This is a genomic window from Streptomyces sp. NPDC048637, from assembly GCF_040650675.1.
GTDB lineage: Bacteria > Actinomycetota > Actinomycetes > Streptomycetales > Streptomycetaceae > Streptomyces.
The window spans coordinates 1-57,671 of sequence record NZ_JBEZHQ010000025.1 but is presented as its reverse complement, the minus strand read 5'-3'; the positions used below and the strand labels follow the sequence as shown (position 1 = coordinate 57,671).

The following is a 57,671-nucleotide window of genomic DNA, read 5'->3' as shown; positions in this document are numbered from 1 at the left end:
ACGCCGGTACGCCGCGGCAGCGAGGAGTACCTCGACTCGGAGAAGTACCAACTCAGGCCGCGCGACTGGGATGCGGCGGCCAGGGAAGGGCGCACCCTCGCCCCCCTGATCACCGCGCTCAACCGCATCCGCCGCCGGCACCCTGCCCTGCAGCAGCTGCGCAATCTGCGTTTCCACCACGTCGACAACGAGGCCGTCATCGCCTACTCCAAGCACGAGGGGCACGGCGACCGGGCCGACACGGTGCTCACGGTGGTCAACCTCGACCCGCACCACACCCACGAGGCGACGGTGTCGTTGGACATGCCGGAACTCGGCCTCGGCCGGCACGAGTCCTTCCCGGTGCGCGACGAGCTCACCGGCGATACCTACCACTGGGGCAGGGACAACTATGTGCGCCTGGAGCCGGGCCGCTCACTGGCGCCCGCCCATGTGCTGTCGCTGCGACCGTCCTCACCGATCGGAGGGTCACCCAATTGATCGTCAATGAGCCTGTCCCCGACACGTTCGAGGACACCCCGGCGAAGGACCGCGATCCCGACTGGTTCAAACGGGCCGTTTTCTACGAAGTCCTGGTGCGCTCCTTCCAGGACAGCAATGGCGACGGAATCGGCGACCTCAAGGGCATCACGGCCAAGCTCGACTATCTGCAATGGCTGGGGGTGGACTGCCTCTGGCTGCCGCCGTTCTTCAAATCCCCGCTGCGGGACGGCGGTTACGATGTCGCCGACTATACCGCCGTGCTCCCCGAATTCGGCGATCTGGCCGACTTCGTGGAATTCGTGGACGCCGCACACCATCGCGGTATGCGGGTCATCATCGACATGGTGATGAACCACACCAGCGACCAGCACCCGTGGTTCCAGGAATCGCGCACCGACCCCGAAGGGCCGTACGGCGACTATTACGTCTGGGCCGACGACGACAAGCAGTACGCCGATGCCCGCATCATCTTCGTCGACACCGAGGCCTCCAACTGGACCTTCGACCCGGTCCGCAAGCAGTACTACTGGCACCGTTTCTTCTCCCACCAGCCGGATCTCAACTATGAGAACCCGGCGGTCCAGGAGGAGATGATCTCCGCCCTGCGGTTCTGGCTCGACCTGGGAATCGACGGCTTCCGGCTGGACGCGGTGCCGTACCTCTACGCCGAGGAGGGCACCAACTGCGAGAATCTGCCCGCCTCGCACGCCTTCCTCAAGCGGGTCCGCGCGGAGATCGACGCGCACTACCCGGACACCGTGCTGCTGGCCGAGGCCAATCAATGGCCGGAGGATGTCGTCGACTACTTCGGCGATTACGGCGTCGGCGGCGACGAATGCCATATGGCCTTCCACTTCCCGGTCATGCCGCGCATCTTCATGGCGGTGCGGCGCGAATCGCGCTATCCGGTCTCGGAAATCCTCGCCAAGACCCCGGCGATTCCGTCCGGCTGCCAGTGGGGCGTCTTCCTGCGCAACCACGACGAGCTGACCCTCGAAATGGTCACGGACGAAGAGCGCGACTACATGTACGCGGAGTACGCCAAGGACCCGCGGATGCGCGCCAATATCGGTATCCGCCGGCGACTGGCCCCGCTGCTCGACAACGACCGCAACCAGATCGAGCTCTTCACGGCCCTGCTGCTGTCCCTGCCGGGCTCGCCGATTCTCTATTACGGCGACGAGATCGGTATGGGCGACAACATCTGGCTCGGCGACCGGGACGCAGTGCGCACCCCGATGCAGTGGACGCCGGACCGCAACGCCGGCTTCTCCTCCTGCGACCCGGGCCGGCTCTTCCTGCCGACCATCATGGATCCCGTCTACGGCTACCAGGTCACCAATGTCGAGGCCGCGATGAGTTCGCCCTCCTCGCTGCTGCACTGGACCCGGCGGATGATCGAGATCCGTAAGCAGAATCCGGCGTTCGGGCTCGGCAGCTATACCGAGCTGTCCTCCACGAATCCGGCGGTGCTGGCCTTCCTGCGGGAGTCGCCGGGCACCGGCGGGGCGGACGACGACCTGGTGCTGTGCGTGCACAACTTCTCGCGCTTCGCCCAGCCCACGGAGCTGGACCTGCGGTCGTTCAGCGGCCGCCATCCGGTGGAACTCATCGGCGGGGTCCGCTTCCCGGCCATCGGGGAGCTGCCGTATCTGCTGACCCTCGCGGGCCACGGGTTCTACTGGTTCCGGCTGCGCAGAAACGCGGGTTAGCCGGTGCCCTGACCGGGCACGGGCGCCGGGACGACGCCCGTACGCGGCCGCACGGCGCGTACGGGCGTTTTCTGACCTTTCGCTCGGGCAGTCTCCCTACTACCGCACGGGCCGGGTGAGCCATCGTCGGTCCCCCCGGCTCGGGAGAGAGACCGCCGCGCAGCGGAGCAGCGCACGCCGGAAGACCGCTGCCGTACGGGCGATCTCGCCCGGTACTCCCCGGACTCCGTCTGGGGGTACCCCCACCGCGCCGCCGCACAGTCAAGGCCGCATTCCGGGACACTTTGCCCTATATGTCGTGTGCCCGGGGAAAGGACGCGACGCCATGTCGGACACCGCCTCGACCCGTGCCACCCGAAACACCCCTGATCGCCGCCCGCTCGTCTCCGCCCCCGATCTGCTGTCCTCGCTGGCTCCCCTGCTCGCCGAGTGGGTGCCACGCCAGCGCTGGTTCGCCGGCAAGGGACGGCTGATCACCGGCTTCACGCTGCTCTCGGCGACCGAGCTGCTGCCGTGCACCGCCGACGGCACCGCACCGGGCCTGCTGCAACTGCTCGTCCGCGCCCAGCAGAGCGCACCACCGAGCCGTACGCCGTCCGGGGGCGACTGCTATCAGCTCCTGCTGGGGGTACATCCGGCGCCACCGCCCCAGCTGGCGCCCGCGGCGATCGGGCGTCCCGGCGGCGGTCCGCTGCGCGGCCGCACCGTCTATGACGCACTGCTCGACAGCCGGCTGTGCGGGCTGCTGCTGGAGCGGCTGCGCGTCCCGGGCCGGCTCGGCGCGCTGCGCTTCTGCCGTGAGCCCGATGCCGTCATCCCTTCCGGGCTGCCGGGCCGGCCGATCGCCGTCGAGCAGTCCAACTCCTCGATCGTCTACGGCGATTCCTTCATCCTGAAGGTCTTCCGGCGGGTCGAGCCGGGCATCAACCCGGATCTGGAGCTGCCGCGGGCGCTCGCGGACGCCAAGTGCGCGCGGGTGCCCGCGCCCGCGGCATGGTTCGAGTCGGCGGCCCCCGACGAGGGCGGCGAGCCGACGACACTGGGCGTGCTGCAGCCCTTCCTGCCCGGCTCGGCGGACGGCTGGCAGCTGGCGCTGAACGCGCTGGCCGTACGCGCCGACTTCACCGGCTCGGCGCGGGCGCTGGGCCATGCCACCGCCGAGGTGCACACCGCGCTCGCCCAGACGCTGCCGGCCACCGAGCTGCGCCGCCCGCAGCTGGAGGTGATCGCCGCCCAGATGAACGAGCGGCTGGCGGCCACCGCCCGCGCCGTGCCCGTGCTGCAGCCCTACCGGGCCCGGCTGCGGACCGCCTTCGACGCGCTGGCCGCAATCGGCCACGACGGCCGCAGCTGGGCCGCCCAGCGCATCCACGGCGATCTGCACCTGGGCCAGACACTGCGCTCCGCCGACGAGGGCCGCTGGTCGCTGATCGACTTCGAGGGTGAACCGGCCCGTCCGCTGGCCGAGCGGCGCCGGCTGCAGCCCGCGGTGCGCGATGTCGCGGCGATGCTGCGCTCGTTCGACTACGCCGCGCGCAGCGGCCCGGCGGGCGGCGACCCCTGGTCCCTGGAGTGGGCGCGGCGCACCCGCGACGCCTACTGCCTGGGATATGCGGAGGCCGGCGGGCTCGATCCGCGCTCCGCGCCCGAACTGATGCGCGCCTATGAGACCGACAAGGCCGTCTACGAAGTGCTCTACGAGGCCCGGCACCGGCCCGACTGGCTGGCCGTCCCGATGGCCGCCATCCGGCGCCTGGCGGCGAGCGGGGAGCGGGCCGTGGGGGTGGACGGGACCGGCCCGTCCGGGCCCGCCGGGCCCGACGGCCGGGGGTGAGGGGCCGCCGCCGCACCGCCGCCCGTCCGCCCCTGATCCGACCATGCCCCGCCCCGAGGAGGCCCCTCTCGTGACCGCCCGCCCGTCACCCAACCCCACCCCGGCCGGAATGACGCCGCCATCCCCCTCCGGATCTCCATCACCCAACCCCACCCCGGCCGGAATGACGCCGCCATCCCCCTCCGGATCTCCGTCACCCGCACCCACCCCGGCCGGAATGATGTCGCCGTCCCCCTCCGGACTCCCGCCGTCCCGCCCCACCGGACTCCCACCGTCCCATCCCACCGCACCCGGCGCCGCGCCCGCCCGGGGCGCAGGCGACGACCGGGCGGCGGGGCGGTCCGGCCACCCGGCCACGCCCCGGCCGCCGGCCACCGGTGCCGCGACGACGGGAGGAAGCACCGCCGGTGCCACCTTCGCCGCCCGGCCGCCCGGCCTCCGGGACGCGGCCGCCCCGCCCGGCCGGACAGCCGGGGCCGCGGGCCCGCCCCGCACGGAACGGCCGCACGGCAGCCACGGGGTCCGGGCCGCCGCGCCGCTGTCCGACGAGGACCGCGGCCGGCTGCTGGGCGGTGCGCAGCACGATCCGCACGGCCTGCTCGGCGCCCACCCCGTACGCGGCGGGCTGCTCATCCGGGTCCTGCGGCCGTATGCGAAGGGCGTCACCGTCCTGGCGAAGGGGCTGCGCGCCGATCTGCCCGCCGAGGGGGACGGGCTGTTCGCCGGGGTGCTGCCGCTGCGCACCGCCCCGGACTACGAGCTGCTGGTCGACTACGGCGACCACACCGAGACCGTGCGGGACCCCTATCGCTTTCTGCCCGCGCTCGGCGAGCTGGATCTGCATCTGTTCGGCGAGGGCCGGCACGAGCAGCTGTGGCAGGCGCTCGGCGCGCGGATCATGGAGCACCAGGGGGTGACCGGCACCCGCTTCACGGTCTGGGCTCCCAACGCCCAGGGCGTCCGGGTCGTCGGCGACTTCAACTACTGGGACGGCACCGGCTTCCCGATGCGCTCGCTGGGCTCGTCCGGCGTCTGGGAGCTCTTCCTCCCGGGCCTCGGCGAGGGCGAACTGTACAAGTTCGAGATCACCCGGCCGGACGGCTCCAGGACCGTACGCGCCGACCCGATGGCCCGGCGGACCGAGTGCCCGCCGGCGACCGCCTCGGTCGTGGAGGCGTCGCACTACCACTGGAACGACGCCGGCTGGATGGCCCGGCGCGGCGCGCGCCCCGTGCACGAGGCCCCGTTCTCCGTCTACGAGGTGCATCTCCCCTCCTGGCGTCCCGGCCTCACCTACCGCCAGCTGGCCGGTCAGCTCCCCGCCTACGTCAAGGATCTGGGCTTCACCCACGTCGAGTTCATGCCGGTCTCCGAGCACCCGTTCGGCGGCTCCTGGGGCTATCAGGTGACCGGGTTCTACGCGCCCACCGCCAGGATGGGCACCCCGGACGACTTCAGGTTCCTGATCGACGCGCTGCACCGGGCCGGCATCGGGGTACTGATGGACTGGGTGCCGGCGCACTTCCCGCGCGACGACTGGGCACTGGCGGAGTTCGACGGCCGCCCGCTCTACGAGCCGCAGGATCCGGCACGGGCCGCACACCCGGACTGGGGCACCCTGGAGTTCGACTACGGCCGCACCGAGGTCCGTAACTTCCTTGTCGCCAACGCCGTCTACTGGTGCGAGGAGTTCCATATCGACGGTCTCCGGGTGGACGCCGTCGCCTCGATGCTCTATCTCGACTACTCCCGCGAGGACGGCGGCTGGACGCCGAACGTCCACGGCGGCCGGGAGAACCTCGATGCGGTCGCCTTCCTCCAGGAGATGAATGCGACGGTCTACCGCCGCTGCCCCGGGGTCGTCACCATCGCCGAGGAGTCCACCGCCTGGGACGGCGTCACCCGCGCCACGCATCATGCCGGGCCCGGCGGCTTCGGCGGACTGGGCTTCGGCCTGAAGTGGAACATGGGCTGGATGCACGACTCCCTCGGCTATGTCTCCAAGGAGCCGGTGCACCGGAAGTACCACCACGGCGAGATGACCTTCTCCATGATCTACGCCTACTCCGAGAACTATGTGCTGCCGATCTCCCATGACGAGGTGGTGCACGGCAAGCGCGCACTGGTGTCGAAGATGCCCGGTGACTGGTGGCAGCAGCGCGCCGATCACCGGGCCTACCTCGGCTTCATGTGGGCCCACCCGGGCAAGCAACTCCTCTTCATGGGGCAGGAGTTCGCCCAGGGCGCGGAGTGGGCGGAGAGCCATGGACCGGACTGGTGGCTGCTCGATCCCTCGTACGGGGCGGAGCCGGACCACCGGGGCGTACGCGATCTGGTGCGCGAGCTGAACCGCCATTACGCCGCCACGCCCGCGCTGTGGGAACGCGACACCGATCCGGCCGGCTTCTCCTGGATCGACGGCGAGGCGAGCGAGGACAATGTCTTCCCCTTCCTGCGCTTCGCCGCCGACCGCTCCCCTCTGCTCTCCGTCACCAACTTCTCCCCCGTCGTCCGCCAGGCCTACCGGCTCGGCGTCCCCGACGACCTCCCCGCCTGGCGCGAGGTCCTCAACACCGATGACCCGCGCTACGGCGGCAGCGGCGTCGGCAACCCCGGCGTCCTCAAGGCCGAACCGATCCCCCGGAACGGCCGCGCCGTGTCCGTCTCCCTCGTGCTCCCCCCGCTGGCCACCCTCTGGCTACGACCGTCCTGAGCCCCCGCACGGGCGATCGCCGCAGGATGCGGGGAAGGGGTGGGTACCGTTTCCGGCACCCGCCCCTTCCCCCCTCCTGCGGCCCTGGGTCAGGCCTTGGCGGACGTCTTCTCCAAACCGCCGTTCCGCGGCGCGATGACCTCCGCGGGGACCGGCTCGGCGGCTGCGTCGTCGACCAGCGTCTTCTCGTCGAACGGCACCTGCCCGGCGAGCACTTCCGCCACCCGGGCCTTGTTGATCTCCTTGGTCCAGGTGCCGATCAGCACGGTGGCCACCGCGTTGCCGGCGAAGTTGGTCAGGGCGCGCGCCTCGCTCATGAAGCGGTCGATGCCGACGATCAGGCCGACGCCGTCGACCAGTTCGGGGCGGTGCGACTGCAGACCGCCGGCCAGCGTCGCCAGGCCCGCGCCGGTGACCCCGGCCGCCCCCTTCGACGCGATGACCATGAACACCAGCAGCGAGATCTGCTGGCCGAGCGGGAGCGGCTTGCCCATCGCCTCGGCCACGAACAGCGAGGACATCGTCAGGTAGATGGCGGTGCCGTCGAGGTTGAAGCTGTAGCCGGTGGGGACGGTGATGCCGACCACCGGCTTGCTGACGCCCAGGTGCTCCATCTTCGCGATCAGCCGGGGCAGCGCCGACTCCGAGGAGGAGGTGGACAGGATCAGCAGGAACTCCCGGGCGAGGTACTTCAGCAGCAGGAAGATATTGACGCCGGCGACCAGCCGGAGCAGCGCACCGAGCACCACGATCACGAACAGCAGACAGGTGACGTAGAAGCCGACCATGATGACGGCCAGCGACTTCAGCGCGTCCAGGCCGGTCTCGCCGACCACCGCCGCGATGGCGCCGAAGGCACCCACCGGCGCCGCCCACATGATCATGGCCAGGACCCGGAAGACCAGCTTCTGGAGGTGCCCGACACCGCGCAGCACCGGCTCGCCCGCCGAGCCCAGCGCCTGCAGACCGAAGCCGACCAGCAGCGCCACCAGCAGCGTCTGGAGCACCTCACCCTGGGTGAAGGCGGAGACCAGCGTCTTGGGGATCATGCCGAGCAGGAAATCGGGCAGCGACTCCCCGCCGCCCTCGGTCTGGGCGTGCCCGGCGTGCTTGACGGTCTCGGTCAGATGGAGGCCGGACCCGGGGTCCAGCAGATTGCCGACGACCAGGCCGATGGCCAGCGCGACGGTGGACATCACCATGAAGTAGCCGAGGGCCAGCCCGCCGACCGCGCCGACCTTGGCGGCCTTCCGCACCGAGCCGACGCCCAGCACGATGGTGCAGAAGATGACCGGCGAGATCATCATCTTGATCAGGTTCACGAACCCGGTGCCGAGCGGCTTGAGCTGGACGGCGACACCGGGGGCGGCGAAGCCCACGACGATACCGAGCAGGACCGCCCCGATCACGGCGATGTAGAGGAAATGGGTCCGGTCCCGCTTCACCGGCGCGGTCTCCCCGGTGGTGCCCCCGGACGGCGGGGTCTGTGCAGCCACGGCTGCCTCCTCGGTCTACGGCTGTGCGCTGATCTGCGGCTCTGTCACACAACAAGTCCCGGCGACTATGCACGCCGCTGTGGCGCGCGTCACCCTTACGTACATTTCGTTCACGTAAAAGTGACCGTGCAGACGGTTCTGCGGTAACCATGCAGACTGTTCAGCATGCGACTCCCCCGACCCCGGCCGCCCCGCCGGCTGCGCGGCCCCCGCAGCCTCGCCGGGCAGCTCTTCGCCATGCAGGTCGTGCTGGTGGCGGCGGTCGTAATGGGCTGCGCCGTCTTCGCGTACGTCAGCGCCGGCCGGCAGGCGGAGGAGACCGCGCGCCGGCAGGCGACCGCGGCGGCCACCGCCGTCGCCGACTCCCCGGCGGTCGTGGCGGCGGCCCGCACCAAGGACCCGACGGCCGCGCTCCAGCCGTACAGCGAACGGCTGCGGCGCGACGCGGGCGTCGACTTCGTGGTGGTGATGGCGCCGGACGGGACCCGCTGGACGCACCCCGAGCCGTCCGCGATCGGCAAGAAGTACCTGGGGCACACCGGACCGGCGCTGCGCGGCAAGATCTTCCCGGAGACTCACCTGGGCGTGCTCGGGCCGTCCGTACGGGTCGTCGCGCCGGTCCGGGATCCCCGGCGCGGCGACCGGATCACGGCGCTGGTCAGCTCCGGGATCACCATCGAGACCATCAGTGCGCAACTGCGTGACCAGGTGCTCGCGTTGATGGGCGTGGCCGCCGCGGCGCTGGCGCTCGGCGGGCTGGGGACGTATGTGATCAACGACCGGCTGCGGCGGCACACCCACGGGATGAACGCCCAGGAGCTCAGCCGGATGCACGACTACCACCAGGCCGCGCTGCACGCCGTGCGCGAGGGCCTGCTGATGCTCGACGGGCAGCGCAGGGTCGCCCTGATCAACGACGGCGGGCGGGAGCTGCTGGGGCTGTCCGACGACGCGGTGGGCCGCCGCGTCACGGAGCTGGGGCTGCCGGAGCCGCTGACCGAGGCGCTGCTGGCGTCCGGCCCGCGGGTCGACGAACTGCAGCTGACCAGCGAGCGGGTGCTGGTCGTCAACTCCGCGCCGGTCTCCGGCGGTGAGCGGCGCGGCAGCGTCGTCACCCTGCGCGATCACACCGAACTCCAGGCGCTCACCGGGGAGTTGGACTCGGTACGCGGCTTCACCGAGGCGCTGCGCTCACAGGCCCACGAGGCCGCCAACCGGCTGCACACCGTGGTCTCGCTGATCGAGCTGGGGCGGGCCGAGGAGGCCGTGGAGTTCGCCACCGCGGAGCTGGAGCTGGCGCAGGCGCTGACCGACCAGGTCGTCGGCGCGGTCGCCGAGCCGGTGCTCGCCGCGCTGCTGCTCGGCAAGGCGGCACAGGCCAACGAGCGTGGTGTCGCACTGATTCTGACGCCCGACAGCCGGATCGACGACGGGCTGCTGCCGCCCGGTCTGCCGGCCCGCGATCTGGTCACCGTGCTGGGCAACCTCCTCGACAACGCCCTCGACGCCGCCGCGCCCACCCAGGAACACGACCCCGACGAGCCGCCACGGGTACAGGTCACCGCGCGGGCCGCCGGGGGCGAGCTGCTGCTGCGGGTGGCGGACAACGGGCCGGGGGTGGCCGCGGACGCCGCCGAGGAGATCTTCCGCCGCGGCTGGACCACCAAGCCGAGCACGGGCGCACCCGCCCGGGGCCGCGGTCTGGGCCTGGCCCTGGTCCAGCAGGCGGTACGCCGCAACGGCGGCACCGTCACACTGGACCGGGCACCGGAGGGCGGTGCCCGGTTCACCGTACGGCTGCCGCTGCGGGCGGGGGCCACGACATGAGCGGGGCGCCGCCCTGCGCGGTCCGCCCGGCCGCGAGAGGATGGTTGCGGTGACCCCCGCCGACATCCGGGTCCTCGTCGTCGAGGACGATCCGGTCGCGGCCGACGCCCACGCCCTGTACGTCGGGCGGGTGCCCGGCTTCACCGTCTCCGGCACCGTGCACTCCGGCGCCGATGCCCGCCGCCACCTCGAACAGCACGCCGTCGATCTGCTGCTGCTCGATCTCTACCTGCCCGACGGCCACGGACTGCAGCTGGTGCGGACGCTGCGCGCGGCCGGGCACACCGCCGACATCATCGCGGTCACCTCCGCCCGGGATCTGGCGATGGTGCGCGAGGGCGTCTCGCTCGGTGTGGTGCAGTACGTCCTGAAGCCGTTCACCTTCGCCACCCTGCGCGACCGGCTCACCCGCTATGCGGAGTTCCGGGCCGCCACCGGCGAGGCCAGCGGGCAGGACGAGGTGGACCGGGCGATCGCCGCCCTGCGCGCGCCGCGTCCGGCCGCGCTGCCCAAGGGGCTGACCGCGGCCACCCTGCAGGCGGTGACCACGGTGCTGCGGGCCGCCGGGAGCGGGCTGACGGCGACCGAGGCGGCCGCCGACGTGGGCATCTCACGGATCACCGCCCGCCGTTATCTGGAACATCTCGTGGAGAGCGGCCGGGCCGCCCGCGCCCCCCAGTACGGCCAGGTCGGCCGCCCCGAATTGCGCTATCGCTGGTCGGGCCATTGACCCACTGTGACCGGTGACTTACTTTCAGCAGGCAGGACACCGTGGCTAGTTGGAGGTCGTGCCGTGCGCCCCACCGCCCCGCTGAGGTTTCTCGCCGCCACCGTCGTGGCCGCCGGCACGCTCACCGCCTGCGGCAGCGGGTCCGGGAGCGACACCGACACTGTCAAGGTCGCCTTCATCAAGGACACCAACAGCAGGGTCACCGTCCGGGACGACTATGTCCGGCTCGTGGCCCGGCAGTTCGAGAAGGCCAATCCCGGCAAGAAGGTCCGGCTCATCCCGATCCAGGCGTCCGAGAACGACTACTACACCAAGATCCAGCAGATGATGCGCTCCCCGCGGACCGCACCTGACCTGGTCTACGAGGACACCTTCCTGGTCAACTCCGATATCACCGCGGGGCTGTTGCGGCCGCTGGACGGCCACCTCCGTACCTGGGACGACTGGCGGCAGTTCGAGCCCGCCGCGAAGGCCGCGGCCAGGGGGCAGGACGGCAGGACCTACGGCGTCCCCGACGGTACGGACACCCGCGGACTGTGGTTCAACAAGAAGATCTTCCAGAAGGCCGGGCTGCCGGCCGACTGGCGGCCCAAGGACTGGGACGAGGTGCTGGCCGCGGCCCGCACGGTCCAGCGCAAGGTCCCCGGCGTCATCCCGCTGAACGTCTTCACCGGCAAGGGCGCGGGCGAGGCCGCCGTGATGCAGGGCTTCGAGATGCTGCTGTACGGCACCGGCGAGCACCAGCTCTACGACCCGGCCACGAAGAAGTGGGTCACCGGCACCCAGGGCTTCAAGGACAGCCTGGCCTTCCTCGACACGGTCTACAAGGAGCGGCTCGGGCCCGATGTCTCCGATGCGCTGAGCCCCAACATCCAGACCAATGTGGCCACCGAGCTGCTGCCCGAGGAGAAGCTCGCCATCGACCTCGACGGCTCCTGGCTGGGGCAGCAGTGGCAGAAGACGGGCGGCGGCAACCCCTGGCCCGAGTGGTCGGCCACACTGGGGCAGGCGCCGTTCCCCACCCAGCACGGCGCCCCGCCCGGCAGGGTCAGCCTGGCCGGCGGCTGGACCTGGTCGGTGCCGCAGAAGGCCCAGCAGCCCGATCTGGCCTGGAAGTTGATCGAGACCTTCCAGTCGAAGCCGAACGCCCTCGCATGGTGCGTACGGGGTGCCCAGATCGCGGTGCGCAAGGACGTCGCGGCCGACCCCCGCTACCGGAGGTCGGTGCCCGGCGTCGGCTTCTTCACCGGCCTGGTCAGGATCAGCCGCTACCGGCCCGCGCTGCCCGAGTACCCCAGGGTGGCCGCGGCGATCGGCGAGGCGATGGAGGCGGTGACCGCCGATGACTCCTCGCCGGGCAAGGCGGCCGCGGACTATGACGCGGCACTGACGTCCCTGGTCGGCGGCCGGACCGTCGCCAAGCCATGACCGGCGCCGTCGCCAGGGCCGCGGCCCGCGCCCGGACGCCCGGCGCCCGTCCGGCCGGCGGCCTCCGCACCCGGCTGCTGCGCTGGTCCCCGCTGGCCCCGGCCACCGTCCTGCTGCTGCTCTTCCTCGCCGGCCCGATCGGCTACTGCGTCCTCATCGCCTTCACCGACACCCAGCTGACCGGCCAGGAGTCGGCGTCCTTCGTCGGGGCGGCCAACTTCCGCCAGGCCTTCGGCGATCCGGCCTTCCGCAACGCCGTGGTGCTGACCCTGGTGTTCACCGTGCTCTCCTCGCTCGTCGGGCAGAACACCCTGGGCCTGGCGCTGGCCGGCCTGATGCGCCGCGCCACCCGGCCCGTACGGGCCCTGACGGGTGCGATGGTGATCACCGCCTGGGTGCTCCCGGAGATCGTGGCGGGCTTCTTGCTCTACACCTTCTTCGAGCGGCGCGGCACCCTCAACGCCCTGCTGGAGTGGCTCCACCTGCCCGCCCAGAACTGGCTGTTCACGCTGCCCATCATGGCCGTGTCGTTCGCCAACGTCTGGCGCGGTACCGCCTTCTCGATGCTGATCTACTCCGCGGCGCTGGCCGGGATCCCCCAGGAGGTCACCGAGTCCGCCGAGGTCGACGGGGCGGGCGGGCTGCGGCGGCTGTGGCACATCACGCTCCCGATGATCCGCCGCTCCATCGGCACCAATCTGATGCTCAACACCCTCCAGACGCTCTCGGTCTTCGGGCTGATCTGGGTGATGACCCGGGGCGGTCCGGGCAACCGCAGCCAGACGCTGCCGGTGTTCATGTACGACCAGGCGTTCCTGAAGTCCCTGATCGGCTACGGCACCGCGGTGGCGCTGCTGTTGCTGCTGGTGGGGGCGCTGTTCTCGGTCGTCTCTCTGCGTCTGATGCGCGAGGAGGTCTGAGCCGTGCCGCTCCCCCGCCGTCACCTCCCCCGAGCTCCCCGACGCGCTCCGCGCAGGGGGCGCCCCCACCGGCTGGCCGCCGACGCCGGGCTGCTGGTCACCGCGGTGGCGTTCGCGGTGCCGCTGGTGTGGCTGGTGCTGGCGTCACTGGACGCGGAGGCGACGCTGCGGGTGCGGCTGCCCGGGTCCCCGACGCTGCACAACTTCTCGGCGGTGCTGACCGACGAGATCACCTTCACCCCGATGCTCAACAGCCTGCTGATCTGCGGCGGCGCGACGCTGCTGACGGTGGTCTGCGCGGCACTGGCCGCCTATCCGCTGTCCCGCTTCCGCTCGCGCCTCGCCCGCCCGTACCTGCTCACCATCCTGTTCGCCACCTGTCTGCCGGTCACCGCGGTCATGGTCCCGGTCTACGGGCTGTTCGTGCAGATCGATCTGATCGACACCCGGTATGGCACCGCGCTGTTCCTGGCCGCCGCCCAACTCCCGTTCGCCATCTGGCTGATGAAGAACTTCATGGACGGGGTGCCGAAGGTCCTGGAGGAGGCCGCGTGGACGGACGGCGCCTCCTGGCCGCAGACCCTGCTGCGGGTGATTCTGCCGCTGATGGGACCCGGCGTCGCCGTCGTCGCGATCTACACCTTCATCATGATGTGGGGAAACTTCTTCGTCCCCTTCATGCTGCTGCTCTCCCCCGAGAAACTGCCCGCCTCGGTGAGTATCTTCAATTTCTTCGGCAATTACGGTGCCATCGCCTTCGGCGAACTGGCGGCATTCTCGATCCTGTACTCGACACCGGTCGTCGTGCTGTACATCGTGATTTCCGGACGACTCGGCGGCGGCTTTGCGCTCGGTGGCGCCGTGAAGGGCTGAGGGGATGTGCCATCGGAAGCATCGGAAAGCCCGAGGCCGGACCGGGAAACCGGCTGGCTAGTAGCTTCCTACGACGTTCCGGCTTGGATATCCGCACCATAGGTGGGCCCGCACTTCGTCACTTACCGTGTGCCGGTGAACACGCCAGCCGGGGAGCCCCGCCGGCCCCCTTTCGACGCCGAGGCCGCCCGCCGGCTCCGCGAGGCCCTCGGCATGACCCCCGCCCATGTCGCCTATGGAATAGCGGCCGCCTTCGGAATGCGGACAGCCCCCGAAACGGTGGCTTCCTGGGAACGGGGGGAAAGCAGCCCCTCGGAGGCCGAACTCACCGCGCTGGCCGGCGCACTGTGGTGCGCCCCGGGCGAGCTTCTCGGTACACCGGGCACCCTGCGCGAGTACCGTCTGGCGCTCGGCCTCGCCCCGGCGGACCTCGCGCGGCGCATCGGCATGGACCCGGGCGCGTACGCGCGTCTGGAGGACGGCGGGAGATGGACCGGCAACGACCGGCAGGCCGCGGCGCTCGCCGAGGTGCTGCGGCTGCCGCTGCCCGCACTGCTCCGCTTCACCGGCCGGGAGGGGAAGCTGGCCGAGCTGCTGATCAGCGCCGCCACCACCCGCTGGCAGGCCTACGTCCGGCCGGTGGGCAAGCTCGTTCCGCTGCCCAAGCGGCAGCTCCAGGACGTCCTGCAGGGCCTGCACGGCGAGTATCAGGCGACCATGACCGCTACGCTCCACTGGGGCGACGGGGACAGCGCCGCGGAGTCCGGCAGGGCGGGACGCGCCCTTCTCGACGGCATCGTGGCGGAATTCTGGGCCCGGGCCGGTATGCCGCCGCAGCCCTGAGCGCGGCCGTCAGCCCTGAGTGCTCCCGTCAGCCGCTGGGCGGAGGGCTGTCCGTCCAGAGAACTACGCCGGGGCCGGTGATAGCACTTCCGGCCGGTCGGGCTTTCGGTCCCTGCGGGTGAGGACCACGCTGACCTGCGCATTCAAGAATAGGAACGTCGAAATCTTCCGTTCCTTCTCCAGGAGTCCCCGTGACCCACGCGGCTGCCTTCCCGGGTTTTCCCGGTTCCCCCGCCCCCACCCGCGCCACCGCCGCCGTCGCCGCCCGCGCCACGGATCTGAGCAAGGTCTACGGCCAGGGGGAGACCCGTGTGGTCGCGCTGGATTCCGTCTCGGTCGAGTTCGGCAAGGCCCAGTTCACCGCGATCATGGGCCCGTCCGGCTCCGGCAAGTCGACGCTGATGCACTGCATGGCCGGTCTGGACGCGATCTCGTCCGGCTCGGCCCGGATCGGCGACGTGGAGCTGGCGTCGCTGAACGACAGACAGCTGACGCGGCTGCGCCGGGACAAGATCGGCTTCATCTTCCAGGCGTTCAATCTGCTGCCGACGCTGACCGCGCTGGAGAACATCACGCTGCCCATGGACATCGCGGGCCGTAAGCCCGACCGGGAATGGGTCAGCGCCGTCATCGAGACCGTCGGCCTGTCCGGGCGCCTGGCGCACCGGCCGGCGCAGCTCTCCGGTGGCCAGCAGCAGCGGGTCGCGGTCGCCCGGGCGCTGGCCGCCCAGCCGGAGATCATCTTCGCGGACGAGCCGACCGGCAACCTCGACTCCCGCTCCGGCGCCGAAGTGCTGGGCTTTCTGCGGGAGTCGGTGCAGGCGATGCAGCAGACGGTCGTGATGGTCACCCATGACCCGGTCGCCGCTGGCTATGCGGACCGGGTGGTCTTCCTCGCGGACGGCCGGATCGTCGAGGAGCTGCACTCGCCGACCGCGGACGCCGTCCTGGACCGGATGCGGCTCTTCGACTCCAAGGGCCGTACGAGCTGACACCGGCGCTCCGCCCTACCGCCCTCGCCGGGGCGCTGCCCTTCATCCCGAGCCACCGGACCCAGGACTGACACCACCACCATGCTGCGTACTGCCCTGCGCAATGTTCTTGCGCACAAAGCCCGATTGATGATGACCGCGCTCGCGGTGCTGCTCGGCGTCGCCTTCGTCGCCGGCACCCTCATCTTCAGCGACACCGTCGGCGAGGCCGTCAAGAAGGCCTCCACCAAGAACCTCAAGGGGGTGGACGTCTCCGTCCAGGCCGTCTCCGACGACCAGATCCCCCCGGGGACGGACAAGGGCGGCAAGCGCACCACCGCCCTCGACGACAAGCTGGTGGACGCCGTCCGCGCCCTGCCCGGCGTGCAGTCGGTGCGGCGCGATGTCACCGGCACGGCCACCCTCGCCGGCCCGGACGGCATACCGATCGGCAACGGCTGGCAGAACCTCGCCACCAACTTCCAGCCGGACAAGGACGGCTACGACGCCCGCTACCCGCTGATGGCGGGCCGCGGACCGGCCGCCGGCAACGAGATCGCGCTGGACGAGGCCACCGCGAAGGCGGCCGGCCACCAGGTCGGCGACTCCGTGCGGTTCGCCACCGACGGCCCGGTGCTGACGAAGAAGCTGGTCGGCATCGTCACCACCGAGGACCCGCAGGTGACCGCCGGCGGCAGCCTCACGCTCTTCGACACCGCCACCGCACAGAAGCTCTATCTGCAGGCCGGTCAGTTCGACGAGCTGGTGGTGAGCGCCGCGCCCGGCACCGATCAGCAGGCCCTGACCGCCAAGGTCCGCGAGATCCTGCCCGAGAAGCGTGCCGAGGCCACCAGCGGTGCCGAACTCGCCGCCGAGCAGTCCCGGAGGATCGCCGAGCAGAACAAGTCCCTGAGCCAGACCCTGCTGGTCTTCGCCGGTATCGCGCTGTTCGTCGGCATCTTCATCATCGCCAACACCTTCACCATGCTGATCTCCCAGCGCAGCCGGGAGATCGCACTGATGCGCGCGGTCGGTGCCTCCCGCCGGCAGGTGGTCCGCTCGGTACTCGCCGAGGCATGCCTGCTGGGCCTGGTCTCGTCGGTCGTCGGGTTCGGGCTGGGCGCCGGGATCGCGGTGGGCCTGCGGGCGGTGCTCGACGCCAATGGCGCGGGCTTCCCTGACGGGCCGGTCATCATCAGCCCGACCGCGGTGCTCTCCTCGCTCGCGGTGGGTGTCGTGGTGACCGTCCTCGCCGCCTGGCTGCCGTCCCGCAAGGCCGCGAAGATCGCCCCGGTGGAGGCGCTCAGCACCGTCGAGGCACCGCCGGTGCTGCGCAGCCTGGTGATCCGCAATTCCCTGGGCGCGGTCGTCACCGGCCTCGGCGTCGCGATCATGTTCTACGTCACCACGCTGAAGTCGGCCGACGACTTGGTGATCGCGATGGCGGGCTCGATGCTGACGCTGACCGGTGTCGTCATCCTCGCGCCGCTGCTGTCGCGGCCGCTGGTCTCGCTGGCCGGCGTGCTCACCATCCGGCTCTTCGGCATCGGCGGCAAGCTGGCCAAGGAGAACGCGCTGCGCAACCCGCGCCGTACGGCGGCGACCGCCTCCGCGCTGATGATCGGCCTCACCATGATCACCGGGATGACGGTCGTCGGGAACTCGGCACAGCAGGCCATGGACAAGATGACGGCCAACGGCCTGAAGGCCGACTACAAGATCTCGACGTCGACGTACATCGGTCTGGACGCCAAGCTGTCGCAGAAGGTGGCGGACATCCCGGGCGTCACGGCGATGGCCCCGCTGCGCAGCGGGGGCGTCGAGGCCGGTGATTCCTACCTGAGCCTGGTCGGCACCGACCTCGCGGCGATCGGCGAGGTCGCCCAACTGGACTTCAAGAGCGGCTCGTTGGCGGCAACCGGCGGCAACGGCATCGCGGTCTCCCAGACGGCGGCCACCGAGCACGGCTGGCAGACCGGCGAAACGCTCGACGCGACCTTCGGGGACAAGAAGAAGGCGAAGCTGAAGATCGTCGGGATCTACGCGGACAACGAGGCGGTCGGCGAGGCGTTCGGTGCCACGTCCCTGATGGACCCGCACCTGGTCGAGAAGAAGAACGAAAAACTGCTGGTGAAGGCCGCTGACGGCCCGACGGAAGGGCTGGAGAAGCAGATCCGGCACGCCCTCGGCGACAGCCCGCTGCTGAAGGTCCAGGACCACGCCGACCTCCGCAAGGAGAACGCCGGGCAGATCGATACCGTGCTCTACATGGTCTACGGACTGCTGGGTATGGCCGTCATCATCGCGGTGGTGGGCGTCGTCAACACCCTCGCCATGTCGGTCTTCGAGCGGACCCGCGAGATCGGGATGCTGCGGGCGATCGGGCTGGACCGCAGCGGCATCAAGCAGATGGTCCGGCTGGAGTCGGTGGTCATCTCGCTGTTCGGCGCGATTCTGGGCATGGGCGTGGGGACCTTCCTCGCCTGGGCCTGCGGCAATCTGTTCAGCCAGGGTCTCCCGACCTACGAACTGCTGCTGCCCTGGGGCCGGCTCGGACTGTTCCTGCTGATCGCGCTGGTCGTGGGGGTGCTGGCCGCGCTGTGGCCGGCCCGCCGGGCGGCCCGGCTGAACATGCTGGAGGCCATCGGCGCCCAGTGACCGCGCAGGCGAACGGCGGCGCGCCTGCCCTCAACCGAGGGGAGGCGCGCCGCCGTTGGTGCTTTGGGGGACGTACGCGGGGCTCAGAAGACCGACTCGGCCTCGTCCATCCGCCAGTCGGGCACCGTCTTGAGCTCGGTGACCGCCTCGGCCAGCGGCACCATCGTGATGTCGGTGCCGCGCAGCGCGGTCATCCTGCCGAAGTCGCCGCGGTGGGCGGCCTCGACGGCGTGCCAGCCGAAGCGGGTGGCGAGCACCCGGTCGTACGCGGTGGGGGTACCGCCACGCTGCACATGACCGAGAATGACCGGGCGGGCCTCCTTGCCGAGGCGCTTCTCCAGCTCGATGGCGAGGTGGTTGCCGATGCCGGAGAACCGCTCGTGACCGAACTGGTCGATCGCGCCCTTCTTGTAGTCCATGGTCTCCTCGGCGGGGTGCGCGCCCTCCGCGACACAGACGACCGCGAACTTCTTGCCCCGGGCGAACCGCTCCTCGACCATCGTGACCAGGTCGTCGACGTCGAAGGGGCGCTCGGGCAGACAGATGCCGTGGGCGCCGCCGGCCATCCCGGACTCCAGCGCAATCCAGCCCGCGTGCCGTCCCATCACCTCGACGACCATGACCCGCTGGTGCGACTCCGCGGTGGTCTTGAGGCGGTCGATCGCCTCCGTCGCGACGCCGACGGCGGTGTCGAAACCGAAGGTGCGGTCGGTGGAGGAGATGTCGTTGTCGATGGTCTTGGGGACGCCGACGACCGGCATCCCGGCGTCCGCCAGCATCCGCGCGGCGGTGAGGGTGCCCTCGCCGCCGATCGGGATCAGGACATCGATGCCGTAGTCCTTGGAGAGGTCCTTGGACTTCTCACAGGCCTCGCGGAGCCGGTTGCGCTCCAGCCGGGACGAGCCGAGGATGGTGCCACCGCGGGCGAGGATGCCGCTGACCGCGTCGAGGTCGAGCTTGCGGAAGCGCCCTTCGAGCAGCCCCTTGAAGCCGTCCTCGAAGCCTATGACCTCGTCGTCGTGCCCGGTGAGGGCACGGTGGACAACAGACCGGATCACAGCGTTGAGGCCGGGACAGTCGCCGCCTGCGGTGAGGACTCCGATACGCATCGTGCTGTGTCTCCTGTGCTCGCTGTTGGTTCGTGTGAGCCGGTCCGATTGTTTCACGGGCCGGCCGGCCCTCCCCGCACACAGACCTCACCCCTACTGTCCCCGTACCGGCTCCGCAAGGGAAACTGGGAGAGCGGCTTATCCACCGCCGCAGGTATTGTCAAGAGGGGCAAGCCCACGATAACGGCTGATTTTGTCCTTGCGGCCCACGGAATGGATCGGAGAGCACGCGTGACGCGCAGCGTGTACGTGACCGGGATCGACCGCGGCGACGGCCGCCAGGTCGTCGAGCTGGGAGTCATGGAACTCCTGACCCGCCATGTCGACCGGGTGGGGGTGTTCCGCCCGCTGATGCACAGCGACGGGCCCGACCGGCTCTTCGACCTGCTGCGGGCCCGTTACCGGCTCACCCAGTCCGCCGACTCCGTATACGGCCTCAGTTACGACGAGGCCGCCGTCCTCCAGGCGGAGCGCGGCACCGACGAGCTGGTCTCCCGGCTCGTCGCGCGCTTTCACGCCGTGGCCAGGGACTATGAGTACGTCCTGGTCCTCGGCTCGGACTTCGCGGCCACCAGCCTCCCGGACGAGCTGGCCCTCAACGCCCGGCTCGCCAATGAATTCGGCGCCGCGGTGCTGACCGTCGTCGGCGGCCAGGGCCAGGAGGCCGAGTCCGTCCGCGCCGAGGCCCGCAACGCCTACCGCGCCTACCACTCGCTGGGCTGCGACGTCGTGGCCATGGTCGTGAACCGGGTCGCCCCCGAGCACCGCGAGGCCATCGTCGACCGGCTGTCCGCCCGGCTCCCGGTGCCCTGCTACGCCCTCCCCGAGGACGGCTCGCTGTCCGCGCCGACCGTCGGCCAGATCGTGCACACCCTCGGCGCCGAGGTGCTGCTCGGCGACGACTCGGGGCTCGCCAGGGACGCCCGGAACTTCGTCTTCGGCGGCGCGATGCTGCCGACCTTCCTCAAGGCGCTCACGCCCGGCTGTCTCGTGGTGACCCCCGGGGACCGGGCGGACCTGGTCATCGGCTCGCTCGCCGCGCACAGCGCCGGCGCCCCGCCGATCGCGGGAGTGCTGCTCACCCTCGACGAGAAGCCCGGCGCCGACATCATGGCGCTGGCCGGCCGGCTCGCCCCCGGCACCCCGGTGGTCTCCGTACCCGGCGGCTCCTTCCCGACCGCGGCCGAGCTGTTCGCGATCGAGGGCAAGCTGAACGCCGCCTCACCGCGCAAGGCGGAGACCGCGCTCGGCCTCTTCGAGCGGCATGTGGACACCGTCGAGCTGACGAACCGCATCTCCGTCGCCCGCTCCGGCCGGGTCACGCCGATGATGTTCGAGCACGAGCTGATCGAGCGCTCCCGCGCCGGCCGCCGCCGCGTCGTCCTCCCCGAGGGGAGCGAGGAGCGGGTGCTGCGCGCCGCCGATGTGCTGCTGCGCCGCGATGTCTGCGATCTGACGCTGCTGGGCGAGGAGGAGGCGATCCGCAAGCGCGCCGCCGACCTGGCCATCGACCTGGCGGGCGCCCAGATCATCGACCCGCAGACCTCCGAGCTGCGCGAGCGGTTCGCCGAGCGCTACGCCGCGCTGCGGGCCCACAAGGGCGTCAGCGTCGAGCTGGCCTTCGACGTGGTCGCGGACGTCTCCTACTTCGGCACGCTGATGGTCCAAGAAGGCCTGGCCGACGGCATGGTCTCCGGTGCGGTGCACTCCACCGCCGCCACCATCCGCCCCGCCTTCGAGGTCATCAAGACAAAGCCGGGCGCCCAGATCGTGTCCTCGGTGTTCTTCATGTGCCTGGCGGACCGGGTGCTGGTCTACGGGGACTGCGCGGTCAACCCGGACCCGAACGCCGAGCAGCTGGCGGACATCGCCATCCAGTCGGCCACCACCGCCGCCCAGTTCGGCGTCGAGCCGCGGATCGCGATGCTGTCGTACTCGACCGGTACCTCCGGCTCCGGTGCGGACGTCGACAAGGTCCGCAAGGCCACCGAGATCGTCCGTGCGCTGCGCCCCGATCTGCTGGTCGAGGGCCCGATCCAGTACGACGCGGCGGTGGACGCGGCGGTCGCGCAGACCAAGCTGCCCGAATCCGATGTCGCGGGCAAGGCCACTGTGCTGATCTTCCCGGACCTGAACACCGGCAACAACACCTACAAGGCCGTGCAGCGCTCGGCCGGTGCGGTCGCCGTCGGCCCGGTCCTGCAGGGGCTGCGCAAGCCGGTCAACGACCTCTCGCGCGGCGCCCTGGTCCAGGACATCGTCAACACCGTGGCGATCACCGCCGTCCAGGCCCAGGGCGCCCAGCCCGGCGCCGCACACACCGCCTGACCAGGCCCCCACCCGCCTCCCCCACCCCATCGGAAAGCGCTACATGACTGCCAAAGCCACCCGCGTTCTCGTCCTCAACTCCGGCTCCTCCTCGGTGAAGTACCAGCTGCTCGACATGACTGACGGCACACGTCTCGCCGTCGGCCTGGTCGAGCGGATCGGCGAGGAAACCTCGCGCCTGGCCCACACCCCGCTGGCCACCGGGGGCGACAAGCGCGAGACCGAAGGCCCGATAGCCGACCACGAGGCCGCGCTGAAGGCCGTCGCCGCGGAGCTGTCCGCCGACGGGCTCGGCCTCGATTCCCCGCAGCTGGCCGCGATCGGGCACCGGGTGGTGCACGGCGGACTGAAGTTCACCGCACCGACCGTGATCGACGACGCGGTGCTCCAGGAGATCGAGCGGCTGGTGCCGGTCGCGCCGCTGCACAACCCGGCGAACATCACCGGCATCCGGACCGCTCAGACGCTGCGCCCGGACCTGCCGCAGGTCGCGGTCTTCGACACCGCCTTCCACACCACGATGCCGGAGTACGCGGCCCGCTACGCCATCGACGTGGAGACCGCCGACGCCCACCGCATCCGCCGCTACGGCTTCCACGGCACCTCGCACGCGTATGTCTCCCGCAAGACCGCCGAGCTGCTGGGCAAGGACCCCTCCGAGGTCAATGTCATCGTGCTCCACCTGGGCAACGGCGCCTCCGCCTCGGCGGTGGCCGGCGGTCGCTGTGTGGACACCTCGATGGGGCTCACCCCGCTGGAGGGCCTGGTCATGGGCACCCGCTCCGGTGATATCGACCCGGCGGTGACCTTCCACCTCAAGCGGGTCGCGGGGATGTCGGAGGACGACGTCGATGTGCTGCTCAACAAGAAGAGCGGTCTGGTCGGGCTGTGCGGCGACAACGACATGCGGGAGATCCGGCGCCGGATCGACGAGGGTGATGAGCGCGCCCGGCTCGCCTTCGACATCTACATCCACCGGCTGAAGAAGTACATCGGGGCCTACACCGCGGTGCTCGGCCGGGTCGACGCGGTGGCGTTCACCGCGGGCGTCGGGGAGAACGCCGCCCCGGTGCGCGCGGCCGCGGTCGCCGGCCTGGAGGAGATGGGCCTGGCCGTGGACGCCGACCTCAACGCCGTCCGGTCCGGCGAGCCCCGGCTGATCTCGCCCGAGTACACCCGGGTCGCGGTGGCCGTCGTGCCGACCGACGAGGAACTGGAGATCGCCCAGCAGACATACGCCCTGGTCAACGCCTAGACATTGGTGTTTCCACCTACCGGAATATTCCGCTCTGAAACAAACCGATAGGATTCCGCCATGCGCCGTTCCAAAATCGTCTGCACCCTGGGCCCCGCCGTCGACTCCTACGACCAGCTGAAGACGCTGATCGAGGCCGGTATGAACGTGGCCCGTTTCAATATGAGCCATGGGACCCAGCCGGAGCACGAGGAGCGGTACCACCGCCTCCGCAAGGCCTCCGAGGAGACCGGCCGCGCCGTCGGTGTGCTGGCCGACCTCCAGGGCCCCAAGATCCGCCTGGAGACCTTCGCCGACGGCCCCGTGGAGCTGGTGCGGGGCGATGAGTTCATCATCACCACCGAGGACGTCCCCGGCGACCGGACCATCTGCGGGACGACCTACAAGGGCCTGCCCGGCGATGTGTCCAAGGGCGACCCGGTCCTGATCAACGACGGCAATGTCGCGCTCCAGGTCACCGAGGTCGACGGTCCGCGGGTGCGGACCATCGTCATCGAGGGCGGGGTCATCTCCGACCACAAGGGCATCAACCTGCCCGGCGCCGCGGTGAACGTCCCCGCGCTGTCCGGGAAGGACATCGAGGACCTCAAGTTCGCCCTGCGGATGGGCTGCGACATGGTCGCGCTGTCCTTCGTGCGGGACGCCAAGGACGTCCAGGACGTGCACCGCGTCATGGACGAGGTGGGCCGCCGGGTCCCGGTCATCGCCAAGGTCGAGAAGCCGCAGGCGGTCGCCAACATGCAGGAGGTCGTGATGGCCTTCGACGCCGTCATGGTCGCCCGTGGTGACCTGGCGGTGGAGTACCCGCTGGAGAAGGTCCCGATGGTGCAGAAGCGCCTGGTGGAGCTGTGCCGCAGGAACGCCAAGCCGGTGATCGTCGCGACCCAGATGATGGAGTCGATGATCACCAACTCCCGCCCGACCCGCGCCGAGGCGTCCGACGTCGCCAACGCCATCCTCGACGGCGCCGACGCGGTCATGCTCTCCGCCGAGTCGTCCGTCGGCGCCTACCCGATCGAGACCGTCAAGACGATGTCGAAGATCGTCGAGGCGGCCGAGGAGGAGCTGCTCTCCAAGGGCCTGCAGCCGCTGGTGCCCGGCAAGAAGCCGCGTACGCAGGGCGGTTCGGTGGCCCGTGCGGCGTGCGAGATGGCGGACTTCCTGGACGGCAAGGCGCTGATCGCCTTCACCAAGTCCGGTGACACCGCCCGCCGGCTCTCCCGCTACCGCGCGGCCCAGCCGATCCTGGCCTTCACCACCGAGGCGTCCACCCGCAACCAGCTCACGCTGAGCTGGGGTGTCGACGCCTTCGTCGTGCCGCACGTCGACAACACCGACGCGATGGTCGACCTGGTGGACGCCGAACTGCTCAAGCTGCAGCGCTACAGCAAGGGCGACACCATGCTCATCACCGCAGGTTCGCCCCCCGGCGTCCCCGGCACCACCAACATGGTCCGGGTGCACCACCTCGGCGGCGAGCAGGTCTGACGCACCGGCGCACGAAAAGGCGGTGGGCCGCCCCTGTAGGAGGGGGTGGCCCACCGCCTTTTCTGCGGCTCCCGAACGGGTCGGTGGCCCGGGGCGTTCCTCAGCCGGTCATGAACTGGTGCAGACCCGGGACGTGGAGATTGCCGCCGAACTGACCCGCCTGTTCGATCTTCACCTTGGTGAAGTAGGCGAACGGGACATTGAGCGGCGGCGGGTGCTCGGGGTCGAAGACGATCGGGATCAACCCGAAGAGGTTGCCCTGGAGCCGCTCGGTGTACATCGTCACCTTGCCGCCGCGGATCGTGGACGTGGACCCCTGGGACGCCTGTACGTGGTACTTCTTGCCGGACGCCCGGTCATCGACGGTCTGATGCAGATCACCGATGTCGACGCTGTCGGCGGTGAACTTCAGGACCTGCTTGCTGTGGCCGTTCTGGGTGGTGACGTTGACGACGCCCTCGTAGTTCAGACCGCGCAGGGTGAGCGCGCTGGACTCCAGGTGCCAGGGGTCGTCGGGCAGGGTGACGGGCGCCTGCTCGTCCTTGCCCTTCTGCTTGTTCTCGACGACGCAGGGGTACGCCTTCTTGCCGTCGGCGTCCTTGCCGTCGAGGCCACCGCCGGGCAGGGCGTTGTCCGCCGCGCCCACGGCGCCGTGGACCGTGTCGTTGACGGTCTTCGACCCGTTCTTGGCGGTGTCACCGGCCTTGTCGGCACCGTCCTTGAGCCGGTCGGCCGTGTCCGTGACCGGCTTGGTGACCTTGTCCGTGGCCGACCCGGCGTCCTTCGACACGGACGGCGAGGGGCTCGGGGAGGCCGGCTCGGACGCGGTGGGGCTCGGCGAGGCGGAGGGCTCCTCGGACTTGTCGTCCTCCTTGTCGTCCCCGCCCAGGAGACCGCCGAGCGCATCACCGATGCCGCCCAGCAGACCTCCGTCGTCCTTCTTCTCCTCGGAGGGCGACGGCGACGGGGTCGCGGAGCCCGAGGGCTCGTCGGTCTTCGCGGAGCCAGACGGCTCGGGCTCGGGCGTCTTGTCCGTGTCCTTGCCGGCCGAGGGGGAGGGCGAGGCGGAGGGCTCGTCGGACGGCTTGGCGTCGTCCTTGGTGTCCTTCGCGCCGTCCTTGGACGTGTCGTCCTTCTGCTCCACCTTGTCCGGAGCAGTGACGCACGGGCCGTCCTTGAAGGGGCTCTTGGGTGCCGGCTTGGCTATCGCCATCTGGGGCGTCAGCCCCATCCCCATGAGCACGGCGGACGGCATGGCGGCGATGGCTATCGCCTTGCCCGCGGGCACGTGAAACCGAGTCAGCAGCGGCTTCTTCGGCGCCGCATGCCTCGGCCCGGTTCTCGCCCCGGTAGCTGCGTTCTCCTCGTGCAGCTCATCACCCGGCACGGTGCCTCCCGTTCGTTCCGTTGGTCGGGCTCGTTCCTGACAGGTCGTCCAGTCCATTGCCCAACCCGGGACCGGCGGCAGGCGCCGGGTGCGTGGCGACCACCGGTCCGGCGACCGTGTGACGGGCCGGCTCCTCGGCGTCGTTCCCGCCCTGAGAGGTCCTGCCCGGCGCCCAGGAGACACCGAGCGCACCGCCGATCAGCCCCAGAAGGAAGCCGATCAGGAAGGCGCCGAAGTTCGAGACGACCAGGGAGACCAGGGAGAGCAGAATCGCCGCCACACCCGCGAAGACACGCGAGGCGGGCTGGAACCACATGGTCAGACCGAGCACGACCAGCAGTACGCCGATGATCAGCGAGCCGGCGCCGGCGGTGGTCGCCATGCGGACGGTCAGGGAACCGATCGTGAGATTCGCGTAAGGGATGTACATGATCGGGATGCCGGCCAGCAGAGTCAGCAATCCGCCCCAGAACGGGCGGTGTCCGCGCCACTCCCGGAACGAAATCCGCTTCCGGCCGATGGTCTCGATCAGCCGTGGTCGCGTTTCGGCGCTCATGTCGTACAGCTCCTCGGGACTGGCAAATCGGTGGTTCTGTGCTGGGTGTCCTCCTGAGCGCTACCCGCGTACGGGCACGGGGAACGGCAACTGCCGCACAGCTCGCCCCGCGCCCGCACGCTCAGTGCGTCAGAAGCACTCGCTCTTGCCCTTGGCGACGCTCATCTTGAGGCCGCTGAGCTTGAACGTGCCGGCCGTCGTGGCCCAGGCAGTCTGCTTGACGTGGGTCAGCGTGGCCGAGTCGGCCTGCTGGGCGAACGAGCCGGGGTCGGCCTTGTCGCCCTTGTGCATGCCCGGACCCTTGGTCGTCGAGCCTGCCGCAACACCGATGTCGATGTTGTTGAAGGTCGCGTCCGCGTCCAGCTGATCGAGGTCGATGTAGAGGTTCTTCGCCTCGACAGGCGTGGCACCGCCACCGGCCGACAGCTTCATCGACACATCGCCGAAGACCGGGACCGGAACAACTACCGACTGGCACAGGTTCTTGATCTTGGCGTTCGAGAACCCCGAGACCGCCACCGGGACCTGCTTGCCGCCCTTCTGGGCGTCAATGGCTCCGTACTGAACAAAGCCGGTGCCGTCCAGACGGTCAGTAGCGACCTTGAACTGCTGACCGGACACACTGAACGATGCCGCGAGCGCACCCTGCGAAAGGGCGACGCCGATCGCGGCGGTCGCCGCGACGCTGGGCACCATGACGACGGCGAACCGCTTCCATCTGGTCCCGCCACGAGCCAGGGACTCCATGACTTTCCTCCTTCTCGGACGTACATCTCCGGTACCGGCCGCCCGAGTTGGGAGCCGTACCTGGGATGGGAGAAGTGCTACGTCCTCGGGAAGGAGAGCGCCTGTTCTCGGAGGCACATCGTGTTCCGAACACCGGCGATCACCCCCGAGCGACAACCACTGGCCACGCTCTCGCGCAACCTCCTGGACAGGCCCTGCCGGGTGGGGCAGAGACCCCCCTGTCCACGGCCGGCGCCACTGCCGCCGACCACTCGGTGGGGACCCAAGTACCCCGCGGCACCGACCGGATGCCGGGCTGCGGGAATGGACCGAGCCTGGCCGATCGTGGTCCATTCACGGCCGCCGCACAAGGGGCTCGTTACTTGCGGGTAACGGCCCGATAAACACGCCGCGACACGACGAGATCAACTGGACACACACCGTCGCCGTTAACAGCGAGGGGACATGAGGCAATTGCGGACACACTGCCGCAAGCGGGTCGCTGGGACTTACTTGAAGTAACAGCGGCCACGTTTACCAAGTTTTGGTAAAACGTGGCCGCTGCTCCGTTTGTTTGGTCAACTCACGGAGGCCGTACTGGTCAGAAGCGGGCGAGTCACAAGACAGCGGGTCAGAACAGCACCCGGGCCAGCGCCGTACGGGCCGCCGTCACCCGCGGATCGTCCGCGCCGATGACCTCGAACAGCTCCAGCAGCCGCACCCGCGCGGCCTCGCGGTCGTCCCCCGCGGTCCGCTTCACCGCGTCGACCAGCCGCCCGAAGGCGTCCTCGACATGCCCGCCGACCAGATCGAGGTCCGCGGCACGGATCTGCGCCGGCACATCGGCCGGGTTCTCCGCGGCCTCCTTGCGCACCGCCTGCGGATCCAGGTCCTGCACCCGGGCCAGAAGTTCGGCCTGCGCCAGACCGAGCTTGGCCTCCGGGTTGCCCGGGTCGTCGGAGAGCACGTTCTTGTAGGCCTGGACGGCACCACCCAGGTCGCCGGAGTCCAGCGCCTGGTTCGCGGCCTCCAGCAGGGCGTCATAGGGACCGGCCGGCACCGGGGCCTCGGCCGGCTCCGCCTGCTCGTCCGCGACTTGCGGGTCGACCGGCGCCCCCACGATGCCGAACTGCTGCTCGGCGGCCTGTACCAGCTGGTCGAGCACGTCGCGGATCTGCGACTCGGGGGCCGCACCCTGGAAGAGCGGGATCGGCTGGCCCGCCACCACCGCGAAGACCGCCGGGATGCCCTGCACCCCGAACTGCTGGAACAGCATCTGGTTGGCATCGACGTCGATCTTGGCAAGGACGAACTTGCCGGCGTACTCCCCCGCGAGACGCTCCAGCAGCGGCCCGAGCTGCTTGCACGGCTCGCACCACTCGGCCCAGAAGTCGATGACGACCGGAACCTCGGTGGAGCGCTGCAGGACGTCCTGCTGGAACCCCGCCTCGTCGACGTCGAACACCAAGCGGGCACCGCTCGTGGGCGCCCGGCCCGTACGGGCGGCCTCGGCACGCGCCTGCTCCGCCTTCTGCTTCGCTTCCCCGGCCGCCTTCACCGCTGCGAGGTCGACGACTCCACTCATGGACATATTGCGTGGCTGCATGGGTCCATCCTCCCCCCTGGGCGGCCCGTTCCGAAAAGCGATCCGGAAAGCGGTGCGGTCGGCGATCTGATCGGTACTGCGGCGGGTGGTGCGGTCGGTGGTGCGGAAGGCGGTTCCGGCGGCGAGGCCGGGCCTTTCGCCGGGCACCGGCACCCCGTCCGCACACCCCGCCGGAATGCCGGTGTACGTCCGGGACCGCTGCCCGCCCGGCCCCGAGGAGGACCGCTGTCCGGCCCCGAGAAGGACCGTCGTGCGCGGCCATGGGTCCCCACCCATGGCCAGTGGTTATCGCTCTTACGCTACGACCCGTAGCGTAACTCGCCGCCGCCCCCGCGCAACCACCAGTTCCGGCCGCACGCCAAGTGATCTCCCTCACGGGAGGCGCCGTCCGTCCTCGTACCGGCCGGTATGGTCGCCCGCATGCACCACTCCGCCAGCCCCCGGAAGGGCCGCACGGGCCGCCCCCGTAGCGCCGAGACCGACCAGGCGATCCTCTGCGCGACCCGTGCGGCGCTCGTCGACCTGGGCTGGGGGCGGCTGACCATGAGCGATGTGGCGGCCCGCGCCGGCGTGGCCAAAACGACGCTCTACCGCCGCTGGGCCAACAAGAACGAGCTCGTCGTGGACGCCGTGGCGGTCCTTTTCGACGAGCTCGAACTCCCCGACCGGGGCTGTCTGCGGTCCGATATCGAGGGCGTGGTGCTGCAGTTCGGCGCGCTGCTGGCCCGGCCGGAGACCAAGACGGCGCTGATGGCCGTGGTCGCCGAGTCCACCACCGACGAAGCGCTGCGCGAGCGGATCCGCTCGGCGATCGTCGACCGCCAGAAGCGGCTGGTCCTGCTCGGCCGTTCGCGCGCCCAGGACCGCGGCGAGCTGCCCCCGGACACCCCCGGCGAGGACGGCGAGCGGGCGGCCGCCCGCAACATGGACCTGATCTTCGATGTGATCGCCGGTGCGATCGTGCACCGCACCCTGGTCAGCGGCGAGCCCGTGGACGCCGCGTGGGGGCGCGACTTCACGGCGCTCTTCCTCACTGGGCTGGGCGGCCTGGGCGACCAGGGCCAGAGCCCGTCCGGCCCCGGCCCCTCGGACCAGCACTGAGGCCGGGCGCCGCGCCGCGGTGCGGCAGCGGACACCCGGCCCCGGACCCGGTACCGGTCAGACCTGGTAGCGGTCCACCGCGAAGAGGTGCAGGTGCTCCGCCACCCACTCCGACGTCCACTTCAGGCCCTGCTCCAGCGAGACCTCCGGCCGCCACGAAGCCCACTCCCGCGCCCGGGAGTTGTCCGACAGCAGCCGCTCGACCTCGCTGCCGGCCGGCCGCAGCCGCTCGGCGTCCACCACCACCTCGGCCTCCCGGCCCGACGCCGCGATCAGCGCCTCGGCGAGCGCACCGATGGCGATCTCCCGGCCGGTACCGAGATTGACGACCTCGCCCAGCGCCCGGTCGCAGTCGGCCATCGCCAGGAACCCGGCCGCGGTGTCCGTGACATAGGTGAAGTCGCGGGTCGGGGTGAGCGAGCCGAGCTTGATCTGCCGGACCCCGGCGTGGAGTTGGGCCAGGATCGTGGGTATCACGGCCCGCGCGGACTGCCGCGGCCCGTAGGTGTTGAACGGCCGCACCACGGTCACCGGCAGTCCGAAGGCGTGCCGGTGCGACAGCGCCATCATGTCCGCGCCGATCTTCGAGGCGGAGTACGGCGACTGCGGCTGCAGCGGGTGGTCCTCGCCGATCGGCGCGGTCAGCGCCGTCCCGTAGACCTCACTGGTGGACGTGTGCACCAGCCGGCGCACCGCATGGCGCCGGCAGGCCTCCGCGACATTCTCCGTACCCACCACATTGGTCTGCACATACGCGCCCGGTGAGTCATAGCTGTACGGAATGCCGATCAGCGCGGCCAGATGGAAGACGGTGTCGCAGCCCGCGACCGCGTCCATCACCCGGCCCGCGTCCCGGACATCACCCGCGATCATCTCGACCGGTCCGCCCGGCACGAGATAGCGCGCCAGATTTCCCTTTTCGGCGTACGGCTTGTAATGGACGAACGCGCGTACCTCAGCGCCGGCTTCCACCAGCATGTCGACCAGGGTCGCGCCGATGAACCCTTCGGCCCCGGTCACCAGGACCTTGCGGCCCGTCCACTGCTGTGTGCTGCTGCTCATGCTGACTCCTTCATCGTGAGGTGGTGGGGGTACGGGAGCCGGCCAGTGCCAGCGTCTTGGCGGCCAGCAGGTCGGCGGCGCGCGCATGGGTGCCGGGGTCGGCGGCCGCGCCCATCGCGGCGAGCCGTCCGGGGTCGTCGAGAAGCGGGGTGACCAGCGCGTCCAGCCGCTCGGCCGAGGTCTCCGGATCGGGCAGCAGCAGCGCCGCCCCGGCGTCCGAGAGCACCCGCGCGTTATGGGTCTGGTGATCGCCCGGCGCATACGGATACGGGACGAGGACGGCCGGCATCCCGATCGTGGCCAGCTCCGCCACGGTCGCCGAACCGGCCCGGCACACCACGAGATCGGCTGCGGCATAGGCCAGATCCATCCGGTCCAGGTACGGCACGGCCTCGGCGACCGCCGCCCCGCCGTTGGCCGCCAGCTGGGCCCGGGTCTCCTCCAGGGCCGCGGGCCCGGTCTTGATCAGCAGCCGCAGGTCGCTGCGCGTCCGATAGCGGCCGGCCAGTCCGACCGCCGCCTCGGTCAGCCGGGCCGCCCCGAGGCTTCCGCCGTTGAACAACAGCAGCCGGGCGTCGTCCGGAACACCGAACGCCCGGCGGGCGGCGGGGCGCAGCTGCGCGCGGTCCAGCTCGGCGAGCGGGCCGACCAGCGGCATCCCCACCGTCTCGGCCCGCTCACCGCCCGCCAGATGCTCCCGGCTGCGGTCGAAGGCGAGGGCGAGGTGCGGGGTGAGCCGGGCCGCGAACTTGTTGGCCCGGCCGGGCACCGCGTTGGACTCATGGATCAGGCTCGGCAGCCCGGCCAGCCGTGCCCCGACGATCACCGGGGCGCTCGGATAGCCGCCCATACCGACCGCGACCTGGGCGTTCTGTTCCTTGAGGATCGCCCGGCACTGGCCGCCCGAGCGCAGCAGCGCGGCCGGCAGCAGATACCGTCGGGCGCCGAGTGCGGGATCGAAGGGGATCATGTCAACGGTGTGCAGCCGGTATCCGGCCTGCGGGATCAGCCGCGTCTCCAGTCCGCGTTCGGTCCCGACGAAGGAGATCACCGCATCGGGCACGGCCCGGCGGAGCGCGTCGGCGAGAGCGAGACCGGGATAGATATGGCCGCCGGTGCCGCCCGCACCGATCACGACAGAGAGTGGTGTGCGCATGGCCGCCACGCTCGCGATGTGCCCTAAGAAGCTTCTAAGAGAGGTGTTTGGCAGCCTATGTCCATGCCGCCCACCCCCGGGAACACCCCAGCCCCCAAGATCCTCGTCGTCGACGACGAACCGGAGGTGCGCGCCGCCGTCGAGGACGGCCTCGCCGTGGAGGGCTATGCGGTGCGCGGCGCCGCCGACGGCCTGGCCGCCCTCTCGGAGGTCGCCGCCTGGCAGCCGGACGCCCTCGTCCTGGACGTGCTGATGCCCGTCCTGGACGGTCTGGCCGTCTGCCGCCGGCTGCGCGCACTGGACGACCGCACCCCGATCCTCGTCCTGACCGCGCTGGACTCGGTCAGCGAACGGGTCGACGGGCTGGACGCCGGCGCGGACGACTATCTCGTCAAACCCTTCGCCCTGGACGAACTGGTCGCCCGGGTCCGCGCCCTGCTGCGGCGGGCGTCGGCCATGGCCGTGGAGGAGACCCAGCTCTCCTTCGGCGATCTGGTCGTCGACCCCGTGACCCGCACCGGCCACCGGGCGGGCCGTCCCCTGGAGTTCAGCCGCACCGAATGGGCGCTGCTGGAGCTGTTGCTGCTGCACCCGGGGCAGGTGCTGCCGCGCGAGGTGATCCTGGAGCGCGTCTGGGGCCGCGACTTCGGCCCGGACTCCAACTCCCTGGCCGTGTACATCGGTTATCTGCGCCGCAAGCTGGAGGCGGGCGGCGAGGCCCGGCTCGTCCACACCGTGCACGGGATCGGCTACCGCCTGGGCCACCCGGAGGGCACATGACCGGCACCCGCGGCCTGGGGGCCCGCTGGCGGCGCAGGCGCCCGCTGCGCGCCCGGCTGGCGCTGGCCGCCTCCTCGGCGGTGGCACTGGTGGCGGTCGGCGTCTGTGCGGCCGCGTTCTCCATCATCGACTACCAGATGACCCGTCAGCTGGGGCTGAACCTGACCCAGACGGCCACGCAGGCCATCCGGGAGCGCCACGACTGGGGCCCGACGCCCAGTGACACCATCTGCCGGTACCCGGCCTCGCCCTGTATCCAGATCGTGCCGTCCAACCCCGACAAGGACCCGCGCGAGCGGTATGTGCTGCCCGTCTCCGACGCCACCCGGCAGGTCGCCGACGGCCGGCGCGCGGCGTTCTACAGCAAGCTGACGGTGGCCGGCCAGCCGGTCCGGATGCTCACCACGCGCCTGGGGGGCAAGGACGAGGCGGTGCAGGTGGCCCAGCGCTCCGACACCGTCGACCGGGGCGTACAGCAGGCCGCCTGGGCGCTGTCCGCGGTCGGCGGCGCCGGCGTCCTGCTGGCCGCCGCACTGGGCTACTGGGTGTCCCGTACGGGCCTGGCCCCGGTCGCCCGGCTCACCGCCACCGCGGAGCGCATCGCCGCCACCCGCGACGCCCGCCACCGCATCGAACTCCCCGCGGGCCCGACCGCCCGGGAGGACGAGATCACCCGGCTCGCCACCAGCTTCAACACCATGCTCGGCGAACTGGAGCAGTCCGTCACCGCCCAGCGCCGGCTGGTCGCCGACGCCTCCCACGAGCTGCGCACCCCGCTGACCGCGCTGCGCACCAACGCCGAACTCCTGGCCCGCGCCGACCGTTTGACCGACGCCCAGCGCGACCGTGCCTCGGCCGCCCTGGGCCGCCAGCTGCGCGAGGTCACCACGCTCGTCAACGATCTGATCGAACTCGCCCGTGACGAGGAACCCCAGCCGCTGGTCGAGCAGGTACGCCCGGCCGCCCTCCTGGAGCATGCCGTGGGCGCGGCCCAGGAGCACTGGCCGGAGATCACCTTCACTGCCGCCGTCGACCCGGCCGCGGCGGGCACCGTGCTCCCCGGAGTGCCGCCCCGCCTCGCCCGGCTGCTGTCCAACCTGCTCGACAACGCCGCGAAGTTCTCCCCGCCGGGCGGCCCGGTCGAGACCGAACTCGCCTGCGTACCGGGCGCATTGGAACTGACCGTACGCGACCACGGCCCCGGCATCGAGGCCGCCGATCTGCCCCATGTCTTCGACCGCTTCTACCGCGCGAAGGCAGCCCGCGCCCTGCCCGGCTCCGGTCTGGGCCTGGCGATGGCCCGCCAGATCGCCCGCGCCCACAACGCCGACCTCACCGCCGAGCAGGCACCGGGGGGCGGGGCGCTCTTCCGGCTGCGGATGCCGCTGCCGTGACGCGGCCGGCGGACGGCGGGGCGGCGCCCGGCCGGCGGACGGCGGGGCGGCCGGGGCGGCGGACGGCGGGGCGGCCGGGGCGGCGGACGGCGGGGCGGCGCCAGGTCCTTTGCACAGGGGCGGGGCGGCAGGTAGGTCACCCGCCGCCCCGCCCCGGGGCTCTCCTCGGCCGGCCGGGCGTCAGAACCCGGCGGGCTCGGTGTAGACGCCCCACTCGTCGCGCAGGGCACCGCAGATCTCGCCGAGGGTCGCCTCGGCCCGTACGGCCTCCAGCATCGGCTCGATCATGTTGCTGCCGCCCCGTGCGGCCTCCAGCATCGTCTTGAGCGTGGCCTGCACCCGGGCGTCGTCCCGCGCCGCCTTCCGCGCCCCGAGCGCCCGTACCTGCTCCCGCTCGACCTCGTGGCTGACCCGCAGAATCTCCAGATCGCCGGTGACCGAGCCGTGGTGGCAGTTGACGCCGACGACCTTCTTGTCGCCCTTCTCCAGCGCCTGCTGGTACTGGAAGGCGGATTCGGCGATCTCGCCGGTGAACCAGCCGTCCTCGATGCCGCGCAGGATGCCGGAGGTGATCGGGCCGATCGGGTGCTCGCCGTTCGGCACCGCCCGCCTGCCGCGCTCCTTGATCTGGTCGAAGATCTTCTCGGCGTCCGCCTCGATCCGGTCAGTCAGCGACTCGATGAACCACGAACCCCCCAGCGGGTCCGCGACATTGGCGACGCCGGTCTCCTCCATCAGCACCTGCTGGGTGCGCAGCGCGATCTCCGCGGCCTGCTCACTGGGCAGCGCCAGGGTCTCGTCCAGGGCGTTGGTGTGCAGCGAGTTGGTGCCGCCGAGCACGGCCGCCAGGGCCTCGACGGCGGTACGGACGACGTTGTTGTACGGCTGCTGGGCGGTCAGCGAGACGCCGGCGGTCTGGGTGTGGAAGCGCAGCCACTGCGCCTTCTCGCTCGTGGCGCCGTACACATCGCGCATCCAGCGGGCCCAGATCCGGCGTGCGGCGCGGAACTTGGCGATCTCCTCGAAGAAGTCCAGATGCGCGTCGAAGAAGAAGGACAGGCCGGGGGCGAAGGTGTCGACGTCCAGCCCGCGGGAGAGGCCCAGCTCCACATAGCCGAAGCCGTCGGCGAGGGTGTACGCCAGCTCCTGCGCGGCCGTCGCGCCCGCCTCGCGGATGTGGTAGCCGGAGACCGAGAGCGGCTTGTACGCGGGGATGCCGCGGGCGCAGTGCTCCATGAGGTCGCCGATCAGGCGCAGATGCGGCTCCGGCTGGAAGAGCCACTCCTTCTGCGCGATGTACTCCTTGAAGATGTCCGTCTGCAGCGTGCCGTTCAGGACACCCGGGTCGATCCCCTGCCGCTCGGCGGCCACCAGATACATGCAGAAGACCGGTACGGCGGGCCCGCTGATCGTCATGGAGGTCGTGACATCGCCCAGCGGAATGTCCCGGAACAGCACCTCCATGTCGGCGGCCGAGTCGATGGCGACACCGCAGTGCCCGACCTCGCCCAGCGACCGCGGGTCGTCGGAGTCGCGGCCCATGAGGGTCGGCATGTCGAAGGCGACGGAGAGGCCGCCGCCGCCCGCCTTGAGGATCATCTTGTAGCGCTCGTTGGTCTGCTCGGCGTTGCCGAAGCCCGCGAACTGGCGGATCGTCCACGTCCGCCCGCGGTAGCCGGTCGGATACAGCCCCCGTGTGAAGGGGAACTCGCCCGGCCACCCGATCCGCTCGAACCCCTCGACCGAGTCGCCGGGCCGGGGTCCGTACGCCGGCTCGACAGGATCACCCGAAAGCGTGGTGAAGTCCGCATCCCGCTTACGGGCGGAGTCGTACCGAGCCTGCCAGCGGCGGCGGCCCTCATCGATCGCGTCAGCGTCCATACCTTGAATTTACTAGGACGTCCTACTACTTGTCGACGGGAGGGGCCCCTGAGTCGCCGTATGCGTTGCGGTGCTCACTTTCCGTAAGGGTGCCGGAGCGACGCAAAAAGCGCCCGTCCCTTGAAGGGACAGGCGCGTTCCGCAGGGTTTCAGGGACCGGCCGGGGCGGCGGTCAGGCCTTCACCGGCTCCGGGGTGTCACCGGCGATCAGCGGCTCGACCTCCCGCACCACCTGGCGCTCGACGAAGAACGCCGCGGTGGGGATGGTGCCCGAGATCAGCACCCACAGCAGCTTGCCGAACTTCCACTTGGCCTTGGAGCCCAGGTCGAAGGCGAAGACCAGGTAGATGATGTAGAGCACGCCGTGGATCTGGGAGACGACGAGGGTGAGGTCCTTGCCCATCCCGAAGCCGTACTTGAACACCATGCAGGTGCAGAGCACCAGCAGCATCACGGCGGTGACGTAGGCCATCGCCCGGTAACGGGTCAGGACGCTTCGCTTCATGCCCCGAGCGTAACCAGCCGTTCCGGGGCGATCTTCGCCGCCCCCCTGTGCACGCGGGCCCTATTCGTCCTGGAAGTCGTCCGCCGCCACCCGCAGCGGCCGCAGCAGCGCAAAGATCTCCGCGCACTCCTCGGAGTCGTAGGCCCCGAGCCCGAAGTCCATCGCCATCAGGTCGCGGGTGGCCGCGTCACACACCTCGCGGCCCTTTTCCGTGATGGTGGCGAGCGTGCCCCGCCCGTCGTTCGGATTCGGCCGCTTGGCGACGAGGCCGGACTTCACCAGCCGGTCGACGGTGTTGGTCACCGAGGTGGGGTGCACCATCAGCCGCTCGCCGATCTTCGACATCGGCAGCTCGCCGGCCTTGGAGAAGGTCAGCAGCACCAGCGCCTCATAGCGCGCGAAGGTCAGCTCGTACGGCTTGACCACCGCGTCCACCTCGGACAGCAGGATCTGATGGGCGCGCATGATCGAGGTGATCGCGGCCATCGAGGGCACGGCGCCCCATCGCTGCTGCCACAGTTCATCGGCGCGGGCGATGGGATCGAAAGCAAGGCTGAGCGGCTTCGGCACGCATCCGACACTACCCGGCGGTCATATGGTGGTCAGCCGCGTCTCACTTTTCGGTCCCGGACACCGGCCCGGCCGGTCCGCGCACCGGCCCGGCGGCTGCCCGGCCCGGCCGCGGCACCGTACGCCGGACCTCGAAGATCACCGCCAGCACACAGACCGCCCCCAGCACCCCCGCGGCCGGCATCACGGCCCGCAGCGGCGCGTACTCCGCAGCGACCCCGGCCAGCCCCATCGCCAGCCCCATCACCGTCATCCGCCCCGCCTGCATCACCGTCATCGCCTGGCCCAGCAGCTCGTCGGGGACCGCGGCGACGAACCAGCGGTCGACCCCGAAGTTGTACGCGATCCCGGTGCCGGTCAGCGCGAGCAGCAGCACCGCCCAGCCGAGCGAGGGCTGCGCGGCGAAGCCCAGCGAGGGCAGCACGGCGAAGACGCCCATGGGGAAGGTCAGCCGGGCACGGGCCCGCGGCCCGAGGAACGAACCCACCAGGCTCTCGGCGACCACCGCACCAATGGGCATGCTGCACATCAGCAGCCCCATACCGGCCGGCCCGGTGCCGAGCAGGCCGGCGTAGGGGACCAGCAGCGCCTCGGGGATCGAGACGAACGCCGGGGGCAGCCACGTCAGCAACAGCAGCGCCCGCACCCGGCGGTCGGCCAGCAGCCGCCGGCCCCCGCCGAGCGAGGCCCCCAGCAGCGCCCCGCGTTCCGCGCCCCGGGCCCCGGCCCGCGCCGGCCGCGCCAGGGTCCCCAGCCGCAGCAGCAGCGCCGACCCGAGGAACGCACCGGCGGTGAGCGCGAGCACCGCCGCCGGGGAGACCACCACGAGCAGCAGGCCGCCCGCCGCGAACCCGGCGAGCTGCGCGCTCTGGTTCACGATGCGGATCACCGACCGCCCCAGCACGAACAGCTCCCCCGCGCCGAGGATCTCCCCCAGCGTCGCCGCCCGGGTCCCCGCGAAGACCGGCGCGACGGCCGCGATCACACAGCGCAGCACCAGCAGCACCCCCACCGGCGTGCCCGGCGTCACCATCCCCACCGCCGCCAGCGCGCACAGCACATCGCAGCCGACCAGCACCCGCCGGGCCGGATACCGGTCGGCGACCGCCGACAGCAGCGTCCCGCCGACGGCGTACGGCAGCAGCCCCAGCGCGAAGGTCAGAGCGCTCAGCATCGGTGACGCGGTGAGCCGGAAGACCAGCACGGACAGCGCGATCTCGCAGACGACCACACCGAGGGAGGACAGCAGATGCGCGGCGAAGACGAACCGGAACTCGGGGACGGCGAACACGGCGCGATAGCCGTCCGGGCGGGGGGCACCGGCGTACGCTCCGGCATCGGCGGCAGCACCCGCATCAGGGCAGGCGGAAGGGTGGCCCGACGGCGCGGGCCCGGAAGGCGAGGGCATGTCCGCAGACTGCCGGACCCGGGAGCCGCCCCGTATTCTTTCGGCTCCAGCCGAATCCTGCGTCCGGGGGGAGCGTGCGGCCGTGCCGGTGAACATGCATTTCGGCGCCGACGACCTGCTCCGCATCCGGTTCGCGGTCTCCCCGCTGTGCGAGACCCATGAGGCCGTACGGACCCTGCGCCGCACCGACCGGCACGGCTATCACACACCGTGGCTGCGCCGGATGCGCGAGACGCTGGCGGGGCTGGACCTGACACCGCTGTGGCTCTTCATGCCGCCGTCGCCCCCGGGGGGCTACACCCCGGACTTCCTGGGCCGCCCGCCGGACACCCCGCTGGCCGGCTTCGACGAGGAGCTGGCGCGGCTGCGCGCCACCGATCCGGCCCTGGCCCGTGCGGAGATGGCCAAGTCGCTGGCGGGCCGGCCGGCGGCCGCGGAGTCGGCGCGCGGCCGGGCGGCGCTGGCCGATCCGGCACGGGCGGTCCAGGAGCTGGCCGATGTCACCGAACGGGCCTGGCGGGCGCTGCTCGCCCCGGACTGGCCGCGGCTGCGGGCGCTGCTGGAGGCCGAGATCGCCTACCGGTCGCGGCAGTTGGCGGGCGGCGGACTCCAGCGGCTGTTCGCCGATCTGCATCCGCGGCTGTCCTGGTCGGGTGACACGCTGACGGTCCGCACCCGTACCGACTTCGCCCAGATGCAGGATCTGGACGGCCGCGGAGTGCTGCTGCTGCCGAGCGTCTTCGTGTGGCCGGACGTGATCAGCGGTTTCGACCCGCCGTGGCAGCCCACCGTGATCTACCCGGCGCGCGGTATCGGCGGGCTGTGGGCCGAGCCGGCGGCGGGTCCGGCGCTGGCGCGGCTGCTGGGGGCGAACCGCGCGGCCGTGCTGGCCGCGCTCGACACACCGTCGACCACGACGGCCCTGGCCCACCGTCTCGGCCTGGCGCCGTCCTCCGTCTCGGGGCATCTGTCCGTGCTGCGCGACGCCGGTCTGCTGGCCTCGCGCCGCCACGGACATCAGGTGCTGTACGAGCGCACCCCGCTGGGGATCACCCTGGCGGCGGGCGGCTGACGCCCCGACGGGGCGCTGGGTGTGCTGTCCCGGGACCGCTCAGGCCCGCGGGGTGCCGCCCTCGGTGAGATACCGCTCCACGGTCTCGACCTTCGAGGTCAGTCCGTCGGTGACGCCGGGCCGGATGTCGGCCTTCAGCACCAGCGAGACCCGCCCCGAGCGGGCCTCGACGGCCGCGACCGCACGCTTGACGACGTCCATGACCTCGTCCCATTCACCTTCGATGGAGGTGAACATGGCGTCCGTACGGTTCGGCAGCCCGGATTCACGGACGACCCGGACCGCGTCGGCGACATATTCACCGACGTCCTCGCCGACGCCCAGCGGGCTCACGGAGAAGGCGACGATCATGCGCTCACGACGCCTTCCTTGCGCGCCCGGGCGGCGATCACGCCGGCCTCCTCCTCGCGCTTGAGGATCCGGTCCCCGAAGAGTCCGCCGAACGGCAGGATCGCCAGCACGAAGAAGAAGGCGACGCGCTTGACGGACCACTTGGTGCGGTTCCACACGTCCAGCAGCAGCACCACGTAGGTGATGAAGAGCAGGCCGTGGATCATGCCGAGCGGCATCACCAGGGAGTCGTAGTCGAAGGCCAGGCGGAAACCGGTACCGAAGATCAGCAGCGCCGGGAAGGAGATCGCCTCCGGGATGGAGGCCAGGCGCAGTCGGTGCAGGGCGGCGGCGGTCTTGATGTCCACGGGAACCTCGTTCGGGTGGCGGGCGAGGAGACTGCTTGTGCAAGGGTTCACAAGCTTTGCCCCATTGTTACAGCCGCCTCGGCGAGCACCGCGCCGGGGGGAGGCAAGGGGCCGCGGTCCCGCGGCCGGGAGGAGATTCCGGGCAATGTCAGGGACAAAGGGCCTGCCCCGCGCGGCCCCGGCCGACTACCGTCTGACCCGTGGCTCAGTTTCGGCTCCAGGGGAGCAAGGTGCTCGCCGTCGACATGACGGGCGATGCCGTCAAGGCGAAAAACGGTGCAATGGTCGCGTACGACGGCCAGATGTCGTTCAAGAAGATGTCCGGCGGCGGCGAGGGCCTGCGCGGCATGGTCACCCGGCGGCTCACGGGCGAGCAGATGGCCGTGATGGAGGTGAAGGGCCACGGCACCTGCTACTTCGCCGATCGCGCGAGCGAGATCAACCTGGTGGAGTTGCAGGGCGAGAAGCTGTTCGTCGAGGCCAGCAATCTGCTGTGCGCGGACGCCACGCTCCGTACGGGCACGACCTTCACCGGCCTGCGCGGCGCCTCCCAGGGCAGCGGCCTGTTCACCACCACCGTCGAGGGCAGCGGCCGGGCGGCGATCACGTCCCACGGCTCCGCGGTGGTGCTGCGGGTCACCAAGCAGTACCCCCTCCAGGTCGACCCGGGCGCCTATATCGCCCACACCGGCGACCTCAAGCAGCACTTCCAGTCCGGGGTCAATTTCCGCACCTTCATGGGAGAGGGCTCCGGCGAGGCCTTCCAGATCCGCTTCGAGGGAGAGGGCCTGGTCTACGTGCAGCCCAGCGAGCGCAACACCGTGGGCGGTGAGGTCTGATGCCGTTCACCCTGCTCAACTCCCGCATGGTGGAGGCCAGGATCGGCCCGGGCCAGCGGCTGTTCAGCCAGCGCGGTGCGATGATCGCCTACCGCGGCGAGGTCTCCTTCACCCCGAACATCCAGGGCGGCCAGGGCGGCGTCGGCTCGATGATCGGCCGCCGGATCGCCGGCGAGGCCACCCCCTTGATGACCGTCGAGGTCCCCCAAGGCCCTCATGGCCAGGGAGGTGCCCCCACCGCAACGGTCATGTTCGGCCACGGCGGCCACCATGTGCAGGTCGTCGACCTGACGGGCGAGACCCTGTACGTCGAGGCCGACCGGCTGCTGGCCTTCGACGGCTCGTTGCAGCAGGGCACGATGTTCATGGGCGCGCAGGGCGGGGTGATGGGCATGGTGCGCGGCCAGGTCACCGGCCAGGGCCTGTTCACCACGACCCTCAAGGGCGTCGGCTCGGCCGCGGTGATGGCGCACGGCGGCGTGATCGAGCTGCCGATCACGCCCCAGCGGCCGGTCCATGTCGACCCGCAGGCCTATGTCGCCCACCGCGGCGACGTCCGCAACAAACTGTCCACGGCGCTCGGCTGGCGCGACATGGTGGGCCGCGGCTCGGGCGAGGCCTTCCAGCTGGAGCTGTCGGGCCAGGGCACCGTCTACGTACAGGCGTCGGAGGAAAAGCTGTGACCGGTCCCGTCGTCCACGACATCCATTCGCTCCCCGCCGACGACAACGTCCATGCGTATGCCTTCAGCGTCGAGCTGGACGGCCAGTGGTTCCTGCAGAAGGGGAAGATGATCGCCTACTACGGGCAGATCGACTTCCAGGGCATCGGACACGGCCGTCTGGACCGCCTGATCGCCGGAAGTTTTCATTCGCCACTGCACGCCGCGGACTGGGTCGTTGCCGAGGGCCGGGGAAAGATGCTGCTCGCGGACCGTGCCTTCGATGTGAACTCCTTCGATCTGGAGGACGGCAACCTGACGATTCGCTCGGGCAACCTGCTCGCATTTCAGCCATCTCTGTCGCTGAAGCAGTCGATCATCCCGGGCTTTCTCACCCTCATCGGAACGGGCAAGTTCGTGGCCGCGTCCAACGGCCCGGTGGTCTTCATGGAGCCGCCGATCCGGGTGGACCCGCAGGCCCTCGTCGGCTGGGCGGACTGCCCCTCCCCGTGCCACCACTACGACCACCAGTACCTGCAGGGATTCCTGGGCGGACTGCGGGCGCACACCGGGATCGGCGGGGCGTCCGGAGAGGAGCACCAATTCGAGTTCGCCGGGGCCGGCACGGTTCTGCTGCAGTCGACGGAGCAGCTGATGCCGGAGCTGGCGACCGGCGCGGTACCCACCGAAGAGGGCGTTCCGGGCGGGGGCGGACACGTCCCACACAGTGGCTCACAACTGCCCCAGCTCCCCGGCAACCTCGGGAGCCTCCAGCGCCGCTTCGGGCTGTGAGCGGTACTCTGCGGACGGTGACCTCGAACGTCTGACCAACCACCGGCCCCGGCCGGACGAGGGACACCGCCCCCGGCATGATTAATTCACTATTCAACTTTTACGGGTAGAATTCACTCCATGACGACCGACAGCGACACCCCCTGGCTGACCGACCAGGAGCAGTGTGCCTGGCGCACCCACCTCGATGTCAGCAGGCTGCTGATGCACCAACTCGAGCGCGACCTGCAACCGTTCGGCCTGACGAACAACGACTACGAGATCCTGGTCAACCTCTCCGAGGCCGAGGACCGACGCCTCCGGATGAGTGACCTGGCCACCAGCACCCTGCAGTCCAAGAGCCGTCTCTCCCACCAGATCACCCGCATGGAGAACGCCGGTCTGGTGCGCCGTGAGAGCTGCGAGTCGGACCGCCGTGGCCTCTACGCCGTCCTCACGGACGAAGGCTGGGACACCATGCGCCGGGTCGCCCCGCACCATGTCGCCTCGGTCCGCAAGCACTTCATCGACCTCTTCACCGCCGAGGACCTCCAGTCGCTGCGGACCTCGCTCGGTCCGGTGGCCGAACACCTCCGCAAGGAGCGCGGCGGCCTCTGACCGGCCGGCCTCGGCCCCCCGACCGGGCCGAGGCCCCGTCGCCGGGCCGCAACGGGCTCAGCCGGCCACCGGCAGCCGCAGCTCGAACACCGATCCCGCGCGCACGGCCAGCGAACCGCCGTGCCGCACCGCGACATCCCGTGCGATGGCCAGCCCCAGCCCGGCCCCGCCGTCGTCCCGGGCCCGTGCGTCGTCGAGCCGTACGAACCGCTCGAAGATCCGCTCCCGCTCGCTCTCCGGCACCCCGGGCCCGTCGTCCTCGACCCGCAGCACCGTCCACTCCCCCTCGCGCACCACGGCGACCCGCACGGACGAGACGGCATGCCGCTGCGCGTTGTCCAGCAGGTTCGTCAGCACCCGCCCCAACTGACCGCGGGACCCCGCCACTTCCCCGCCCGCCAGCTCGCCGAGCCGCACCGGAATCCGGTCCGCGACCCGCTGCGAACTCTCCTCACGCACCATCGCCGCCAGATCCACCCGGGCCCCGCCCGGCCGCTCCCCCGCGTCCAGCCGGGCCAGCAGCAGCAGATCCGCCGCCAGCCGCTGCAGCCGCACGGTGTCCTCCACCGCGCCCGGCACATCCAGCAACTCCGGGTGCGCCACCCCCACCTCCAGCTGGGTGCGCAGACTCGCGATCGGGCTGCGCAGCTCGTGCGAGGCATCCGCGACGAACCGCCGCTGCCGCTCCACGGACGACTCCAGCGCCGCCAGCGTCTCGTTGGTCGTCCGGGCCAGCCGGCCGATCTCGTCCTTCGACGACGGCACCGGCACCCGCCGGCTCAGATCCGTACTCGCCGTGATCGCGGCCATCTCCCCGCGAATCCCCTCCACCGGCCGCAGCGCCCGCCGGGTCACCAGCCAGGTCACCCCCGCCACCACCACGAGCAGCAGCGGCAGCCCGATCAGCATGGCGTCCCGCACCGATCCGACGGCGTCCCGCTCCGCCGCCAGCGGCGACCCCGCGCGCACGGTCGCCTGCTCGCCACTGGTGTCCTTGGCCTCGACCGCCGCGAACCGGTAGTCGGCCACCGTCCCGTCGACGTCCGCGGTCCCGTCCCGGTGGTGGATATCGTCGTCGACCTCCCCCGGCTTGAGCCCACGCTCCTCGTCGTCGCCCTCGTCGTCCTCGTCCCCCGCCGGCGGCGCGACGCTCCCCGCACCCTGCGGTGTCTTCGCCACGCGCTTCCCGTCGACGGCCCGCACGTCCTCGCCGACCGCCAGCACCCGCCCGTCGTCAGCGGCGACCACCACCGGATGGTCATCGCCGTCCGGCAGATCCAGCTTGTCGTACGGCGTACCCGTCGCGATCTGCGAGGCCACCTCGCGCGCCGCGACCTCCGCCTGCAGCCCGGCCTGGTTCTGCAGATTGCCTTGCAGCACCAGCAGCACCGCCGTACCCGCCGCGATCAGCGCCAGCGCGACCACCACGGTCGCCCCGGCCGCCGCCCTCGCCCGTACCGAGCCCAGCACGCTACCCACCGGCCACCAGCCGGTATCCCGCGCCGCGCACCGTCACGATGTGGCCGGCGCCGAGCTTGCGCCGCAGTGCGCTCACGTACACCTCGATGATGTTGACATCGCCCTCGTAGGCGAAGTCCCAGACGTGCTCCAGGATCTCCGCCTTGGAGACCACCTCGCCCGCCCGCACCGCCAGCTGCTCCAGCACGGCGAACTCCTTCGTCGTCAGCGTCACTTCGACGCCGTCCCGCTCGACCCGCCGCGCGCCCTGGTCGATGGCCAGCGACCCCACCTGCAACACCGGCGGCGCGGTCCGGCCACGCCGCCGCAGCAGCGCCTTCACCCGTGCCACCAGCACCACATACGAGAACGGCTTGGTCAGATAGTCGTCGGCGCCGGTGTCCAGCCCCTCGGCCTCGTCGTACTCGCCGTCCTTGGCGGTCAGCATCAGAATCGGCACCTCATGGCCGGCCGCCCGCAGCGCCCCGCACACGCCGTAGCCGTTCATCCCCGGCAGCATGATGTCGAGCACGAGCAGGTCGTAGGTCTCCTCACTCGCCTGGTGGAGACCCGCCAGACCGTCGTGCACCACATCGACCGCATACCCCTCGGCCATCAGTCCCTTGGCCAGTGACAGGGCCAGCCGCTTCTCGTCCTCCACGATCAGGAGCCGGTAGGGACGGTGCGCGGCGGGACCGGGCGGGCGGTACTGCGAGACGGGCGGGTGCATGCGCTCACCATGCCATCCCCTTGCTGAAGCCCCCTTCAGGTGCCTTCAGGTCCCCTTCAGCTTCGTTCGGCCACTGTGTGGGCACAGCCGATCGCAAGGGGAGCAAACATGAAGCGCCATCTGATCATCGCCACCGCCGCCGCGGCCGCCCTCGTCGCCGGCGGTACGGTCACCGCCGTCGCGGTCAGCCACGACGGCTCCGGCAGCGCCCGGTCCGGCGCACCGGTCACGGCGCAACCGGCCGCCCACGACACGGGCTCCGGCACCGCCCAGGTGCAGGACAGCCGCTCCAGCATCCACCTGCAGGACGACGACGCCGACGGCCAGGAAGAGACCCGCGAGGCCCGCGCCGCCAAGGTGACCGCGCCGGACGCCGCGGCCGCGGCCCTCAAGGCCGTCCCTGGCACCGTGGCCGGGCTCGACCTGGACGCGGACCGTTCCGGCCTGGTCTGGGACGCGGATGTGCTGGGCAAGGACGGCAAGTCGTACGAGGTCACCCTCGACGCGGGCACCGCACGGGTGCTGAACCAGCACATCGACCACGACGATGACGACGACGCCCGCGAGCGCGCCGCCCTTCAGAACACCCGCACCGACGCCGGGACCGCCGCCCGTACCGCTGCGGCCTCGCACGGCACCGTGACCTCCATCGAACTGGACGACGACCACCGGGCCAAGGCGGTCTGGGAAGTCGAAACGGTCACCAAGGACGGCAAGGAGCACAAGCTGCTGGTGGACGCGCAGTCCGGCAATCTGAGCGCGGTTCCGGCGCATGACGCCGACGACGACGACAACGACGGCGCGGACGACTGACCCACCACTCCCCCAACCCCGGCCCCGCCCACGTCACCGTGGGCGGGGCCTTCGGTGTGGCTGGGGGTGCGGGTTTGCCGTGGGCTGGGGTGCGGGTTTGCCGTGGGCTGGCGCCGGTGCGCCTACGGGCGGTGGGTGGTGGGTCGGAGGGGACGCCCGGTAAGCCGTCCTCGGCGCGGGCGGCCCTGGTCCCTGAGGTTCCTCGCCCCGTTGTTCGCTCCGGGTCCTGCGGGCGGCTCACCGGACATCCCCTCCGACCTCCGTACGTGGGCGGCTGTCCCGCCGTACCGATCACCGTCACGACCATGCGCGGCACCTCTTGGCAGGGACCTGGCCAGGCCCCCGATCCTTGGGCGCGGCCACGTCTGGGCCGTGACGGACGGTGTCACCGGGCGGCAGTCGGCAACGCCGGACGGTTGGAGGGGATGTACCGGTGCCCGCCCGCAGGACTGGAGCGAACGCCGGGGTACTCAATCGCACGGAGCCGCGTCGCCCGCGCCGTGGGGGCACCTCCCGGCCGAAGGCTGGGGGAGGGTACCGGTGCGTCCCCTCCAACCCCCGCGGCAACCACAAACCCCGCAACACCCCAACCCCCACCACGCCGCCCCAGAAGCAAGTGACGGATCGGCCGCGCCACGAAGGGGCGCGGGGAACTGCGCGACCAGCCACAACACCCCCGCAGACAAACCACGCCACCCCGGGGGGGCACTGCCTCAGTCCCCGTTGGTCAGCCCGTCGACCAGTTCGTCCGCCGCCCGGTACGGATCCGTCTCGCCGGAGACGATGCGCTCGGCCAGCGCGTCCAGGCGGCGGTCCCCCCGGAGATCACCGATCCGTTCCCGCAGTGCCGTGACCGCGATGGTCTCGACCTCGTGGGCCGCACGGGAGCGGCGCCGCTGGGCGAGGACGCCGCGCTCCTCCATCCAGGCCCGGTGCTTTTCCAGCGCCTCGACGACCTCGTCGACACCCTCGCCACGCGCCGCGACGGTCTTGACGATCGGCGGCCGCCAGTCGCCCGCCGCACGGGATTCGCCGAGCCCCAGCATGTGGTTGAGCTCGCGGGCAGTGGCATCGGCCCCGTCCCGGTCCGCCTTGTTGACGACGTAGACGTCGCCGATCTCCAGGATTCCGGCCTTGGCCGCCTGGATGCCGTCGCCCATGCCGGGAGCGAGCAGCACCACGCTCGTATCGGCCTGGGAGGCGATCTCCACCTCGGACTGGCCGACGCCGACCGTCTCGACGAGGACCACGTCACAGCCGGCCGCGTCCAGGACCCGGATCGCCTGTGGCGCGGCCCAGGCGAGGCCGCCCAGATGGCCGCGGGTGGCCATGGAGCGGATGTAGACGCCGGGGTCGGAGGCGTGTTCGCTCATCCGGACCCGGTCGCCGAGCAGCGCGCCGCCGGAGAACGGGGAGGACGGGTCGACGGCGAGCACGCCGACCCGTTTGCCCGTCTTGCGATAGGCCGTCACCAGCGCGGAGGTGGTGGTGGACTTGCCCACACCGGGCGAGCCGGTCAGCCCGACCACATAGGCGTTGCCGGTGAGCGGCGCCAGGGCCGCCATCACCTCGCGCAGCTCCGGTGACGCCCCCTCCACGAGGGAGATCAGCCGTGCCACGGCCCTCGGCCGGCCCTGCCGTGCCTGTTCCACCAGCTGGGGGACGTCCACCATCGCCGCTCGGCTCCTTCGGCTCGCTCGTACGCGATTCGGCCCGCTCGTACGCACCGGCGTACGAGCTCTCGCTTACTTACCCGGTACGCGAATGATCAGCGCGTCGCCCTGGCCACCGCCACCACACAGCGCGGCGGCACCCACGCCACCGCCCCGCCGGCGCAGCTCCAGCGCGAGATGCAGCACGATCCGGGCGCCGGACATCCCGATCGGGTGACCCAGCGCAATGGCGCCGCCATTGACATTCACCTTTTCCGGGGACACCCCGAGGTCCTTCATCGACTGCACGGCGACGGCCGCGAACGCCTCGTTGATCTCGATCAGGTCAAGATCGTCGACGGCCAGGCCGTCCTTCTTCAGGGCGTGGTTGATGGCGTTGGAGGGCTGGGACTGGAGCGAGTTGTCCGGGCCCGCGACATTGCCGTGCGCACCGATCTCCGCGATCCATTCCAGGCCGAGCTCCTGGGCCTTGGCCTTGCTCATGACGACGACCGCGGCGGCGCCGTCGGAGATCTGCGAGGAGGTGCCGGCGGTGATCGTGCCGTCCTTGGCGAAGGCCGGCCGGAGCTTGCCGAGCGACTCCGCGGTGGTCTCGCCGCGGATGCCCTCGTCCTGGCTGAAGACGACCGGCTCGCCCTTGCGCTGCGGGATCTCCACGGGAGTGATCTCGGCCTCGAAGAGCCCGTTCTTCTGGGCGGCGGCGGCCCGCTGGTGGGAGCGCGCGGCAACCTCGTCCTGCTCCGGTCGGGCGATGCCCAAACGGGTGTTGTGCTTCTCGGTCGACTCGCCCATGGCGATGCCTTCGTAGGCGTCCGTGAGGCCGTCGTGGGCCATCGCGTCGAGCATCTCGACGGCGCCGTACTTGAAGCCCTCACGGGACTTCGGGAGCAGGTGCGGGGCGTTGGTCATGGACTCCTGGCCACCGGCGACGATGACGTCGAACTCGCCGGCGCGGATGAGCTGGTCGGCCAGCGCGATGGCGTCGAGGCCGGAGAGACAGACCTTGTTGACGGTCAGCGCGGGGACGTTCATGGGGATCCCGGCCTTGACGGCGGCCTGGCGTGCCGGGATCTGCCCTGTCCCGGCCTGGAGCACCTGGCCCATGATCACGTACTGCACCTGGTCACCGCCGATGCCCGCCCGGTCGAGTGCCGCCTTGATGGCGACGGCGCCCAGGTCGGCGCCGGAGAAGGTCCGCAGGGATCCCAGGAGCCGGCCCATGGGGGTGCGCGCTCCCGCCACGATCACTGAGGTGCTGCCGTTCGTGCCGTTCGTTGCAGACATGCGGTGCGGCCTTCCTTTGCAGGGAAGTTAACGAGGGTTCCCGTCAATGTACTGAGCGGTACCCGCCGGGTCACCGGCAAGCAGGTGTGATCGCGCGCACGTTGCGTAACCAGCCGTGTGGGCGGTGCACTGGAGCCATGCTGACGCGAATCGACCACATCGGGATCGCCTGTTTCGACCTCGACAAGACTGTCGAGTTCTACCGTGCCACGTATGGCTTCGAGGTGTTCCACACCGAGGTCAACGAGGAGCAAGGGGTCCGGGAGGCCATGCTCAAGATCAATGAGACGTCCGACGGCGGCGCCTCGTATTTGCAGCTTCTGGAGCCCACCCGCGACGACTCCGCGGTGGGCAAGTGGCTTGCCAAGAACGGCGAGGGGGTGCACCACATCGCCTTCGGTACCGCGGACGTGGACGGCGACTCCGAGGCAATCCGCGGCAAGGGCGTCCGGGTCCTTTACGACGAGCCCAGGACGGGTTCGATGGGGTCCCGGATCACCTTCCTGCACCCCAAGGATTGTCACGGTGTGCTCACCGAACTCGTCACCGCGGCGCCTGCCACCTCGACAGACCACTGACCTTCACCTTCCCCGGCCGGTAGAGTGCAGCCTCGGCCGGGGTACGGGAGTGGGGCTCGGTCCATACTCTGCCGATGATCTGACACCATTTCTTCGGAAGGGTCAGCTCCGATGGGCGCGAGTCCGGTACGACGTGACGTGTACGGGACGAGCGCCGCAGGACCGGAGACGGCCGCCACCATGACCAGGGGACGGATGGGACCGCGCAGTGCGGGGCAACGACCGCTACGAGGCTGACGACCACCTCTCGCAGTTCGAGGCCGAGATGGAGCGGCTGAAGACGGAGCGGGACAAGGCCGTTCAGCACGCCGACGACCTCGGCTATCAGGTCGAGGTGCTGCGCGCCAAGCTCCATGAGGCGCGCCGCAACCTCGCGACCCGCCCTGCCTACGACAACGTCAGTCATCAGGCCGAACAGCTGCTGCGCAATGCGCAGATCCAGGCGGACCAGCTGCGTACCGATGCCGAGCGGGAGCTGCGCGAGGCACGGGCACAGACCCAGCGGCTGCTGCAGGAGCAGGCCGAGCGGCAGTCCCGGCTGGAGGCCGAGCTGCACGCCGAGGCGGTCAGCCGCCGGCAGCGCCTCGACGAGGAGCTCAACGAGCGCCGGCAGACCGTCGAATCGCATGTCAACGAGAACGTCGCCTGGGCCGAACAGCTGCGGGCCCGTACGGAGTCGCAGGCCCGCCGGCTCATGGAGGAGTCCCGCAGGGAGTCCGAGCAGGCGCTGGCGGCCGCACGGGCCGAGGCACAGCGGCTGGCCGAACGCGCCCGGGAGCGGCTCGGCACCGAGGCCGAGGAGGCCCGCGCCGAAGCGGAAAGCATCCTGCGCCGGGCGCGTACGGACGCCGAACGGCTGCTGAACGCCGCCTCCAGCCAGGCCCAGGAGGCCACCGACCAGGCCGAACAGCTGCGTACCAGCGTCGGCACCGAGTCGGAGGAGGCCCGCCGGCAGGCCGCGGAGCTGACCCGCACCGCCGAGGCCCGCGTCCAGGAGGCGGACACGGCGCTGCGCGAGGCGCGCGCCGAGGCGGAGAAGCTGGTCGACGAGGCGCAGCAGAGCGCCACCAAGCGGCTGACGGCGGCCGAGTCGGACAACGAGCAGCGCACCCGTACGGCCAAGACGGAGATCGCCCGGCTGGTCGGTGAGGCCACCAAGGAGGCCGAGGCGCTCAAGGCCGAGGCCGAGCAACTGCGGTCGGACGCCCGCGCGGAGTCCGAGCGGCTGCTCGCCGAGGCGCAGGAGTCCGCGCGGTCGCAGGCGGCGGAGGACTCCGCGGCACAGCTGGCGAAGGCCGCGCGCACCGCCGAGGAGGTGCTGACCAAGGCGTCCGAGGACGCCAAGGCCACCACCAAGGCCGCCGCGGAGGAGGCCGAACGGCTGCGCAAGGAGGCCGAGTCCGAGGCGGACCGGCTGCGCGAAGAGGCCCACGACACGGTGGCGCAGCTCAAGGGCGCGGCGAAGGACGACACCAAGGAGTACCGCGCCAAGACCGTCGAACTCCAGGAGGAGGCACGGCGGCTGCGCGGCGAGGCGGAGCAGCTGCGCGCGGACGCGGTCGCCGAGGGCGAGCGGATCCGCGGCGAGGCCCGCCGGGAGGCGGTCCAGCAGATCGAGGAGGCGGCCGGGACCGCCGAGGAGCTGCTGGCGAAGGCCAAGTCGGACGCCGAGGAGACCCGTTCGGGTGCCGTCGCGGAGAGCGAGCGGGTGCGGACGGAGGCCATCGAGCGTGCCTCGGCACTGCGCCGCCAGGCCGAGGAGGCCCTGGAGCGGTCCCGTTCGGAGGCCGAGGAGCTGCTCACCGAGGGCGCCCAGGCCGCGGAGATGGTGACCACCGAGGCGGAGGAGTCCGCCGCACGGCTGCGCGCGGAGGCCGAGCAGGCCGCCGACGAGCGGCGCGCCGAGGCGCAGGACGAGCTGGACCGGCTGCGCACCGAGGCCGAGGAGAAGGTCACCGCCGCCGAGAGGTCGCAGCGCGACGCCCGCGCGGAGGCCGAGCGGCTGCGCCGGGAGACGCAGGAGGAGGCGGCCCGCCTCAAGGCGGAGTCGGCGGAGCGGCGCCGGACGCTGCAGCAGCAGGCCGAGGAGGAGGCCGAGCGGCTGCGCACGGAGGCCGCTTCGGATGCGTCGTCGGCGCGTTCCGAGGCCGAGTCGGCGGCCGTACGGCTGCGGACCGAGGCGTCGGCCGAGGCGGAGCGGCTCAAGGCGGAGGCCCAGGAGACCGCGGACCGGGTCCGTGCCGAGGCGGCCACGGCCGCCGAGCGCACGGGTGCGGAGGCGGCGCAGGCGCTGGCCGCGGCCCAGGAGGAGGCCGCGCGGCGGCGCCGGGAGGCCGAACAGCTGCTGGGTGAGGCCCGCGAGGAGGCCCACCAGGAGCGCACCGCGGCGCGCGAGCAGAGCGAGGAGCTGCTGGCGTCGGCCCGTACGCGGGTGGGCGAGGCGCAGGAGGAGGCCCAGCGGCTGGTCGAGGACGCGGACCGGCGGGCCGGCGAGCTGGTCGCGGCGGCCGAGCAGACCGCGCAGCAGGTGCGGGACTCGGTCGCGGGGCTGCACGAGCAGGCCGGTGAGGAGATCGCCGGGCTGCGTTCGGCGGCCGAGCACGCCGCGGAGCGCACCAAGGCCGAGGCGCAGGACGAGGCGGACCGGATCCGCAAGGACGCCTACGAGGAGCGGGAGCGCGCCTCGGAGGACGCGGCGCGGGCCCGTGCGGAGGCGCAGGAGGCCACGGAGGCCGCGAAGTCCCTCGCGGAGCGGGCGGTTTCCGAGGCCATCGAGGAGGCCGACGGGCTGCGCGCCGAGGCGGCCGGCGTGGTGGACGAGGCGCGCCGGGAGGCCCACACGGCGCGGTCCGAGGCCGCCGAGCAGGCCGACCAGCTCGTGTCGGAGGCGACCGCACAGGCCGAGAAGCTGGTGGCGGACGCCACGGCGAAGGCACAGCAGCTGCGTACCGACGCCTCGGACGCGCTGGCGGCCGGCGAGCAGGACGCGGCGCGGGCCCGTGCGGAGGCACGGGACGACGCGAACCGGATGCGCTCGGACGCCGCGGAGCAGGCGGACCGGCTGATCACCGAGGCGCGTACGGAGGCCGAACGGATTGTCACCGAGGCCACCGAGCTGACGTCTTCGGCGCAGGACGACGCGGACCGTACGGTCCAGGAGGCCCAGCAGGCCGCCGAGCGGCTGCGGTCCGAGGGCGAGCAGCAGGCACAGCGCCTGGTGGCGGAGGCGACCGAGACGGCGGAGCGGCTGCGGGCCGAGGCGGCCGGGGTGCTGGAGGACGCCCGCAAGGACGCGGACCGTACCGGCGACGAGGCGCGCAAGGCGGCCAACAAGGCGCGTTCGGACGCCGCGGAGCAGGCCGACGAGCTGATGTCGGAGGCCGCGACGGAGGCCGAGCGGCTGCGCACGGAGGCGGCCGGGACGACCGCGGACGCCGAGCGGGACGCGGACCGTACCCGGGCCGATGCCCGGGAGCAGGCCGACCGGATGCTCGCGACGGCCACCGCGGAGGCGGACCGGCTGCGGGCGGAGGCAGCCGAGACGGTCACCGCCGCGCAGGAGCACGCCAACCGCACCCGTAACGAGTCCGCGAAGCTCAAGGAGGACGCCGAGGCGGCGGCCGGACAGACCCGGACCGAGGCTCAGCAGGAGGCGGACCAGCTGCTCGACGAGGCGCGCAAGGACGCCGCCCAGCGCCGCGGGGACGCGGCCGAGCAGGCCGACCAGCTCGTCGCCAAGGCCCAGGAGGAGGCGCTGAAGGCGGCCACCGCCGCCGAGGAGCAGGCCGACACGATGGTCGGGGTGGCCCGCAAGGAGGCCGAGCGGCTGGTCTCGGAGGCCACCACCGACGGCAATGCGCGGGTGGAGAAGGCCCGTACGGACGCGAACACGCTGCTGGAGGAGGCCCGCCGCGACGCCACCGGCATCCGGGACCGCGCCGAGGAGCTGCGGCAGCGGATCGAGTCCGAGGTCGAGGAGCTGCACGAGCGGGCCCGCCGGGAGTCGGCGGAGACGATGAAGAACGCCGGCGAGCGGGTCGACAAGCTCATCGCGCAGGCCACCGCCCAGCAGGTGGAGGCCGAGGAGAAGGCCGACCGGATGGTGGCGGACGCGAACAGCGAGGCGAGCAAGGTCCGGATCTCGGCGGTGAAGAAGGCCGAGGGCCTGATCAAGGAGGCCGAGAACAAGAAGGCCGAGGCGGTGCGCGACGCGGAGCGCAAGCGCATCGAGGCCGAGGCGGAGGCCGCCCGCATCGTGGACGAGGGCAAGCGGGAGCTGGAGGTGCTGGTGCGCCGCCGGGAGGACATCAACGCCGAAATCTCCCGCGTTCAGGACGTTCTGGAGGCCCTGGAATCGTTCGAGGCACCCGGTGGGGGCGGGGAGGGCAAGGGCGGTGGTGTGAAGGCAGCCGCCGCAGCGGGCGCAACTCGTTCGAGTGGCAAGCAGTCTGAGGGGTAGCCACTCAAATGAGGGGTCATTCTCCAGATCAAACGGGCAATGACTCGATGACACGCCGTTGTGACCCCTAGGATTCTCCTTATCACCTCACCGGTCTCTTCGACAGGAACCCCATGAGCGACACTTCCTCCCCCTTCGGCTTCGAGCTCGTGCGGCGTGGGTACGACCGCGGTCAGGTGGACGACCGCATTACGAAGCTCGTCGCCGACCGCGACAGCGCGCTGGCCCGCATCACGTCGCTGGAAAAGCGGATCGAGGAGCTGCACCTCGAAACGCAGAACGCCCAGGCGCAGGTCAATGACGCCGAACCGTCCTACGCGGGCCTCGGCGCGCGCGTGGAGAAGATCCTCCGGCTCGCCGAAGAGGAGGCGAAGGATCTGCGCGAGGAGGCCCGTCGGGCCGCCGAGCAGCACCGGGAGCTGGCCGAGTCGGCCGCCCAGCAGGTCCGCAACGACGCCGAGTCGTTCGCCGCCGAGCGCAAGGCGAAGGCGGAGGACGAGGGCGCCCGGATCGTCGAGAAGGCCAAGGGCGAGGCGTCCACGCTGCGCGCCGAGGCGCAGAAGGACGCGCAGTCCAAGCGCGAGGAGGCGGACTCCCTCTTCGAGGAGACCCGTGCCAAGGCCGCGCAGGCCGCCGCGGACTTCGAGACCAACCTCGCCAAGCGCCGTGAGCAGTCCGAGCGCGACCTGGCCTCGCGTCAGGCCAAGGCAGAGAAGCGGCTCGCGGAGATCGAGCACCGCGCCGAGCAGCTCCGCCTGGAGGCCGAGAAGCTGCGTACGGACGCGGAGCGCCGGGCCCGCCAGACGGTGGAGACCGCGCAGCGCCAGGCCGAGGACATCGTGGCGGACGCGAACGCCAAGGCGGACCGGATCCGCAGCGAATCCGAGCGCGAGCTGGCGGCGCTGACGAACCGCCGCGACTCGATCAACGCGCAGCTGACCAACGTCCGCGAGATGCTGGCGACGCTGACCGGTGCGGCGGTGGCCGCGGCCGGTGCCCCCGGCGAGGACGAGACCGTCTCCCGCGGCGTCCCCGCCCAGCAGAGCCGCTGACCTCCCCCGGCTATCGCTGGGAGGTGCCCCCACCCCCAGCTCATGCTGGGTGGTGCCCCAGGCAGGTTCCGTTTCCGCTCAGCTGTTGCGCCCCCGTACCGCCTCCGTGGTGGTGCGGGGGTGCGGTGCGTACAGGGGGTCAGCCGGGCGGCCCCGCCCCGGTGGCAGGGGCCACCGGGCACGCCTAGCGTGCAGCACATGATCGAGCTCGAGGGGCTGACCAAGCATTACGGCGACAAGGTCGCCGTGGACCACCTCACGTTCACGGTGCGGCCCGGGATGGTCACCGGCTTCCTCGGCCCGAACGGCGCGGGCAAGTCGACGACCATGCGGATGATGCTCGACCTGGACAACCCGACGTCGGGAACGGTCCGGATCGACGGCAAGCACTACCGGCAGCTGAAGGATCCGCTCACCTACATCGGGGCACTGCTGGAGGCGAAGGCGGTGCACGGCGGCCGGAGCGCCGCCAACCATCTGCTGTGTCTGGCGCAGAGCAACGGCATTCCCCGCAGGCGGGTCGCCGAGGTGCTGGACAGCGTCGGGCTGAGCTCGGTCGCCAAGAAGCGCTCGAAGGGCTTCTCGCTCGGTATGGGCCAGCGGCTCGGTATCGCCGCGGCGCTGCTCGGCGACCCCCAGGTGCTGCTCTTCGACGAGCCGGTCAACGGGCTCGACCCCGAGGGCATCCACTGGATCCGCAATCTGATGAAGAACCTCGCCGGCCAGGGCCGCACGGTCTTCGTCTCCTCGCATCTGATGAGCGAGATGGCGCTGACCGCGGAGCATCTGATCGTCATCGGGCAGGGCCGGCTGATGGCGGACACCTCGATGAAGGACTTCATCCACCAGAACTCACGGTCGTACGTCCGGATGCGGTCCCCGCAGCAGGAGAAGCTGCTGGATCTGCTGCACGACGAGGGCATCGACGCGGTGGCCGTCGGCAACGGGTCGCTGGAGATCGACGGGGTCCCCGCCGACCGGCTGGGCGCACTGGCCGCCCGGCATCAGCTGGTGCTGCATGAGCTCAGCCCCCAGCAGGCGTCCCTGGAGGACGCGTTCATGCAGCTGACGGCCGAGTCGGTGGAGTATCACGCGCACGACGGCGAGCCGGTGCCGGCCCAGGCCGGGGCAGAGCGCCCGGGAGAGCCGCAGTCGGCCGGGGCACGACCGGGAGGACCGCAGCCGACCGGCTGGGGCGCGGACTGGCAGAAGAAGAGGAGCTGACGGATGGCGGCGCTCGGGCAGGTCATTCGGTCGGAGTGGACCAAGATCAGGTCGGTGCGGTCCACGGTGTGGACGCTGGGCATCGCCGTGGTGGTCACCATCGGGCTGGGCGTGCTGATCTGCACCCTGGCCAACAACGACTTCAACTCGATGCCGGCCCGGGACCGGCTGGCGTTCGACGCCACCAACATCAGCTTCGCCGGGATGGGGCTGGGCCAGCTGGCGATGATCGTCTTCGGGGTGCTGGTGGTCTCCAACGAATACAGCACCGGCATGATCCGCGCCTCGCTGGCCGCCGTACCGCAGCGCGGCACCTTTCTGTTCTGCAAGCTGCTGGTGTCCACCGCGCTGGTCTTCGTCGTCGGTCTCGCCACCAGCTTCGTGACGTTCTTCGCGGGGCAGGCGGTGCTCGGTGACCTCCGGGCGCACCTCGGTGATCCGGGCGTACTGCGTGCGGTGATCGGCGGCGGGCTCTATATGACGCTGATCGCGTTGTTCTCGATGGCGGTGGCCACGATGCTGCGCAGCCCGATGCTCTCGCTGGGCATCCTGATGCCGTTCTTCTTCCTGATTTCGAACATTCTCGGGAATGTCTCGGCGACCCGGAAGGTGGGCCGTTATCTGCCGGACCAGGCGGGCTCGAAAATCATGCAGGTCGTCGCGCCGGCCAACGACGAGGTCCCGTACGGCCCGTGGGGCGGGCTCGGCATCATGATCGCCTGGACGGTGGTCGCGCTGGTCTGCGGGTTCGTGTTGTTGAAGAAGCGCGACGCGTAGCGCTGCGCTTTGCTTTCGGCTCACGTTTTTGGCTGGCCCGCCGTGGGTGTTGCTCGCCGTTGCGCCTGCGGCGGGCGGGGTCCGCTGCGCGGGGCTGTGGGTGCGGTGACGGGCCGGAGGGGCTTGGTGTGTGGACTGCTTCGCTTGACGTCCACACACCAAGC

The 57,671-nt window shown here is 71.1% G+C and carries 47 protein-coding genes (1 of these 47 running past the window's edge); 29 read left to right on the top strand and 18 right to left on the bottom strand.

Annotated features, from left to right (window positions below; translation table 11 throughout):
* From AB0C46_RS27085 to glgB, 4 genes are all read left to right on the top strand, one after another.
* Positions 1–480 carry the 3' portion of an alpha-1,4-glucan--maltose-1-phosphate maltosyltransferase gene (locus AB0C46_RS27085; protein WP_362830909.1) on the top strand. It extends 1,524 nt beyond the left edge of the window, so only the last 480 of its 2,004 coding nucleotides appear in the window; its start codon lies beyond the left edge, outside the window; the stop codon is at positions 478–480.
* Positions 477–2,195 (top strand): maltose alpha-D-glucosyltransferase, encoded by a 1,719-nt coding sequence (gene treS, locus AB0C46_RS27080; RefSeq protein ID WP_362830908.1) that lies wholly within the window; start codon positions 477–479, stop codon positions 2,193–2,195. The genes AB0C46_RS27085 and treS overlap by 4 nt, the downstream gene beginning before the upstream one ends.
* A gap of 325 nt (positions 2,196–2,520) precedes the next feature.
* Positions 2,521–4,029, top strand: a complete 1,509-nt coding sequence (locus AB0C46_RS27075) for a phosphotransferase (RefSeq protein ID WP_362830907.1) — start codon at positions 2,521–2,523, stop codon at positions 4,027–4,029.
* Between the two features lie 217 nt (positions 4,030–4,246).
* Positions 4,247–6,742: a 1,4-alpha-glucan branching enzyme gene (glgB, locus tag AB0C46_RS27070; RefSeq protein WP_362830905.1), complete on the top strand. Its 2,496-nt coding sequence runs from the start codon at positions 4,247–4,249 to the stop codon at positions 6,740–6,742.
* An 89-nt stretch (positions 6,743–6,831) separates the two neighbouring features.
* Here glgB and AB0C46_RS27065 read toward each other — a convergent pair whose 3' ends face one another.
* On the bottom strand, positions 6,832–8,238 hold the full coding sequence (locus AB0C46_RS27065) for a cation:dicarboxylase symporter family transporter (RefSeq protein ID WP_362830904.1): 1,407 nt from the start codon (positions 8,236–8,238) through the stop codon (positions 6,832–6,834).
* Positions 8,239–8,403: 165 nt separating this feature from the next.
* Here AB0C46_RS27065 and AB0C46_RS27060 point away from each other — a divergent pair, with 165 nt between their 5' ends.
* The 8 genes from AB0C46_RS27060 to AB0C46_RS27025 all read left to right on the top strand — a co-directional run bounded on the left by AB0C46_RS27060 (position 8,404) and on the right by AB0C46_RS27025 (position 18,488).
* Positions 8,404–10,065: a sensor histidine kinase gene (locus tag AB0C46_RS27060; RefSeq protein WP_362830903.1), complete on the top strand. Its 1,662-nt coding sequence runs from the start codon at positions 8,404–8,406 to the stop codon at positions 10,063–10,065.
* 40 nt (positions 10,066–10,105) lie between these two features.
* On the top strand, positions 10,106–10,795 hold the full coding sequence (locus AB0C46_RS27055) for a response regulator (protein WP_362830902.1): 690 nt from the start codon (positions 10,106–10,108) through the stop codon (positions 10,793–10,795).
* A 63-nt stretch (positions 10,796–10,858) separates the two neighbouring features.
* Entirely contained in the window at positions 10,859–12,223 is a 1,365-nt protein-coding gene (locus tag AB0C46_RS27050; protein ID WP_362830901.1) for an extracellular solute-binding protein, read from the top strand.
* On the top strand, positions 12,220–13,143 hold the full coding sequence (locus tag AB0C46_RS27045) for a sugar ABC transporter permease (protein WP_362830899.1): 924 nt from the start codon (positions 12,220–12,222) through the stop codon (positions 13,141–13,143). Before AB0C46_RS27050 ends, AB0C46_RS27045 begins: the two co-directional genes overlap by 4 nt.
* 72 nt (positions 13,144–13,215) lie before the next feature.
* Entirely contained in the window at positions 13,216–14,016 is an 801-nt protein-coding gene (locus AB0C46_RS27040) for a carbohydrate ABC transporter permease (protein ID WP_362830995.1), read from the top strand.
* Positions 14,017–14,145: 129 nt separating this feature from the next.
* Complete coding sequence (locus AB0C46_RS27035; protein ID WP_362830898.1) at positions 14,146–14,859, top strand: helix-turn-helix transcriptional regulator; 714 nt, start codon at positions 14,146–14,148, stop codon at positions 14,857–14,859.
* A 191-nt stretch (positions 14,860–15,050) separates the two neighbouring features.
* The gene (locus tag AB0C46_RS27030; protein WP_362830897.1) at positions 15,051–15,851 is read left to right on the top strand and encodes an ABC transporter ATP-binding protein; all 801 of its coding nucleotides are present in this window, start codon (positions 15,051–15,053) and stop codon (positions 15,849–15,851) included.
* An 81-nt stretch (positions 15,852–15,932) separates the two neighbouring features.
* Entirely contained in the window at positions 15,933–18,488 is a 2,556-nt protein-coding gene (locus AB0C46_RS27025; RefSeq protein WP_362830895.1) for an ABC transporter permease, read from the top strand.
* 83 nt (positions 18,489–18,571) lie between these two features.
* Here AB0C46_RS27025 and AB0C46_RS27020 read toward each other — a convergent pair whose 3' ends face one another.
* Positions 18,572–19,597: an ATP-dependent 6-phosphofructokinase gene (locus AB0C46_RS27020; RefSeq protein WP_208680930.1), complete on the bottom strand. Its 1,026-nt coding sequence runs from the start codon at positions 19,595–19,597 to the stop codon at positions 18,572–18,574.
* A gap of 231 nt (positions 19,598–19,828) precedes the next feature.
* On the opposite strand from AB0C46_RS27020, the gene pta reads away from it, so the two are divergent.
* The 3 genes from pta to pyk are packed head-to-tail and all read left to right on the top strand — an operon-like array spanning position 19,829 to position 24,668.
* On the top strand, positions 19,829–21,925 hold the full coding sequence (gene pta / locus AB0C46_RS27015; protein ID WP_362830894.1) for a phosphate acetyltransferase: 2,097 nt from the start codon (positions 19,829–19,831) through the stop codon (positions 21,923–21,925).
* A gap of 43 nt (positions 21,926–21,968) precedes the next feature.
* Positions 21,969–23,180: an acetate kinase gene (locus tag AB0C46_RS27010; RefSeq protein WP_362830892.1), complete on the top strand. Its 1,212-nt coding sequence runs from the start codon at positions 21,969–21,971 to the stop codon at positions 23,178–23,180.
* A gap of 60 nt (positions 23,181–23,240) precedes the next feature.
* Positions 23,241–24,668 (top strand): pyruvate kinase, encoded by a 1,428-nt coding sequence (gene pyk / locus AB0C46_RS27005; protein WP_362830891.1) that lies wholly within the window; start codon positions 23,241–23,243, stop codon positions 24,666–24,668.
* A 100-nt stretch (positions 24,669–24,768) separates the two neighbouring features.
* Here pyk and AB0C46_RS27000 read toward each other — a convergent pair whose 3' ends face one another.
* The 4 genes from AB0C46_RS27000 to AB0C46_RS26985 form a co-directional block, all read right to left on the bottom strand.
* Positions 24,769–26,055: a hypothetical protein gene (locus AB0C46_RS27000; protein WP_362830890.1), complete on the bottom strand. Its 1,287-nt coding sequence runs from the start codon at positions 26,053–26,055 to the stop codon at positions 24,769–24,771.
* Positions 26,045–26,611, bottom strand: coding sequence for a DUF6114 domain-containing protein (locus AB0C46_RS26995; RefSeq protein ID WP_362830889.1), 567 nt, complete (start codon positions 26,609–26,611; stop codon positions 26,045–26,047). The genes AB0C46_RS27000 and AB0C46_RS26995 overlap by 11 nt, the downstream gene beginning before the upstream one ends.
* A 129-nt stretch (positions 26,612–26,740) precedes the next feature.
* Complete coding sequence (locus tag AB0C46_RS26990) at positions 26,741–27,358, bottom strand: DUF6230 family protein (RefSeq protein WP_127153071.1); 618 nt, start codon at positions 27,356–27,358, stop codon at positions 26,741–26,743.
* A 610-nt stretch (positions 27,359–27,968) separates the two neighbouring features.
* A complete protein-coding gene (locus AB0C46_RS26985) occupies positions 27,969–28,943 on the bottom strand; it encodes a tetratricopeptide repeat protein (protein WP_362830888.1) in 975 nt (324 codons plus the stop codon).
* Between the two features lie 420 nt (positions 28,944–29,363).
* On the opposite strand from AB0C46_RS26985, the gene AB0C46_RS26980 reads away from it, so the two are divergent.
* Positions 29,364–30,044: a TetR/AcrR family transcriptional regulator gene (locus AB0C46_RS26980; protein ID WP_362830886.1), complete on the top strand. Its 681-nt coding sequence runs from the start codon at positions 29,364–29,366 to the stop codon at positions 30,042–30,044.
* A 57-nt stretch (positions 30,045–30,101) separates the two neighbouring features.
* On the opposite strand, the gene AB0C46_RS26975 is transcribed toward AB0C46_RS26980, so the two are convergent.
* Positions 30,102–31,106, bottom strand: a complete 1,005-nt coding sequence (locus tag AB0C46_RS26975; RefSeq protein WP_362830885.1) for a GDP-mannose 4,6-dehydratase — start codon at positions 31,104–31,106, stop codon at positions 30,102–30,104.
* Between the two features lie 10 nt (positions 31,107–31,116).
* Positions 31,117–32,262 carry a UDP-N-acetylglucosamine--N-acetylmuramyl-(pentapeptide) pyrophosphoryl-undecaprenol N-acetylglucosamine transferase gene (locus AB0C46_RS26970; protein ID WP_362830884.1) on the bottom strand — a complete coding sequence of 382 codons (1,146 nt, stop codon included), beginning with the start codon at positions 32,260–32,262 and terminating at the stop codon, positions 31,117–31,119.
* Positions 32,263–32,319: 57 nt separating this feature from the next.
* On the opposite strand from AB0C46_RS26970, the gene AB0C46_RS26965 reads away from it, so the two are divergent.
* Positions 32,320–33,042 carry a response regulator transcription factor gene (locus AB0C46_RS26965; RefSeq protein WP_362830881.1) on the top strand — a complete coding sequence of 241 codons (723 nt, stop codon included), beginning with the start codon at positions 32,320–32,322 and terminating at the stop codon, positions 33,040–33,042.
* The gene (locus AB0C46_RS26960; protein WP_362830880.1) at positions 33,039–34,436 is read left to right on the top strand and encodes a HAMP domain-containing sensor histidine kinase; all 1,398 of its coding nucleotides are present in this window, start codon (positions 33,039–33,041) and stop codon (positions 34,434–34,436) included. Before AB0C46_RS26965 ends, AB0C46_RS26960 begins: the two co-directional genes overlap by 4 nt.
* Positions 34,437–34,616: 180 nt before the next feature.
* Here AB0C46_RS26960 and AB0C46_RS26955 read toward each other — a convergent pair whose 3' ends face one another.
* From AB0C46_RS26955 to AB0C46_RS26940, 4 genes are all read right to left on the bottom strand, one after another.
* The gene (locus AB0C46_RS26955) at positions 34,617–36,317 is read right to left on the bottom strand and encodes a methylmalonyl-CoA mutase family protein (RefSeq protein ID WP_362830878.1); all 1,701 of its coding nucleotides are present in this window, start codon (positions 36,315–36,317) and stop codon (positions 34,617–34,619) included.
* A 172-nt stretch (positions 36,318–36,489) separates the two neighbouring features.
* Positions 36,490–36,822 carry a DUF3817 domain-containing protein gene (locus AB0C46_RS26950; protein WP_362830876.1) on the bottom strand — a complete coding sequence of 111 codons (333 nt, stop codon included), beginning with the start codon at positions 36,820–36,822 and terminating at the stop codon, positions 36,490–36,492.
* A 60-nt stretch (positions 36,823–36,882) separates the two neighbouring features.
* On the bottom strand, positions 36,883–37,392 hold the full coding sequence (locus AB0C46_RS26945; RefSeq protein ID WP_362830875.1) for a MarR family transcriptional regulator: 510 nt from the start codon (positions 37,390–37,392) through the stop codon (positions 36,883–36,885).
* A 43-nt stretch (positions 37,393–37,435) separates the two neighbouring features.
* Positions 37,436–38,800 (bottom strand): MFS transporter, encoded by a 1,365-nt coding sequence (locus AB0C46_RS26940; RefSeq protein WP_362830873.1) that lies wholly within the window; start codon positions 38,798–38,800, stop codon positions 37,436–37,438.
* An 82-nt stretch (positions 38,801–38,882) separates the two neighbouring features.
* On the opposite strand from AB0C46_RS26940, the gene AB0C46_RS26935 reads away from it, so the two are divergent.
* Entirely contained in the window at positions 38,883–39,872 is a 990-nt protein-coding gene (locus AB0C46_RS26935) for a DUF5937 family protein (RefSeq protein ID WP_362830872.1), read from the top strand.
* A 39-nt stretch (positions 39,873–39,911) separates the two neighbouring features.
* Here AB0C46_RS26935 and AB0C46_RS26930 read toward each other — a convergent pair whose 3' ends face one another.
* Positions 39,912–40,223: an MTH1187 family thiamine-binding protein gene (locus AB0C46_RS26930; RefSeq protein ID WP_042148849.1), complete on the bottom strand. Its 312-nt coding sequence runs from the start codon at positions 40,221–40,223 to the stop codon at positions 39,912–39,914.
* On the bottom strand, positions 40,220–40,570 hold the full coding sequence (locus tag AB0C46_RS26925) for a DUF3817 domain-containing protein (RefSeq protein WP_362830870.1): 351 nt from the start codon (positions 40,568–40,570) through the stop codon (positions 40,220–40,222). Before AB0C46_RS26925 ends, AB0C46_RS26930 begins: the two co-directional genes overlap by 4 nt.
* A gap of 200 nt (positions 40,571–40,770) precedes the next feature.
* Here AB0C46_RS26925 and AB0C46_RS26920 point away from each other — a divergent pair, with 200 nt between their 5' ends.
* From AB0C46_RS26920 to AB0C46_RS26905, 4 genes are all read left to right on the top strand, one after another.
* Positions 40,771–41,409 (top strand): AIM24 family protein, encoded by a 639-nt coding sequence (locus AB0C46_RS26920; RefSeq protein WP_362830868.1) that lies wholly within the window; start codon positions 40,771–40,773, stop codon positions 41,407–41,409.
* Complete coding sequence (locus AB0C46_RS26915; protein ID WP_362830867.1) at positions 41,409–42,092, top strand: AIM24 family protein; 684 nt, start codon at positions 41,409–41,411, stop codon at positions 42,090–42,092. The genes AB0C46_RS26920 and AB0C46_RS26915 overlap by 1 nt, the downstream gene beginning before the upstream one ends.
* Positions 42,089–42,862, top strand: coding sequence for an AIM24 family protein (locus AB0C46_RS26910; RefSeq protein ID WP_362830866.1), 774 nt, complete (start codon positions 42,089–42,091; stop codon positions 42,860–42,862). The genes AB0C46_RS26915 and AB0C46_RS26910 overlap by 4 nt, the downstream gene beginning before the upstream one ends.
* Before the next feature lie 120 nt (positions 42,863–42,982).
* Entirely contained in the window at positions 42,983–43,459 is a 477-nt protein-coding gene (locus tag AB0C46_RS26905) for a MarR family transcriptional regulator (protein WP_362830865.1), read from the top strand.
* A gap of 57 nt (positions 43,460–43,516) precedes the next feature.
* Here AB0C46_RS26905 and AB0C46_RS26900 read toward each other — a convergent pair whose 3' ends face one another.
* Positions 43,517–44,926: a HAMP domain-containing sensor histidine kinase gene (locus AB0C46_RS26900; protein ID WP_362830994.1), complete on the bottom strand. Its 1,410-nt coding sequence runs from the start codon at positions 44,924–44,926 to the stop codon at positions 43,517–43,519.
* Positions 44,927–44,930: 4 nt separating this feature from the next.
* Positions 44,931–45,647, bottom strand: a complete 717-nt coding sequence (locus AB0C46_RS26895) for a response regulator transcription factor (protein ID WP_362830863.1) — start codon at positions 45,645–45,647, stop codon at positions 44,931–44,933.
* 108 nt (positions 45,648–45,755) lie between these two features.
* On the opposite strand from AB0C46_RS26895, the gene AB0C46_RS26890 reads away from it, so the two are divergent.
* Positions 45,756–46,460 carry a PepSY domain-containing protein gene (locus AB0C46_RS26890; RefSeq protein ID WP_362830862.1) on the top strand — a complete coding sequence of 235 codons (705 nt, stop codon included), beginning with the start codon at positions 45,756–45,758 and terminating at the stop codon, positions 46,458–46,460.
* Positions 46,461–47,173: 713 nt separating this feature from the next.
* Here AB0C46_RS26890 and meaB read toward each other — a convergent pair.
* Both meaB and AB0C46_RS26880 read right to left on the bottom strand, forming a co-directional pair.
* Positions 47,174–48,133, bottom strand: a complete 960-nt coding sequence (gene meaB / locus AB0C46_RS26885; protein ID WP_362830861.1) for a methylmalonyl Co-A mutase-associated GTPase MeaB — start codon at positions 48,131–48,133, stop codon at positions 47,174–47,176.
* Between the two features lie 72 nt (positions 48,134–48,205).
* Positions 48,206–49,381: an acetyl-CoA C-acetyltransferase gene (locus AB0C46_RS26880; protein ID WP_362830993.1), complete on the bottom strand. Its 1,176-nt coding sequence runs from the start codon at positions 49,379–49,381 to the stop codon at positions 48,206–48,208.
* 173 nt (positions 49,382–49,554) lie between these two features.
* Between AB0C46_RS26880 and mce the strand changes: the two genes are divergently transcribed.
* The 5 genes from mce to AB0C46_RS26855 all read left to right on the top strand — a co-directional run bounded on the left by mce (position 49,555) and on the right by AB0C46_RS26855 (position 57,507).
* Positions 49,555–49,995 (top strand): methylmalonyl-CoA epimerase, encoded by a 441-nt coding sequence (gene mce / locus AB0C46_RS26875; protein ID WP_362830860.1) that lies wholly within the window; start codon positions 49,555–49,557, stop codon positions 49,993–49,995.
* Positions 49,996–50,203: 208 nt separating this feature from the next.
* Positions 50,204–54,454: a polarized growth protein Scy gene (scy, locus tag AB0C46_RS26870; RefSeq protein WP_362830858.1), complete on the top strand. Its 4,251-nt coding sequence runs from the start codon at positions 50,204–50,206 to the stop codon at positions 54,452–54,454.
* A 113-nt stretch (positions 54,455–54,567) separates the two neighbouring features.
* A complete protein-coding gene (locus tag AB0C46_RS26865) occupies positions 54,568–55,506 on the top strand; it encodes a cellulose-binding protein (RefSeq protein ID WP_018087363.1) in 939 nt (312 codons plus the stop codon).
* A 198-nt stretch (positions 55,507–55,704) separates the two neighbouring features.
* A complete protein-coding gene (locus tag AB0C46_RS26860; RefSeq protein WP_362830857.1) occupies positions 55,705–56,730 on the top strand; it encodes an ATP-binding cassette domain-containing protein in 1,026 nt (341 codons plus the stop codon).
* A 3-nt stretch (positions 56,731–56,733) separates the two neighbouring features.
* Positions 56,734–57,507: an ABC transporter permease subunit gene (locus tag AB0C46_RS26855; protein WP_362830856.1), complete on the top strand. Its 774-nt coding sequence runs from the start codon at positions 56,734–56,736 to the stop codon at positions 57,505–57,507.
* Positions 57,508–57,671 lie beyond the last annotated feature (164 nt).

Excerpts from the sequence above, each read along its gene's own strand:
- AB0C46_RS27075 (WP_362830907.1), top strand. The coding sequence starts at position 2,521 with ATGTCGGACACCGCCTCGACCCGTGCCACCCGAAACACCCCTGATCGC.
- glgB (WP_362830905.1), top strand. The coding sequence starts at position 4,247 with ATGATGTCGCCGTCCCCCTCCGGACTCCCGCCGTCCCGCCCCACCGGA.
- AB0C46_RS27060 (WP_362830903.1), top strand. The coding sequence starts at position 8,404 with ATGCGACTCCCCCGACCCCGGCCGCCCCGCCGGCTGCGCGGCCCCCGC.
- AB0C46_RS27055 (WP_362830902.1), top strand. The coding sequence starts at position 10,106 with ATGGTTGCGGTGACCCCCGCCGACATCCGGGTCCTCGTCGTCGAGGAC.
- AB0C46_RS27045 (WP_362830899.1), top strand. The coding sequence starts at position 12,220 with ATGACCGGCGCCGTCGCCAGGGCCGCGGCCCGCGCCCGGACGCCCGGC.
- AB0C46_RS27025 (WP_362830895.1), top strand. The coding sequence starts at position 15,933 with ATGCTGCGTACTGCCCTGCGCAATGTTCTTGCGCACAAAGCCCGATTG.
- AB0C46_RS27020 (WP_208680930.1), bottom strand. The coding sequence starts at position 19,597 with ATGCGTATCGGAGTCCTCACCGCAGGCGGCGACTGTCCCGGCCTCAAC.
- AB0C46_RS27010 (WP_362830892.1), top strand. The coding sequence starts at position 21,969 with ATGACTGCCAAAGCCACCCGCGTTCTCGTCCTCAACTCCGGCTCCTCC.
- pyk (WP_362830891.1), top strand. The coding sequence starts at position 23,241 with ATGCGCCGTTCCAAAATCGTCTGCACCCTGGGCCCCGCCGTCGACTCC.
- AB0C46_RS26995 (WP_362830889.1), bottom strand. The coding sequence starts at position 26,611 with ATGAGCGCCGAAACGCGACCACGGCTGATCGAGACCATCGGCCGGAAG.
- AB0C46_RS26990 (WP_127153071.1), bottom strand. The coding sequence starts at position 27,358 with ATGGAGTCCCTGGCTCGTGGCGGGACCAGATGGAAGCGGTTCGCCGTC.
- AB0C46_RS26985 (WP_362830888.1), bottom strand. The coding sequence starts at position 28,943 with ATGCAGCCACGCAATATGTCCATGAGTGGAGTCGTCGACCTCGCAGCG.
- AB0C46_RS26980 (WP_362830886.1), top strand. The coding sequence starts at position 29,364 with ATGCACCACTCCGCCAGCCCCCGGAAGGGCCGCACGGGCCGCCCCCGT.
- AB0C46_RS26975 (WP_362830885.1), bottom strand. The coding sequence starts at position 31,106 with ATGAGCAGCAGCACACAGCAGTGGACGGGCCGCAAGGTCCTGGTGACC.
- AB0C46_RS26970 (WP_362830884.1), bottom strand. The coding sequence starts at position 32,262 with ATGCGCACACCACTCTCTGTCGTGATCGGTGCGGGCGGCACCGGCGGC.
- AB0C46_RS26965 (WP_362830881.1), top strand. The coding sequence starts at position 32,320 with ATGTCCATGCCGCCCACCCCCGGGAACACCCCAGCCCCCAAGATCCTC.
- AB0C46_RS26960 (WP_362830880.1), top strand. The coding sequence starts at position 33,039 with ATGACCGGCACCCGCGGCCTGGGGGCCCGCTGGCGGCGCAGGCGCCCG.
- AB0C46_RS26955 (WP_362830878.1), bottom strand. The coding sequence starts at position 36,317 with ATGGACGCTGACGCGATCGATGAGGGCCGCCGCCGCTGGCAGGCTCGG.
- AB0C46_RS26950 (WP_362830876.1), bottom strand. The coding sequence starts at position 36,822 with ATGAAGCGAAGCGTCCTGACCCGTTACCGGGCGATGGCCTACGTCACC.
- AB0C46_RS26940 (WP_362830873.1), bottom strand. The coding sequence starts at position 38,800 with ATGCCCTCGCCTTCCGGGCCCGCGCCGTCGGGCCACCCTTCCGCCTGC.
- AB0C46_RS26930 (WP_042148849.1), bottom strand. The coding sequence starts at position 40,223 with ATGATCGTCGCCTTCTCCGTGAGCCCGCTGGGCGTCGGCGAGGACGTC.
- AB0C46_RS26915 (WP_362830867.1), top strand. The coding sequence starts at position 41,409 with ATGCCGTTCACCCTGCTCAACTCCCGCATGGTGGAGGCCAGGATCGGC.
- AB0C46_RS26905 (WP_362830865.1), top strand. The coding sequence starts at position 42,983 with ATGACGACCGACAGCGACACCCCCTGGCTGACCGACCAGGAGCAGTGT.
- AB0C46_RS26895 (WP_362830863.1), bottom strand. The coding sequence starts at position 45,647 with ATGCACCCGCCCGTCTCGCAGTACCGCCCGCCCGGTCCCGCCGCGCAC.
- AB0C46_RS26890 (WP_362830862.1), top strand. The coding sequence starts at position 45,756 with ATGAAGCGCCATCTGATCATCGCCACCGCCGCCGCGGCCGCCCTCGTC.
- meaB (WP_362830861.1), bottom strand. The coding sequence starts at position 48,133 with ATGGTGGACGTCCCCCAGCTGGTGGAACAGGCACGGCAGGGCCGGCCG.
- mce (WP_362830860.1), top strand. The coding sequence starts at position 49,555 with ATGCTGACGCGAATCGACCACATCGGGATCGCCTGTTTCGACCTCGAC.
- AB0C46_RS26865 (WP_018087363.1), top strand. The coding sequence starts at position 54,568 with ATGAGCGACACTTCCTCCCCCTTCGGCTTCGAGCTCGTGCGGCGTGGG.
- AB0C46_RS26860 (WP_362830857.1), top strand. The coding sequence starts at position 55,705 with ATGATCGAGCTCGAGGGGCTGACCAAGCATTACGGCGACAAGGTCGCC.
- AB0C46_RS26855 (WP_362830856.1), top strand. The coding sequence starts at position 56,734 with ATGGCGGCGCTCGGGCAGGTCATTCGGTCGGAGTGGACCAAGATCAGG.